We start from the raw sequence: 57,671 nt of genomic DNA, 5'->3' as shown, positions 1-57,671 counted from the left end.
AGCGCCCTCGGCCATCTCGATCAGGTGCCCCAACAGTCCAAATCCCGTGACATCGGTCATGGCATGTACTTCCTCGTGATTACCTAGTATCGCCCCGATCGAGTTCAATCGGCAAGCGGTATCGAGCAGATTGAGATAGTCTTTTTCCTGGATCTTTTGTCGCTTCAGAGCCGTAGCCAAGACTCCGATTCCAAGCGGTTTGGTGAGGAAAAGCAAATCTCCGGACTTGCCGCCCACGTTGGTTTTGACTTTTCGCGGGTGAATGATTCCATTGACGGAAAGTCCAAAAATCGGATCTTTGGCTGCGATGGAGTGGCCGCCGGCCAGTTCGATCCCGGCTTGCTTGCAAATACTTTTCGCCCCTTCCAACACCTTTGCCGCCAGCTCAGGAGCGATCTTCTCCACTGGCCAGCTCAGGATCGCATTGGCGAAGATGGGCTTACCGCCCATCGCGTATACATCTGAGATCGCATTTGCCGCCGCAATTCTGCCAAAATCAAACGGATCATCGACGATGGGAGTGAAGAAATCAACTGTATTGATCACTGCCAAGTCATCGGAAACCTGATAGACGGCAGCATCATCTTTATGCGAATTTCCTACCAACAGATTCGGGTCGCTTTGGGTGAAGGAGCCGCTAGCACTGAGGATTTGATCCAGGATAGCCGGTGCAATCTTGCAGCCGCAGCCGGAGCCTTCACTCCATTCAGTGAGCCTGGTAGGTTGATTTTGTGTCATGTTGGTTTTTGATTTTCAGTAAAAGTGCCAGTTGGTCTTCAATGCTTTTATCGCCTAGATCGAGCGTTACGGTACTGCCTTCTTCGTGCCGCGCCAGGTCAAACTCATAAGTTTTGTCATAGTAGAGCAGCAGGTTTGGGATCCACGCTTGATGATCTCCAGCTAGAATGGCCTCGATGGCTTCCTGGGTACGAAGTCCCCCCAGTTTCTTTTTGAGCCGGTTGACGGCAGCGATCAGCTCTTCGGATGGAAGATTTCCGTACTCTTCGGCGATGTGGACAACCCGCTCGTCGTCGGATTTTTGGATGTCGATCAGATAGCTTTTCAGAATCAGCGCATAGAAGAGATCCGGGAGAATGATCCTTCCGATCCTCCGACTTTCATTTTCAACCCAGACGGGAAGTGCCGGGTCGAAGCGCATGAGTTGTTCTGCCATCAGATTTTCAAACTGCTCCACAGTAGGTTGCGGCGGCAAACCGATCGACCCGAAACTCGAACCTTTGTGGTTGGCGATGCATTCTAGATCCAAAACTTGCTCTCCCTTTTCCCGGAGCTTTTTGAGCAGGATGGTTTTTCCGACTCCGGTTTTTCCCCCAAGAACAAGAAGTTTTCGTTCCTTTCGTACTTCTGTGAAAGTAAACGTCCGGTAGGTTTTGTAGCCGCCTTTGAGTCTATAGACTTCGAAGCCGACCATCCCCAAAAGCCAAGACAATATCTGGCTTCGCATTCCGCCACGCCAGCAATAGAGGATGATTTTTTTCTCAGGAAACAGTGTCAGGGCTTCCTTTTGTATTTGATGAAAACGTGGCCCGACCAATTCAAAGCCCTTGATCGTCGCAGCTTCCGCTCCCTTTTCCTTGTAAAGTGTACCGACCACCACCCGTTCCGCATCGTTCAGAATTGGGAGGTTGATAGCTCCGGGAGTATGACTCTGGGCAAATTCTCCTTCACTTCGGGCATCGACGATCGGGAGATTCTCCCGTAGGGTCCAAAAATCAGTCAGCGAAATCAGTTGCTCGGTCATCATGGAGGTGAAAATAGGAAATCGGGGTTGGATTAACGAATCGGGCGGAAACGAGGAGAGGGGCATGAAAAAAGCCGCAAAGCGAACTTTGCGGCCTTCCAATCTAGCTGTAATTAAGATTTAAAGTTGTGCGTCTAGCTTTTGAGCCAAGACGGTCTTTGGCACAGCGCCTACTTGTTTGTCTACGACCTGTCCACCTTTGAAGAAGAGCAACGTAGGAATCGAACGGATCCCGAAAGCTTGAGCGACAGATGGATTCGCGTCTACGTCCACTTTACCGATCACTGCTTTGCCGGCGTATTCTGATGCCAACTGCTCGACCACGGGTCCGATCATCTTACATGGTCCGCACCATTCAGCCCAGAAGTCAACCAAGATCGGCTGGTCTCCAGCGATAATTTCCTCAAAGTTTGCGTCGGTAATCTCTATTGCATTTGCCATTTTATTCTTGGATTAATTGATTTCGGATTTTCAAATATATCTGCAAAAGTGGATTGCAAACCAATAAGTTCCTACAGGCGGAAAATTTTTGTCTATGAGTCATAGAGCAAAGCTCTAATTCGGCTGAAGGAGAAAGTGTTTTTGAAGCCTTCCGATACAAGACGAAAAGGAGTTTAAACTACTCTATAAACCACTTCAGGAAGCCCCTGGAGTTCTCTGATCATGTCAGCACTCGGATCGATGGCGAATCGCTTGGAGAAAAGCTCCAGGGTGATATTTTCTTTGCGGTCGATGACGTCTATGTAGAGCTTGGCGTCGCCCTTATATTTGGAGGTGATCGTTTCAAGCTTTTCCATCAGATCCAGCGTGAGGTTGTCCAGATCGATATTCACCCGCAGTCCTTTGATCATCTTGCCCCGCACCTCGCTCAGCAGCATCATGCTGTTGATCTTGAATTCTACTTCGTTGTCGCCGCCCCATTTTTTTTGAGCAACTTGGCCGGTCAGAAAGATGAACCAACCGCTCATGAAGTACTCTTTGAACCGCACATAATCGTCCCCAAAGAGGAAGAATGTGAAAGAACCGTGGTAATCCTCCAAAGTCAGGGTGCCAAAGGGCTTGCCGTTTTTGGTGGTTCGGTGCGCGAAGGTACTTACTGAACCCGCCAGCTTGAGCTCATTTTTCCCCTTCAGACTTTCGAGATCTGTCAACGCGGTCAAGGGAGTATTGGTGAAGGCGTCGATCTCCAGTTTGAATTGGTCCAGCGGGTGACCGGAGATGAATAGTCCGACTACTTCCTTTTCGATATTCAGCTGCTGGATTTGTGAAAAGGGCTCCATCGGCGGTACAGACGGAAGTGGGATATCCATGTTGCCGCTGCCTCCGCCAAATAAACTCACTTGTGCGCTGTCTTCCTCTTGTTGAACTTTTTGCGCGTATTTGGTCGCCTTTTCGATGAGCGAAAGGTCGTTGTCCGGCGCCTCCAGGTATTGTCTTCGGTGATGTTCTTTGAAGCAATCAAATGCTCCGGCCATCGCGAGGGCTTCCATGGTTTTCTTGTTCAAAGCTCTCGAATTGACCCTTTTGGCAAAGTCGAAGATATTTTTGTACGGGCCTTTGAGCTCCCGCTCTTTGATGATTTCCTCCACCGCGGCTGATCCCGCGCCCTTGATAGCGGCCATGCCAAAGCGAATTTCTCCAACCTTGTTTACCGTAAACCCCCCTCTGGATTCATTCACATCCGGACCTGCGACTTTGATGCCCATCCGCTTGCATTCTTCCATGAAAAAGGTCACCTGCGTGATGTCATTCATGTTATTGCTGAGTACGGAGGCCATGTATTCCGCTGGGTAATGCGCTTTGAGGTACGCTGTCTGATAGGCGATCCAAGCGTAGCAAGTCGAGTGCGATTTGTTGAACGCGTAGGATGCAAAAGCCTCCCAGTCGGTCCAGATTTTCTCCAGCCTTTTGGCATCGTGGCCTTTGGCAGAGGCTTGCTGGACAAACTTTGGCTTCATCTTGTCCAACACGTCCTTTTGTTTTTTACCCATCGCCTTACGCAAAACGTCAGCTTCACCTTTGGTGAATCCTGCCAGTTTTTGGGACAAAAGCATGACCTGTTCCTGGTAAACGGTGATACCGTAGGTTTCCTCCAGGTATTCCTTCATGTCCTCCAGATCGTAGGTGATCGGCTCGGTTCCGTGTTTTCTTTTGACGAAAGAGGGGATGTAGGCGATCGGTCCCGGTCGGTACAAGGCGTTCATGGCAATCAAATCCGCGAAAACCGTCGGCTTGAGTTCACGCATGTATTTCTGCATGCCGGGACTTTCGTATTGGAAGATGCCGACTGTCTCGCCCCGCTGGAAAAGCTCGTAGGTTAAGGTATCGTCGATCGGAAATACATCTGCATCCAGCTGGATTCCGTGTCGTTCCTTAACGATCTTGATGGCGTCTTTGATCAGCGTGAGCGTCTTCAGCCCGAGAAAGTCCATCTTCAACAATCCGGCTGATTCCACGACCGAGTTGTCAAATTGGGTACAAACCATCTCCGAATCCTTGGCCAAAGCGACCGGGACAAAATTGGTGATGTCGTCCGGTGTGATGATCACGCCGCACGCGTGAATCCCGAGGTTTCGTACCGATCCTTCGAGCATTGCCGCTTGATTGATCGTCTTGGCAGATTCGTCGTTTCCCTTTGAGATACGGATGAGCTCATCTGCTTTGGCGATCATGTCCGCTTGATCTTTGAGTTTATCCGCCACGGCAGCTCGGTTTCCCTGAAGGCTAAAGAGCGACTTGAGCTTGATGTCGGGTACGAGATTGGCCAGTCTGCCTGCTTCGGCGAGGGGCAGATTCAACACCCTTGCGGTGTCTCTGATTGCTGACTTGGCCGCCATGGTACCGTAGGTAATGATCTGGGCGACTTGGTTGGAGCCGTATTTTTTGATCACATAGTCGATCACACTTCCTCTCCCTTCATCGTCAAAGTCAATATCAATATCGGGAAGTGAAACCCGATCCGGATTCAGGAAACGTTCGAATAGCAACTTGTATTCGATCGGGTCAATGTTGGTGATGCCGGTACAGTAAGCAACTGCCGATCCCGCAGCCGATCCACGGCCGGGCCCGACGGAAACTCCCATCTTCCTGGCCTCCACGATGAAATCCTGTACGATCAAAAAGTAACCCGGATAGCCGGTGTTCTGGATGGTTGCCAGCTCAAAATCCAACCGCTCCTGGATCTCCGGGGTGATCTCCGGATAGCGCCTTTTTGCCCCTTCATAGGTTAAATGCCTTAGATAGGCATTTTCACCGCGCTTGCCTCCGTCGGTAGCATCCTCTTCGTGAATGAACTCAGCCGGGATGCCAAACTTGGGAAGCAACACCTCTCGGGCGAGCTTGTAGCCTTCGATCTTGTCTGCGATCTCCTGTGTACAAGCGATTGCCTCAGGCAAATCCGCGAAGAGCTTTTTCATCTCTTCAGGACTTTTTATGTAAAATTCATCGTTGGGGAAGCCGTACCGGAACTCCCTGCCACGCTTGCCGATGTATTTCTTTGGTTTGTCGAAGAGTTCGCCGTCTTTGACGCAGAGTAGGACATCATGTGCCTGCGCGTCGCTCTTTTCGGTGTAGTAGGAGTTGTTGGCTGCGAAATAGTTGACACCATATTTTCGGGCAAAATCTAACAGCACTTCGTTCACCTTTTCTTCCTCAGGGACTCCATGGCGTGAAAGTTCGACATAAAAATCGTCGCCGAATTGGGTTTTCCACCAGACAAAAGCCTCTTCTGCCTGCGTCTCTCCGACATTCAAGATCAGAAAAGGGATTTCTCCCCAAAGTCCACCCGTCGTAGCGATCAGATCACCTTTGTACTTCAAGAGAAGGTCTTTGTCAATTCTCGGGACGTAGTAGAAGCCTTCGATATTGGCATAGGAGGCCAATTTGGCGAGGTTGTGATAGCCGGCTTTGTTTTTGGCCAAGAGGACTGTTTGATAGCCGTCGTCCTTGTTGCTTTTGTTTTTGCGGTCTCTACACAGGTTAAACTCACAGCCCAGGATTGGCTTGATGTCCTTGGCCATCGCTTCTTTGACGAAGTTGAACGCCCCCATCATATTCCCGTGATCGGTCATTGCGACCGCGGACATGCCCAGGGATTTGGCTCGGGCGATCAGCGCCGGAATCTCAGAAGTCGCCTGAAGGACCGAGAACTGGGTGTGGACATGCAGGTGCGTAAACGGTAAGTCCGCCAGATCCGAGATGTCGGCCTTTCCGGCCTTCTTCAGGATGTCTTTGGCGGCAGCCTTGGTGTCATCTTTTGCTTGCGCAAAGTTCGCTTCAGCCAATTTGGGGGCTTCGTAGATAACTTCTTCTAGCAGAATTCCCCCTTCGGGCTTTTGCACTCCCTGCGTAATCAGCCCAAAAAAGCATCGCGCCGTGGCATCGACGTCATAGGCTGCATCGTGTGCGTCGCCAAAGCCTTTTCCAAACAACTTTTGGTGCAGTTCGGTCAAGGTTGGCCATTTGAATTTGCCGCCTTTTCCCCCCGGAAGCGCGCAGAATTCTGTGGAAATGTCTTTGGTGTCCAGTTCTTTTTTATCAGAAAAAGGCATGACCAACTCGGCGCGGATAAACTCCGACCCGACCACATTGATGTCAAATCCGATGTTGTGACCGACCAGGAACTTGGCCTGAGCGGTATCCTCGCGAAAGATCTGGAGGATCTCTTTTAGCTCATGGCCTTCGGCCAAAGCCCGTTTGGTGGAAATTCCGTGGACTTTTTCGGCGTTGTAGGGAATAGTGAATCCTTCGGGCCGAATGATGTAACTATGATTGGAGAGGAGCCTGCCTTTGGCATCGTGCAGCTGCCAAGCGAGCTGGACTAAGCGCGGCCAATTGTCCACATCGGACATAGGGGCATTGTAGTCCCGGGGGAGTCCGGTGGTCTCGGTATCAAAAACGATATACATAGCTTTGGGGAATGGGGCTTCAAATTAGGGCTAATCCGTGAAAGCCGCCAAGGGAGCGGGGGTAATTGTCGGAGAATTTGCAGTTCCTTTTTGGGAAGTTTCGCTAATCACTTAAGCCAGTGAGTGAAACTTAAAATTTTGGGAAATCCCGCCATGAAATCACTTGTCCGTACGATCGGTTTTGATTGTGGTCACCGGCATAGATCAAGCCTTTAGCAGTCAGTGAAATGTCGGAGATTTGCTCAAATTTCGCCAAGCCCTTGAAGTTCTCTGTAAGAATTGTTTCGCTGGCTTTGATTTCGAAGATGTCCAAGGTCAATCCCTGATCCAACAGTAAGTCCACTTCATCTCCATGATTGTCCCTCCAAAACCATGGACTTTGATTTTGGTAGGTGTGATGCATTTGTTTGTGAAATTCGGCTACAATCATGTTTTCAAACAAAGCACCTTTCACCGGATGGGTCAGCAGGGTTTCCCGATTTTTGATTTTTAGCAGAAAAGCCAATAGTCCGGTATCGTAGAAGTAGAGCTTGGGGGTTTTGACCACCCGCTTGCTGAAGTTTTTATGATAGGGATAAAGTTGGAAGGTAATGTAGCTGGACTCCAAAGCAGAAAGCCAAGATTTGGCAGTTGGCTGACTGATTCCTGCTTCGTTGGCCAAAGCACTCAGGTTCAGAAGCTGGCCCGCACGGGCCGCACAGAGATTCAGGAAGTTTTGAAACTGCCTCAAATCCTTCACAGTGATGAGTTCGGTGACATCCCGATTCACATAGGTCTGGACATAGTTGGAATAGAACACTCCGGGAGAGATCTTTCGGTCATAGAGCGCGGGATAGAATCCATGAAGCAATTGCTCAAAGGGATCTTGAGCAAGCAAACCAGCATCCCTCAGCTCCTGAACGTCCAATGGAAGCAACTTGAACAGAGCGACTCTTCCTGCAAGACTTTGCGTGATTCGCTCCATCAAGTGGAAGTTTTGGGAGCCGGAAAGAATAAACCCACCCATCCGATCAGGTCGGCTGTCCACCAATGTTTGCAGGTAGGAAAACAGTGCCGGGGCCTGTTGGACTTCATCAAAGATCATTTGGTCGTCATATTCCGACAAAAATCCATTTGGGTCTTTTAAAGCAAAATCACGGGCATCAGGATTTTCCAGACTGACATAGCGATAGTCAGGAAAAAGTGACTTCAGCAAAGTCGTTTTTCCTGACTGTCTCGGGCCTGTCAGTGCAAGAATGGGGTATTTGGTTTGGTATTCCCTTATAGCCTTGTAAATGTGTCTATTAATTACATTCATCTGCTACAAAGGAACGGGTTATTTTGAAATTGCACAAACTTTACTTTGAAATTGTACAGATTCTATTTTGAAATTGTACATGTTTAATTTTGAACTTATACGAGTTACTTTCCTTTATTCGATGGCTACTGGAGATAGCTTTTTTCATTATAGAACTCTAGGTAGGTAAATCGGGATTTGCTTTCGCCAACAAATTCTAAGTCATCTGAAAAGACAAGATGTTTTTCATGGAGTATTACCTGATTTTGAGTTTTATTCTTACCGTCTATTTCCAAAAGGATTTCTCTTTTTGGATAGGTGAACGTGTAAGGCATTCTTCTAATTTTGCTATCTTTTAATTTTACAATTTTATGGGGATGGTACATTTCCTGGCAATTTTCCAACCTTCTTATTTTCGACCTTTGTACTCTCTACAACCTCCTCAATATCTTAAACCCCACACCCAAGCTCGCTTGCTTTCGATGGAGGTCTGGATAAAATCTTGGACCAGATCCTGATATTCAGTGCCCGATACTTCCCTTCCTTTCAGTTTTTTTGGCAGGGCGATGATTTCTGCCGGTTCGCCAAATGTGATTTTCTCGGCTTCGACGACCAACATTCCGTCGTTGATGTCATAGGCTAAAATCAAACCCGGTAGGCCGAATTGCTCTTCGGGGCCGACGGGAACCGGTATATCTGAGGCAAACCAAGCCGTGATCTTTTGTCCTTTTATGCTGTCTTCACTCACGGCTTTCATGCACATGTGTCCGAGAATGTCCCGTATTTCGTTCATTACCCGCCATTTTGGAGCGGCTAGGCTATCACGGACTATGTAAGTTTTGCCCATTTGATCCATGTACTTCAGATAGGTTTGCTCTTCTAGATTGTTTTCGATGAAATAGTCTTCTACTTGCCAAGAATAGCTGCGCACCTCGTAGGGGGCGCCGTAGGTGTAGAGACTTTTTTCTGGCCAAAACTGGAGTTTCATCCGGGTACTGTAGCCTTCAGGATTACCCCAAGAAAGAAGGATCCTATCCTTTTCCTGCTGGGTAAGGTGGGGCAAGCTTGAATAGATTTTGTCATAGAAAATTTTGTAACGGTATTCTACCTCACCCACGATATTTTGGGCTCTAAGTCCTGTGGTAATCAGAATCAGCGCAATGGTCTTAAGAATTGATTTCATTGTTGTATAGATTGGCAGCTAGTTTAAATTATCTTCTGTTTTTCACTTCTATTCCCCGCATGTTGTAGGTCAATCCGAGTAGGAAATATCTAGCCAAAGTCTCAATTCTTCCAGTGGAGACGTAGTTTTGTCCTGCATACTGACTGATGGTCTGATTTTTATTAAAGATATCATTGGCTGATAGTCTGATTTCCCATTTTTTCGCCTCACCGAGTAGTTTGTAGACGGATGCATTGAGAATTGGCACTTTCTGGTCAAATCCAAAACTTTCGTTTTTATATCTGTTGTGGTTGAATTTCACATCTAGATAAAAATCTTTGGGGAATTTGATGTTGATATTGCTATATACAGTCCAGTTTATGATGTCCTGGTTTTGGGATGGGTTTTGTTCGTAGTTGGTTTTGCTCAGGCGGTATGATCCCCCGGCATAAAGGCTGAGCCATTCTAACGGTGTCAGGTCTAAGTTTCCCCCAAAGTTATGGCTATAAGTATGTGTCTCCGTTTCGATGGAATTGATTAGGGAGAAGCTCTTAGAATAGGATGGATTGGCCGATAGGTATGCGTTAGCCTTGGTTTTTACGATGGGAAAGCCAAAACCGACATAGGGGTAATAACGCTGTCCTCCGGACACATTTCCTGCTTTGTAGGTAGTCACTAAGGTTTCCGGATCTATAGTCTGGTTTTGTACGACTTGATTTTGATAGAACGTAGCATTGAATGAGAACTGGAGATTTATAAAAGTCGCAGGATCATACATGTTGTATCCGGTATTGAAAGAATGGGACACTTGTGGCTCAAGATCAGGATTTCCTTCACGGATATAGAGCGGATTGGAAATGTCCTTGTACGGCTGGAGGTCTGCGATACTTGGCGGAGTCACGCCCATGGCATAGCTTGCATTGATTCGCTTGTTGCCCTTCATGGTTTTCCAGTAAGATACATTGGGAGTGAAATTGAAGTAGTTCTTGTCTACTCTGCCAAGGATCTCACTGCCTTCTATCACTGAAAATTGCCCGTTGAGTCGGTAGTCGGATGCGGCTAATCCCACGCTTAGGTTAGAACCTTTATTCGCATACCGGAAACTGGTGCCAAACCTGTTATAGGTAATTTTGTTGTCAAAAAACCGGCTGAGGTCAGGATTTAGCTCTCTAATGTCACTTCTCTCCACATCGTATACCTGTCGGTTTGTTTCGCTCGTAGATTGGCTGAAATTGTAGAAAGTCTCCCAGAAGAATACTTTCTTGATGGGTTCGACATAGAGTAAGCTTGACTTGATCAGGTTCGAGCCATTCAAGGCTTCGATCACTTGATCCAAGCTTTGGAAATAGCTATTCGGATCCGTTGAATCCATCATGTCCGCAATGGCTTTTTGGGTGCCATCCTGGTCTGCCTTGCTCCAGGTATCACTGATGCTGGCAGCAAAATTTCGCCCATTTTTTTTGAATTTATGCCGATAGATTGCTGTGCCTTGAAAAGCTCCTGACCATTTGTCTGATTGGTTGTTCCTGTCCATTTGGCTTTGCTCCATGCTACTGTCTATCAGCTCCTGATGGCTGAGCAATAAGGTACTAAGTGTACTTAGCCTTCCCTTCGCATTTATGGTAATGGTGTTGGCGCTGTCTAGCTCATTTTGGAATCGAAGATTTGCCCGATGGTGACCTGCTACGTTGTTTTGTACGCTTTGGTCAGTGGAAGTGAAGGAGGTATTGTCCTGTAGAAAGTTGGTTCTGCTGTTGACGCTCTCCAGGATTTGGTCACTACGGCTATAGAAATAGTTGGTACTGAAGTCCTTTTTGCCTTTCAGGTAGTTGTAATTGACTCCAATAGCCTGATTGTTAGAAAAACCTGAGTTGAGATTATTGAAGGGGATTTCGAAGGATTCCTCATTGTCCCCACCCGAAAAAGAAATGTAATTCATCCCGCCACTTCCATTAAAACCAAAGTCGCCGGTGTCGCCAAATTGGAAAGCATTGCTCCCTCTAAACTCCTGCAGGTCATCCCAGCTCAGGCCGGATTGGTTGACATTGTTGCCATAGCCGATGACTGAAAACTGGTTTACATCATCAAACTTGTTGAATGATCCATTTGCAGTCCATCTTTCATCTGTGCCCCCTGCAGCTGAAATCTTGCCAAAACCTCCTTTTTTTGCTTCTTCCTTTAGCTCCACATTCAGGGTTTTTTCCTTCACACCATCTTCCACGCCTGTGAGTTTGGACTGTTCCGACTTGTCATCAAATAGCTGAAGCTTGCTTATTGATTCGGCATTGAGGTTTTGCGTGGCCATTTTGGTATTTCCTCCAAAAAAACGCCTTCCATCTACCGTTACTTTCTGCACTTGTTGTCCTTGCGCTACTATATTCCCATTCGCATCAATCTGCATCCCGGGTAGCTTGCGCAGTAAATCTTCCAAAGTCGCTCCAGGCGGTACTTTGAATTTGCTGGCATCATATTCTAGAGTGTCGCCACGCATCATCAAAGGTGCTTTGGCGGCTTTCACCACCACCTCATAGAGTTCCTGAAGGATCGGTTCTAAGTAAATCTCGTCCACTTCCAAAACATCTGTTTCGGGCAGTACCAGTTCCTTTTGGACGGGTAGGTAGCCCATATAGGTAGCTTTGATGAGCAGTGGTTGGCGATCCACGTTCTTGAATTGGTATTCTCCGGCTTTATTAGTCAAAGTATAGGCCACCAGGGCAGAATCTTTTGGACTAAGAAGAAGTACAGAGGTGTAGTCGAGCGGGAGGTTGGTGGTGTCTTTCACTGTTCCCCGAATAGTGAGTTTGGATTGGGCTTGCGATGCAAAGGTGATGGCAAGCAAAAGAAGGAATGAAAGGAAAAATTTCATTTTTTTCAGCGTTATATTTTTTAACTATAAAATCCATGAATAAAAACTAGACTCCATTTCAAAAATCATTGTCGATCATCTTTTGCATAAGATAATCAAGGTCAAGCTTGGATGGAAAGTGGCGAATCTGGCTCAGTTGAAAATGCAGGCGCTTTACTTTTCCAGCCCTTTCATGACCTTAATCACATACTAACCCTTGAAGCGCGACTTCAAAAAAAAGAGGTCATTCACTTCTTTCTTCTTTGCTCAATGCTTGACGAACTCAGAAATTCTTTCAACCCAGTTGGTCTTTCGATAAAGTCGGTAATCACCAAACGATTCAGACAAACGGCTTAACGCTGTTATATTATTAATTATTTTTTAAAAATAGCGTAACTATTTTGTTAAAAAATCTTAGTGAGGTATTTAGACGGGAGAACTGTGGAAAAATCATCTTCGGAGATAGCGACAAAAAGAAAAACCAGCGAATATTCTAAGCTCAAAAATGCCAATAGGCGCTATAAATTCCAGCTCATAAAAACCGAGCATTGCATGGGTGAAACAATAAATCGTACTGGGTATTTTTTCGGCTACTGAAATTCAAAAAAATAAATTTTCACCTCTTATCCTCCCAAGGCATGTAGACGACCTTTTTGGTCTCAAAAAAGTCTTCCTTGAAATAGTCCTCCAGATGGTAACTGACATAGGATTTGTCCAACTCTTCCATTTCCTCGTCCACGTCGCCGCCTTTGAGATAGAGAATACCGTTTTGGAACTCATTAAAGTCTTCCAGCTTGATTTTTCCTTTGACCCAAGGGTAAAAATTGGCCATGCGGGTGACGGCACGGCTGACCACAAAGTCATACTTTCTCACCAGTTCCTCTGCGCGGGCTTGCTGCGCTTCGACATTTGACAGCTTCAGCGCTCTGGCTACCTCTTTGACGACGTTGATTTTCTTCCCGATCGAATCGACCAGGTGGAAATGCACTTCAGGGAAAAGTATCGCCAGCGGAATTCCGGGAAAACCTCCTCCGGTGCCGATATCGAGTATCTTGGTGCCGGGCTGGAAAGTTGTCACCTTGGCGATGCCCAGTGAATGCAGCACGTGGTGAACGTAGAACTGCTCCATGTCCTTGCGGCTGATCACGTTGATCTTGGAGTTCCAGTCATCATAGAGTTCTTGCAGTCGGTCAAATTGCCCGATCTGTTTTTCGCTCAGATTTGGGAAATAAGAAAGGATCAGCTGGGTGCCTGGATTCATTAGATGTGTTTTTCTTTGCCGGAGGCGATTTCGTAAAGCAGCTCCCGGGAGCGATGCAGCTGTGCCTTTACAGTGCCGAGTGGCTTGTCCAGTTCTTGGGCAATTTCCTCATAGGAAAGTTCGTCAAAGTAGCGCAGCTGAACGAGTTTGCGGTATTTAGCCGGGAGTTTGTCCACAAAAATCCTCACCATATCGATCCGCTGTGAGCGGATAAACTGATCCTGGGGATTGTTGTCATCGTCCTCGACATCGATATTGACCGAGTTGCCACTGTCGTCAGAGAGGGTGTTGTTGAGGCTCATGGTTTTGAGCTTTTTCTTCCGGATGAAGTCAATGGTATTATTGGTAGCGATGCGGAAAAGCCAGGTGGAAAAGGTGTAGTCCTTTTTGAAGCGCTCCAGATTGCGGAATGCTTTGGCAAAAGCCTCCATCGTCAGATCCTCTGCGTCGTCAGCATCCCGGATCATCTTCAGGATCATGAAATAAACGGCCTTTTTGTACCGCTTCATCAGGGTAGCGTAGGCCTGCTGGTCTTTTTCTAGGACAGCCTTGTCGATCAGATCAAAATCCTCGAGAGCTTTGTTCGAAAAACCGCGTTCGTTTATTTCCATTGGATGTCTTTTGATTGGTAAGATACCGATCCCAAAACCCAAAAATAACCCAGATATATAAAATCATTGACTAGGATATTCATCGGGGTAGCAGAACCCTGAATCGTCTTGGATGCGGACTTGAAGATCCTCAGCACAAAAAACGACCGTAAAAGAATAATACCCAAAACGGCTGCAAATTGTTCCCATTGCTGTCCGATTCCGGAATAAATCAGCAATCCAATGCCTCCAATCCAGAATAGTCCATGCGAAAGGGGGAATAGTCCAATCTTTCGCTGGTCTTCACTGCGGTAGTATTTTCCGGCATGGAGGTGGCGTTTTTTCTGAACCAAGTACTCTTTCCAGGTTTCTTTGGGGATCGAGGTGGTATTGGCTGCCGGGTCCAGTACCATGGAAGTGTTTCTCCCCGTTGCGTATCGATTCACAAAGAGGTCGTCGTCGCCGCCTTCCAGGTGCCAGATTCCTTTGAAGCCCTTTGCTTCCATAAAAAAGCTTTTGCGGTAGCAGAGATTTCTTCCCACGCCCATAAAAGGTGCTTTCCAAAGTCCAAAGGAAAAGTAAAACAAGGCTGTCAGGAGTGTTTCAAACTGAATCCACTTGTTTAAAAGGCTCGGCTTGACCTCATAGCCGGAGAATCCCAGCGAAAAGGTTTTGTCAGCCTCCCTTACCGGGGCGGTCATTTTTCGTATCCATTGGTCACTTGTCGGCATGCAGTCTGCGTCGGTCAATAGGATGACGTCGTTTTTGGCCACTTTGATACCGAGAGTGAGCGCAAATTTTTTCGGAGTGACGTGTTTGGGGGTGTATTTGATCGTGACAGAGCGAAGTTTGGGATAGCGTTCCATCATTTCCTCCAGTAGCCGCTTGGTGCGATCAGTACTCCGGTCATTGACGATCATGACGTCAAACTTGGGGTAATCCTGCTCGAAAAGTTTGGGAATGAGGACTTTGAGGTTTTGAAATTCATTGTGAGCTGCCACAAGCACAGTCACGCCCTCTTCAGGGTTTTGGTTTTTCGAAGACTTGTTGAGTGATTTGAACCAGGCTGTTCGTCCGAATATCACCAGGAGGTAAACTGCCTGAATGATAACGCCGATGCCAAAGAAAAACCAGAGTAAAAATAGGCCCATAGGTCGATTTTGCTGGGCAAATATATAATCAATTTGAGCAAGTCATTTAGGAATAAGTGGATATTTTTGCAGGCTAAACCAGTCAGTTTGCGGATAGTTTCCGCAAAGTGTTGAGCAAGACATGAAGTTCACCTTAGAAAAAAAAGATTCCCAGTCCAAAGCCCGTGTAGGCACCATCACCACCGATCACGGAGTAATCCAGACTCCGATTTTCATGCCGGTCGGTACGGCGGGCACGGTGAAGGCGGTTCATCAGCGAGAGCTCAAGGAAGACATCCAGGCCCAGATTATCCTGGGCAACACCTACCATCTCTATCTGCGACCAGGACTCGATGTGCTGGAGCGGGCGGGTGGATTACACAAATTCAACGGCTGGGATCGGCCGATCTTGACTGACTCTGGAGGGTATCAGGTGTTTTCTTTATCCGGAACCCGAAAGATCAAAGAAGAAGGAGTCACCTTCAAATCCCACATCGACGGGTCGAAACATATTTTTTCTCCTGAGGGAGTCATGGATATCCAGCGGACGATCGGTGCGGATATTATCATGGCCTTTGATGAGTGTACGCCGTATCCCTGCGAGTACGGCTATGCACGCAATTCCATGGAGATGACTCACCGCTGGCTGGATCGCTGCATTCAGCGATTTGATACCACATCGGGAAAATACGGCTACAGCCAGACGTTTTTTCCTATTGTGCAGGGTTCTGTTTACAAGGATTTGCGTAAGCAAAGTGCGGAGTTTATCGCTTCCCGCGGACGGGAGGGCAATGCGATTGGGGGGCTCTCGGTTGGGGAACCGGCCGAGATGATGTACGAAATGACTGAGTTGGTGACCGATATTCTGCCTTCTGACAAGCCCCGGTACCTGATGGGAGTGGGTACGCCTGCAAATATCCTAGAGTGCATTGCCTTGGGAGTGGATATGTTTGACTGCGTCATGCCCACCCGCAATGCGAGAAACGGGATGCTGTTCACCTCCGAGGGAATTATCAATATCCGTAACGAAAAATGGAAGGATGATTTCAGCCCCATCGATCCAATCATCGGCAACTATGCCAGTACTTTTTATTCCAAAGCCTATTTGCGCCATCTGACAGTTTCCAAGGAGATCTTGGCTGCGCAGATTGCAAGTATACATAACCTTAGTTTTTACCTTTGGCTGGTAGGCCAAGCCAGAGAACATATCTTGGCGGGTGATTTTGCCGTTTGGAAAGACCAGATGGTAAAAAAAGTGAGCACCAGACTTTAAGTATGAAGATTCTCGACAAGCTGATCATTAAGGAATTTTTGAAGACCTACTTTTTTGTGGTCGTCATGCTGATCCTGATTGTGTTGGTTTTGGACTTTACGGAAAAGAACGATGCCTATATCCGCAACTCCGTTCCTGCCGGTGAGATCTTCCGATACATGGGAAACTATGGGCTCTACCTCAATAATCTCCTGACGCCAATCACGGTATTTATTGCGGTGATCTTCATCACATCCAAGATGGCTGAGCGGACAGAGATTGTGGCAATTTTGAGTTCTGGGGTGAGTTTTGTGAGGATGCTTCGGCCCTTTCTCTTTGGCGCGGCGATGATCGGTGGGATTAGTTTTTTGATGAATGGATGGGTGTTGCCCGGCGCCAATGCCGGGATTTCCCAGTTTAAAATTGCCTACCTGGACAAAGGGAAAGCCTCGACTGACCCGAATATTCATATCAAAGTCGGGCCCGATGCCTACGCCTTTTTGACCCGATACTTCAAGACCGGGAATACCGGGTACAACTTCACGCTGGAAGAGATCCGGGACGGGCAGCTTTTGGCGAAGCTTTCCTCCGACAGGATCCAGTGGGATACAACCAAGAATGCTTGGAAGCTGATCAACTGGCGGCTGCGTGAGATTCAGGAAAGGGGAGAGAAGTACACGGTTGGTGAAGAGTTGGATACCGTGCTCTCGATCACTCCGGCGGATTTTGACCTGCCCGAAAACCATCACGAGACCTTGAAGCTGCCGGAACTGAGCCGCCAAATCAAGGTCCTGGAAGAGCGCGGAGCCGACAATGTAAACTTCTATCGGATCGAGCGGTATGTGCGGTTTATGTCGCCTTTTGCGGCGTTGATTTTGACTTTTATCGGCGTGATCATGTCCGCCCGGAAGACACGTGGTGGATCCGGGTTCCAGATTGCCATGGGATTCCTCTTGGCTTTTATCTATATCCTCCTTTTTATTCTTTCCCGGACTTTCGCAGAAAACGGCACTCAGTACCCGATCTTCGCGGTTTGGTTGCCCAATATCATCTTTGCGGTGACGGGTCTGGTGCTCTATAAAACTGTGCCGAGATAGATGATTGGCAAGGCCACGATCAAAGATTATTTCTTACTTCATTTCATCGTGTTGATATGGGGATTTACGGCCATTTTGGGCTTGCTGATCAGTCTACCTTCTCTGGAGTTAGTGTTTTATCGTACGCTGATTGCGGCTGTTGGAGTCGCTTTGGTTGCTTTTTTGAGGAAAAAGCCGCTCGCCGTCACGCTGCCGCAACTTCTGAAGATTGCCGGAGTGGGTGTGTTGATCTCCCTGCATTGGATCTTCTTTTTCTGGTCTGCGCGACTCTCCACTGCTTCCGTGTGTCTGGCGGGGATGGCGACGACTTCGCTCTGGACAGCATTTGTCGACCCGATGATCAATCGCACGAAGATCAAATGGTACGAGGTGGCCTTGGGTCTGTTGGTGATTTCGGGCTTGCTGGTAATCTTCCAGTTTGAAACCGGCTATTGGATGGGCTTGTCTATGGCCTTGGTCGCTGCATTTTTTGGGGCGTTGTTTTCCGTACTTAACGGACGACTCACGCGGCGACACACACCCTATCAGATTACTTTCTATGAGATGGCCGCCGCCTGCCTGTTTGCGCTGGCTTTCATGCCGGTTTATGCAGCCTTTATCAGCGGTGGCGAGCCATTGCAGTTTGCTTGGGAAGGATTGGACTGGCTCTGGTTGCTTATTTTGGGAGGAGTCTGTACCGTTTATGCTTTTTCGGTGTCGGTGGAGCTGATGAAGCGGCTGTCGGTTTTTACGATCAATCTTACCATCAATCTTGAACCGGTATATGGGATTGTATTGGCGGTTTTGATCTTTGGAGAAAGCGAAAAGATGACACCCCAGTTCTACCTCGGTACGCTGATCATCTTGGTGTCGGTCTTGCTGTATCCTCTGATGAGTTATTGGAGTAGGAGAAAAAAGCCCATCCGGCCTTTGGGTTGAAAAATGCTTTTTAAAGTGTGGTGATATCCTTCAGCGTCGCCAAAGCTTCCTTCAACTCCGCCTCTCGGATATCACCGACTTTCTCGATCAAGCGGTCTTTGGAAATAGATCGAATATGAAATACCATTAATTCGGAAACGACTTTCAATCCATTTCTTGAAGAAGGTTCTAGGATCGGATTTCCCTGATAGTTTTTGATCTTAGATGTCAGCGGTGCAGTGATCACGACTTGGAGGAATTTGTTCATCAGGTTGCCACTAAGGATGACCACCGGTCGTCTCCCAGATTGCTCGGAACCGACGACCGGATTGAGGTCGGATATCCAGATTTCACCTTGCCTCATCGTTGATCTGCTTGAGGTAGGAGTCCATTCCTTCTTCCGCAACCATGAGAATGTCTTCGTCATCGTCGGCGGTACGGTAGGATTTGACATATTCGGCCCGCTTCAGATGATCAAGGTAGAGGTTGAGGGCATTTTCGATCAGCTTGTTTTTGGGAAGCGAAAGCTTTTTGGCATAGTCGGCGAGTCGCTGGAGCAGGTCGTCGGGAAGCGTACTGGTGAAAGTTGCCATTGTGTTTTATATTTATGATTCACAAATATAAAAGATAAAATAAAGGGGCAACACACTGATGTTGAATTTTTTACAACTCTCCTTCAAAGACAAAGTATTCTTCTTTCCAGCTTAATTCGGAAGGCTTTTCCTGAAACAATCCGAAAACAGAAGATCCCGAGCCGGACATCGAGGCGTAGAAAGCGCCTGAAGCGTACATTTTCTCTTTAATCTCTCCGATTTCCGGATACATACTAAAGACGCTAAGTTCGAAGTCATTCACCAAGTCAGTTTTCCAACGGCTGCGGTCGGCGAGAATTTCCTCTAATTTCACTTTCGGCGGGGAGGGAATCACTCCGGCATAAGCTTCCTTAGTGCCGATATGGATGCCTGGGTTGATCAGTACCAAATGGACTCCTTTTAAAGACAGGTCAATCGGCTCAAGAATCTCACCCCTTCCCCGGGCGATTGCCGGGGTATTTCCGATGAAAAATGGGCAGTCACTCCCAAGCTGCCCCGCATATTCCTCCAAAAAGAACTCATCGAGGTGCAGGTCAAACAGGTTGCTCATCAGTTTCAGCGCAAAAGCTCCGTCAGCCGATCCCCCGCCCAAGCCAGCGCCCATGGGGATATTCTTGTGCAGATGGATACTCAGATTTGGCAGGCCTTGGAAATCTTTCCTCAACAGTTTTTCCGCTTTGAGAATGAGATTGTCTTTAGCATCTCCAGGAATCGACAGTCCCGTGGAATTCCAGGTTGTCTTCTTGTCCAAGATCATCTCCAATGCGTCAAAAAGCGGAATCGGGACCATGCACGTCTCGATTTCATGGTAGCCGTCCTTCCTCTTGGAGGTGATGTGAAGGCCAAGGTTGATTTTTGCGTTGGGGAAGCCGATCATTCTGAAAAAGGGTTTGGGCAAAAATAAGGGAATTAGATTGAGAAAGAATTCCTTGCTGTCTTTGAGAAAATCCCTAAACTTCCCGACAAATTTTAAGGATTTATCAGTGTATCATTTTTTTTCTTAATTAAAAGAGAATAAATTTTCGAAAAATTTGAATTATCTCGAAATCGATACAAAATTTCGACAAGCCTTCTTTTTCGGTGGGTTTTTGAAAAATTGATTTTGATATTTTCAAAAAAACGAAATAATGTTTCATAAAAAATATTTTTCCCTAATATTAAAGTCTGTTAAAAAGGATTTGCAAAGAATTAAATATTGTAAGTCTCAAGATTGGGTTTTAATATTGTCATGTGATTCGCAAACGAAGCATCAAACCTCAAACCGCGATATGTCTTTACCTTTGGTCGTCCTCCTAAGCTTTATTATTCTCGTCGGATTTTCGAAGTGAGGCATTAGACCATTATAATCCAGTATATAAAAATCTAAAGTGCCTCACCGACCTGAGGCACTTTTTTATTTATCAGCAATATGACCCCTAGAAATCTTAAGAAATACAGTTGGGAAATCAGTGACAACGACGAGCATCCGGCAGGCAAAGCCATGCTGTATGCCACTGGCTTGAGTGATAAGAAGATGAAACAGCCTTTTGTAGGGATAGCGAGTTGTGGCTATGAAAGTAACCCCTGCAATATGCACCTGAATGACTTCGCCGGTCTGATCAAACAATCCTCCCAGGAATATGATCTGACCGGTTTGGTTTTTAATACCATCGGTATCTCTGACGGTACCTCCATGGGTACGCTCGGGATGCGCTATTCGCTGGTCTCCAGAGAGATCATTGCAGACTCTATCGAGTCCTTCATCTTGGGCCATTCCTTTGACTCCTGCATCGCTGTGGCTGGCTGTGACAAAAATATGCCCGGCGCCGTGATGGGAATGCTGCGGATCAATCGCCCTTCCATCTTGGTATATGGCGGTACCATTGCTTCTGGTAACTATAAAGGAGAAAAGCTGAACATCGTCTCTGCTTTTGAAGCTTTCGGAAAAAGAGTCCAGGGAAATATCTCCGACGAAGACTACGACGGCGTAATTCGCAATTCCTGCCCGGGCAAAGGCGCCTGTGGAGGAATGTACACTGCCAACACCATGAGCTCGGCCATTGAGGCGATGGGAATGTCACTTCCGTATTCCGCTTCTTATCCTGCCAACTCTCCTGAGAAACTCAGAGAATGCCAGGATGTGAACAAGTACATGCGGATCCTTTTGGAAAATGACATCAAACCAAAAGACATCATCACCCGCAAAAGCATTGAAAACGCCGTCCGCGTCACGATCGCCTTGGGCGGAAGTACCAATGCAGTATTGCACTTACTGGCTATTGCCAGAACCGCAGGCGTTGACTTTACGCTGGAAGACTTCAAAGCAATCAATGCCACCACTCCTATGTTGGGTGACTTTAAGCCATCCGGCAAGTTCATGATGGAAGACCTCCATGAGCAAGGAGGATTGCCTGCTTTCATGAAGTATTTCCTCGAAAAAGGATACCTCCATGGTGATTGCATGACTGTGACAGGAAAGACCTTGGCGGAAAATCTTGCAGACATCGATCCAATCGTTCCCTCGATGGTCAACGTCATCCACCCGATAGAGACTCCATTAAAGAAGACCGGACACCTTTGTATACTCAAGGGCAATCTAGCTCCTGAAGGTGCAGTCTCGAAGATCACTGGCAAGGAAGGAACCTCCTTCACAGGGCCTGCCAAAGTCTACGATTCCGAGCAGGAAGCCAACGATGCGATCCGGGATCATCAAGTGAAGTCAGGGGACGTGATCGTCATCCGAAGTGTCGGACCAAAGGGAGCTCCCGGAATGCCGGAAATGCTCAAGCCTACTTCTATGATTATTGGTGCGGGGCTTGGATCAGACGTGGCTTTGATTACCGATGGAAGATTCTCAGGCGGGACGCACGGATTTGTCGTGGGGCACGTTACTCCTGAGGCTTGGTGCGGTGGTCCGATTGGATTGCTGAAGGACGGAGACATCATCACAATAGATGCCGATGCACTGGAGTTGTCGGCCGCAGTTTCCGAGGAAGAATTTGCAAACCGCAGAAATACTTGGTCGCCAAGACCGATACAGGATCTGCAGGGGACTCTCAAAAAATACAACAAACTTGTGGCAACCGCTTCTGAGGGTTGCGTAACAGATAAATTTTAAGCCTATGAAGGACATGATGATCAGAGGTGCGGACATAGTTGTTCGGTCACTTATCGCAGAGCAGGCCGAAGTTATTTTTGGCTATCCCGGTGGAGCAATCATGCCGGTGTATGATGCTCTCTATGATTACCATGATCAGGTCAAGCATGTCTTGACCCGCCATGAGCAAGGAGCGATCCACGCTGCTCAGGGCTACGCCCGTGTCTCTGGAAAAGTCGGTGTTTGTATCGCAACTTCTGGACCCGGGGCGACCAACCTGATCACGGGTCTTGCCGATGCCCAAATCGACAGCACGCCTTTGGTCTGTATCACAGGCCAGGTAGCGGCACATCTATTGGGGACTGATGCCTTTCAGGAAACTGACGTGGTGGGTATTTCTATGCCAGCCACCAAATGGAACATTCAAGTCCGAAGAGTTGAGGATATAGCGCCTGCGATCGCCAAAGGATTCTTCATAGCCCGTTCGGGAAGACCGGGGCCTGTGTTGATTGACATCACCAAGAACGCCCAGACTGATTTCGGCGAGTTTAACTATGTGCCTTGTCTGGGATTCAGATCCTTTAAGACCTACGTTGCAGTCGAGAAGACCAAGATTCAGCAAGCTGCCGAATTGATTAACAAGGCCGAGCGCCCTTATCTGCTATTTGGCCAGGGAGTTGTCTTGGGTAAAGCAGAAGCAGAACTGAAGTTTTTCCTTGAAAAGACAGGAATACCTGCCGCTTCAACGCTCTTGGGCTCCGGCGCACTTCCACAAGATCATCCAAACTATGTAGGAAAACTTGGGATGCACGGTAACTACGCTCCAAACATGCTCACCAATCAATGTGACGTTCTCATTGCTGTTGGGATGCGGTTTGACGATCGGGTGACTGGAGATCTGAAACGTTATGCAAAACAGGCCAAGGTCATCCATTTGGAGCTAGACCCAGCCGAAGTCAATAAGAATGTAAAGGTGGAAGTTGCCGTCATGGGCGACTGTCGCGAGAGCTTGTCTTTGCTGAATGAAGCAGTTGAAGGTAAAAAGCACGATTCCTGGATGGGCAGATTCCGTGAACTCGAGCAGCAAGAGAAGGCAGAGGTCGTTCAACACGACATCACTCCCACTAAAATGGGGCTGACCATGGGTGAAGTCATCCATCAGGTCAACCAGTACAAAGCCGACGATGCGGTGTTGGTGACTGACGTCGGGCAGCATCAGATGATCGCTTGGAGATATTTCAATTACAAAAGACCGAGAACTCAGGTGACTTCCGGAGGATTGGGGACAATGGGCTTTGCCCTTCCGGCAGCGCTTGGAGCACAGCTTCATGACTATTCCCGCCAGGTGATCTGTGTGGTCGGTGACGGGGGAATCCAGATGACGATTCAGGAGCTTGGCACCATCATGCAGACCAAAGCGCCAGTGAAAATTGTACTTTTGAATAACAACTATCTCGGAATGGTGCGCCAGTGGCAGCAGATGTTCTTTGACAAGCGCTATTCATTTACCGAATTGGACAATCCGGACTTTGTCAAGATTGCCGAAGCCTATAACATCAAATCTCAAAAAGTTTCTGATCGGGTTGACCTGAAGGAAGCCATCGAAGATATGTTTATCCATGACGGCCCATTCTTCTTGGAAGTGGTCGTCGAGAAGGAAGACAACGTGTTCCCGATGATCGCGACAGGCTGCTCGGTAGAAGAGGTCAGACTCAGCTAATTCAAACCTATCCTATGAAGCGTTACACCATTTTCGTCATCACCGAGAATTTCATCGGAATTCTCAACAGGATCACCATCATTTTTACCCGACGAGGGATCAATATTGATGCACTGACCGCCTCCGAAAGCCGCATTCCCGGCATTCATCGGATCACTATCGAGGTGACCGCCAACGAGGACACCGTCATCCAGCTCGTCAATCAGATCGAGAAAATCATCGACGTGATCAAGGCGTTTTACCATGAAGACGAAGGGGTCGTGTATCAGGAAATTGCGCTTTATAAAATCCCTGTTTCCCGTTTGGATGCGGGATTGGAGAAAATCATCCGTCAGCATAACGCAAAGATCATCGCTGCCGAGCCTGAGTTTGTGGTGCTGGAGCTTACCGGACACAAAGAGCAAACCCAAGAACTGCTCGAAATCCTCAAGGGCTACGGCTTGTCGGAATTTGCCAGATCCGGACGAGTGGCTGTCGCAAAGCGAATGCTCACCATCGAATCGTTTATCAAGTAAAAACTCAACTCAATAAATATCAAACTATTAAACCTAATATCATGAAATCGAGCAGCCAAGCGAGATTCCATATAGCCTTTAAAAATCAAACTATAAACTTATGAAATTAAAATTCGGATCAGTTGAAGAAAACGTAGTTACCAGGGATGAATTTCCATTGGAAAAAGCCCGTGAGGTGCTCAAGGAAGAAGTAATTGCTGTAATCGGTTACGGCGTGCAAGGCCCAGGTCAGGCGCTCAACCTGAAGGACAACGGCTTCAACGTGATCGTGGGCCAGAGAAAAGGCTCCAAAACTTGGGACAAAGCCGTTTCTGACGGATGGGTTCCGGGTGAAACCCTGTTTGAAATCGAAGAAGCGTGCGAAAAAGGCACGATTATTCAATTCCTGCTTTCTGATGCTGGTCAGATTACCCTTTGGCCAACCGTCAAAAAACACCTGACTCCAGGCAAAGCGCTTTACTTCTCTCACGGATTCGGCGTGACTTACAAGGAAAAAACCGGCATCATCCCTCCAGCTGACGTGGATGTGATCTTGGTAGCTCCAAAAGGTTCCGGAACTTCTCTGAGAAGAATGTTTGTAGAAGGCAGAGGCTTGAACTCTTCCTATGCAATCTTCCAGGATGGAACTGGCAAAGCCAAGGACCGTGTTGTTGCACTGGGTATCGGTGTAGGTTCAGGATATTTGTTCGAGACAGATTTCTACCGTGAGGTGACTTCCGATTTGACTGGCGAAAGAGGAACTTTGATGGGAGCCATCCAGGGGATTTTCGCAGCACAGTACGAAGTGTTGAGATCAAATGGCCACACGCCGTCTGAAGCGTTCAACGAGACCGTGGAAGAATTGACTCAGTCATTGATGCCATTGGTCGCTGAAAACGGCATGGATTGGATGTATGCAAACTGCTCAACTACTGCGCAGAGAGGTGCATTGGATTGGTGGAAACCCTTCCGTGATGCAACCAAGCCGGTTTTTGAAGCACTTTATGACTCCGTGAAAACTGGTCAGGAAGCTCAAAAGTCAATCGATTCCAACTCTAAGGCCGATTACAGAGAAAAGCTCGAGGCTGAATTGAAAGAATTGCGTGAGTCTGAAATGTGGCAGGCGGGTGCAGTCGTCCGTCAGTTGAGACCAGAAAATAATTAAAAACCCAAACCCCAGATATTATGAGTGAAAAGCTGTGGATTTTTGATACAACCCTGAGAGACGGGGAACAAGTGCCCGGGTGCCAGTTGAATACCCAGGAAAAGATCGTTGTTGCTCAAGCCCTCGAAGCGCTCGGCGTGGATATTATTGAGGCAGGCTTTCCGATTTCCAGCCCGGGGGATTTCCTCTCCGTTCAGGAGATTTCCAAAGCGGTTTCCAACCCGATCATTTGCGCACTTTCCCGTGCTGTAGAGAAAGATATCGAAGTCGCTGCCGCAGCACTCAAATATGCCAAAAAGGGGCGAATTCATACCGGAATCGGCGTTTCTCCTTTCCACATCCAATACAAACTCCGCTCTACCCCCGAGGACATCATTGCCCGGGGAGTAGCTGCGGTGAAGTTTGCAAAGCGATTTGTGGAAGATGTAGAGTTTTACGCAGAGGATGCCGGCCGTTCTGAGCCGGAGTTCCTTTGCAGAATCATCGAGGAAGTCATCAAGGCCGGAGCTACCGTAGTCAACATCCCCGACACCACTGGCTACTGCCTTCCGGAGCAATACGGCGCGATCATCGCGAGCTTGAAAAACAACGTACCAAACATCGACAAAGCCATCATTGCGACGCATTGCCACAACGACTTGGGAATGGCAACTGCCAATACCATCTCAGGAGTGCAGCACGGTGCCAGACAGGTAGAAGTCACGATCAACGGGATTGGCGAACGTGCCGGAAATACCTCCATGGAGGAAGTGGTGATGGCGATCAAATCGCACAAATCCATTCCGGTCTACACCGATATAGTCACTCCAAGGATCTACAAGACGAGCCGCTTGGTTTCCAAGCTGATGAATATGCCAGTACAGCCTAACAAGGCAATCGTGGGAAGAAATGCTTTCGCGCACTCTTCGGGCATCCATCAGGATGGGGTTTTGAAACACAGAGAAAACTACGAAATCATCGATCCGAAGGAAGTTGGGGTGGATGAATCAACCATCGTATTGACCGCTAGATCCGGCAGAGCTGCATTGAAGCATCACTTGGATGCTTTGGGAGCGGAGCTCGAGGGCGAGGAATTGCGCGTCGTATATGAAGCTTTCTTGGTTTTGGCAGATTCCAAGCGGGACATTGGCCGCAAGGATCTTCTGGAATTGGTTGGAAAGTACATGGACGAGTCCAACTTCATCGAGCTGGAGAACGTCAGCTATTCATCCAATGGAGAGATCAACGCTGAGGTGAGTTTGAAGATAGGAAACGAAAAGTACACCGCCACCTCCAGTGGAGTAGGGCCGGTAGATGCAGTTTTGAAATCCATTGAACAAATCGTCAAACCGCAGGTGGAACTGGAAGAGTTTCTCATTCAAGCCATCACACATGGCAGTGACGACGTGGCCAAAGTCCACATGCGTCTGATCAAATCGGACAAACCTTATTATGGTTTTGCCTCAAACAATGACATCGTTTTGGCCTCAGCGCAGGCCTTTGTCGATGCGCTCAACAAGATACCCGTCAAAGAATATGCGACTGCATAATTATGGAAAAGACAACATTATTTGATAAAATCTGGGACTCGCACGTGGTCAAATCCGTGCCAGCAGGCCCGGATGTTTTCTTCATCGATAAGCATTTTATCCATGAAGTGACCTCTCCCGTCGCTTTTCTCAACTTGGAGAAAAGAGGCATCGGAGTAAAGTACCCTGAGAAAACGATCGCTACTCCGGATCACAATGTCCCAACAGTAGACCAGGATCAGACCATCAAGGACAAACTGTCCCGAATGCAGGTCGAAAGACTGCGTGAAAACTGCAAGAAATACGGGATCGAATTGCATGACCTCGGTTCTGCCCATCATGGCATTGTGCACGTGATCGGACCTGAGCTGGGTGTGACCCAGCCGGGAATGACCATCGTATGCGGTGACTCTCACACTTCCACGCACGGAGCGTTTGGTGCCATTGCCTTTGGCATCGGTACTTCCGAAGTGGAGATGGTATTGGCTACCCAGTGCATTATGCAGTCCAAAGCGAAAAAAATGAGAATCTCTGTGGAAGGAGAGCTGGGCAAAGGCGTGACTTCCAAAGACATCATTCTATACATCATTGCTAAAATCTCCGCTGCCGGTGCGACCGGATACTTCGTGGAGTATGCGGGATCTGCCATCCGTAACCTCTCAATGGAAGCGAGAATGACCATCTGCAACATGTCCATCGAGATGGGCGCGCGTGGTGGCTTGATCGCTCCTGATGAGACTACTTTCAACTACCTCGAAGGGAAGCGATACACGCCAAAAGGCGAAGAGTGGGATAAGGCATTGGCTTATTGGAAAACACTCAAGACTGACGAAGGTGCTGTCTTTGACAAAGAATACCACTACGATGCTGCAGACATCGAGCCGATGATCACCTACGGTACCAATCCAGGTATGGGGATCAAGGTCGTGGGTAACATTCCGACGACCGAGGGAATGGAAGGCTCTAACAAGACTTCGTACCTCAAATCACTCGATTACATGGGCTTTGCTCCCGGAGAATCTGTAGAAGGAAAGCAAGTGGACTACGTATTTGTGGGTTCATGTACCAACGGCCGCATCGAAGACATCCGCTCTGTGGCTGAGTTTGTGAAAGGCAAAAGAAAGGCGGATAACATCACGGCCTGGATCGTACCGGGCTCGAGAGAAGTGGAAAAACAAGCGCATGCAGAAGGTTTGGTGAAAATCTTGGAAGACGCCGGATTTGAACTCCGTCAGCCGGGCTGCTCTGCTTGCCTAGCGATGAACGACGACAAGATCCCTTCTGGAAAATTGGCTGTCTCTACCTCAAACAGAAACTTTGAAGGTCGCCAAGGCCCGGGTGCACGCACCATGCTTGCATCTCCTTTGACGGTAGCCGCTGTAGCGATCACCGGCAGAGTCACCGATCCGAGGGAGGTTTTTGCAAACTAAAGCTGAGCATTGGGGGAACGGGAAGATGGGCGTGAAGACCTATCGACCTTGAAATCTTTCAATTTTCAAATTTTCCAATCTTTCAATCGAAAAAAAATGGCTTACGATAAATTTACAGTCCTACGCAGCACCGCGGTTCCGTTGCCTACCGAAAACGTGGACACCGATCAGATCATCCCTGCGCGATTCCTCAAAGCTACCGAGCGGGAGGGATTTGGCGACAACTTGTTCCGTGACTGGAGATACGATGTCGAGGGAAATCCAAAGAAGGATTTTGTCTTGAACGACTCCACCTACAGCGGTAAGATTCTGATTTCTGGCAGAAACTTCGGCTCTGGCTCCAGCCGCGAGCATGCCGTTTGGGCAATCTATGATTATGGCTTCCGTTGCGTGGTGTCCAGCTTTTTTGCAGATATCTTCAAAAATAACTGTCTGAATATCGGAGTGCTTCCGGTGACAGTTTCTGCAGAATTTGCCGACAAACTGTTCGCTGCGGTCCAAGCCGATCCGGCTACAGAGATCGAAGTGAGCATACCGGAGCAGAGGATCACTCTTCTTTCCACCGGAGAATCGGAGTCATTTGACATCAATGAATACAAGAAAGACAACATGCAAAATGGCTTCGACGACATCGACTATTTGCTGAATATGTCTTCCGAGATCGATGCTTTTGCAGCATCTAAATAATCTGCTTTCCAAATGGAGCCAAACAGAAGAATAGAAATCATGGATACCACGCTGAGGGATGGCGAACAGACCTCAGGTGTTTCCTTTTTGCCTTCGGAAAAACTCCAGATTGCCAAGCTTTTGCTCGAAGAGCTCAAAGTCGACCGGATCGAAGTCGCTTCCGCGCGCGTTTCCGAAGGAGAACTCGCCGGTGTTCAAAAGATCACCCATTGGGCAACGCAAAAAGGCTACTTGGATCGGGTGGAGGTTTTGGGCTTTGTTGACACGCCTGTTTCGGTTAATTGGATCGTGGAGGCTGGTGCCAAAGTGCTCAATCTCCTGACCAAAGGCTCCCTCAACCATCTGGTTCACCAGCTGAAAAAAACTCCCGAGCAGCACTTTTCAGAGATTGGGGAAAGCATTTCCTACGCTCAGGAAAAGGGAGTTGCCGTCAATGTCTACCTCGAAGACTGGTCAAACGGCATGCGCAATTCTCCGGAATATACGCTGAGCTTAATCGAGTTTTTGACCAGGCAACCGGTGAAGCGGATCATGCTTCCAGACACACTTGGCTTACTCTCTCCGGACGAAGTGAGAGATTTCTTCGATTTGATCGTGGGGAAATTCCCCGGTGTTCACTTTGATTTTCATGCGCACAACGATTACGATCTTTCTGTAGCCAACGTCATGGAAGGCATCCTTCATGGCGCTTCAGGCATTCACACCACCGTCAACGGATTGGGAGAAAGAGCCGGCAACGCGCCCCTGGAATCTGTGATTGCGGTGATCAAGGACTTTACAGATTTCCAGATCAACGTCCAGGAACAGAAGATTTTCCGCGTTTCCAAGTTGGTAGAGCAGTTTTCAGGACAGCATATTCCTGCAAACAAGCCGGTTGTGGGGGAGAATGTTTTCACCCAAACAGCCGGAATCCACGCCGACGGGGACAACAAGAAAAACCTCTATTTCAATGACCTGCTTCCAGAGCGTTTTGGCAGACAGCGAAAGTATGCCTTGGGCAAGACTTCCGGCAAGGCCAACATTCTCAAGAACCTTGAAGAGTTGGGACTTTCTCTTGAGAAAGACGAACTCGCACGCGTGACTCAGCGGATCATCGAGCTGGGCGACAAAAAAGAACGTGTGACCACGGAGGATTTGCCCTACATCATCTCCGATGTGCTGCAAAACAACTCGATCTCCAAGCACATCCACATCGAAGGCTATCACATGACCCATTCCAAGGGCCTGAAGCCATCCGTTCAGCTTCGTCTGAATGTCTATGGGAAATCGTATGATGCCAACGCCACCGGCGATGGGCAGTACGATTCCTTTATGAAGGCGCTGAAAAAGATCTATAAGTCTCTCAAAAAAGAGCTTCCAAAGCTGATCGATTATCATGTTTCCATTCCTCCAGGGGGGAAAACCGACGCCTTTGTGGAGACGGTGATCACTTGGGATTATGGCAAAATATTCAAAACCAAAGGGCTAGACCCTGATCAAACTGTGGCTGCGATGATGGCCACTGAGAAAATGCTCAACATCGTCGAATCTTTTAATCAAACCAATAAGAAAGAAGAATCCGCCTATTATGGAAATGAATATCGCGCTGTTGCCGGGTGACGGCATCGGTCCAGAAGTAGTGGCTCAGGCTGTGAAAGTCGTGAAAGCCATCGGTCAAAAATTCGGACATCAAATCACCTTCAAAGAAGGACTCGTTGGCGCTTGCGCGATCGATGCTACTGGAGATCCTTATCCAGACGCCACCCACGAGATCTGCGCATCATCCGATGCGGTTCTTTTTGGAGCAATTGGCGATCCGAAGTACGACAACGATCCCAAGGCCAAAGTACGCCCTGAGCAAGGTTTGCTGAGAATGCGTCAGAAATTGGGCTTGTTTGCTAACGTAAGACCAACCTTTACCTTTCCTTCTTTGGTGCACAAGTCTCCTTTGAAGCTGGACCGCGTGGATGGGGTGGATTTGGTTTTCTTCAGAGAATTGACTGGTGGGATCTACTTTGGTGAGCCGAGAGGTCGAAATGAGCAAGGAACCAAAGCATTTGACACTAATGTCTACAGCAAGGATGAGATCGTTCGTCTTGCAAGAATGGGCTTTGAAGCTGCGCAAAAAAGAAGAAAACTCCTGACCTGCGTGGACAAAGCCAACGTGATGGCAACTTCCAGACTTTGGAGAGAAACCGTGCAGGAACTGGCTCCTGAGTATCCAGACGTGAAAGTGGAGTACGAATTTGTAGATGCGGTGGCGATGCGACTGATCCAGTGGCCAAAGGCGTATGACGTCTTGATCACCGAGAACCTTTTTGGTGACATCCTGACTGACGAAGCTTCGGTGATTTCAGGCTCTATGGGCTTGATGCCATCTGCTTCCCTAGGTTCTAAGGTGAAGCTGTTCGAACCGATCCACGGTTCTTATCCACAGGCAGCTGGAAAAGATATTGCCAATCCACTTGGAACGGTACTTTCTGCGGCCATGATGTTTGACTACGGATTCGGCCTGAAAGAAGAATCTCAAGCGATCAGCGATGTGGTAAACCTGTCACTTGCCGAAGGATATGTGACTGAAGATATCGCCGACGGCGGTACCGCTTACAAAACCTCCGAAGTTGGAGATTGGCTGGCAGCGAAGATTTTAGCTTAATTCTACTAGCGTAAAATGTAAAAAACCACCTCAGGAATGGGGTGGTTTTTTTATTGATTTCAGGATGGATTCGATTTTAAGCAACCGATTGTTTGTATACCCTTTTTTCTTTTCCTTTTTTATAAGAAAGAAAACATATATACCAACTACTACGCAGGAAAGGATAAAAAATATGTAGACCTGAGTTGGGACACCTTCAACATGATGAGGTGTTGACGCCCAACTTTTACTTGGATTTAAATCATTTACGATCACTCTCTTTTTGTATTAAACCTCTAACAGATTAAACCTCATCAATCAATGGCCAACCCTTAACCCTTTCAATCCTTCGCCGGATTGATCATGATATGCGCACGATGCGTGCCCGGATCCATAATCCAGGGTAGTCCGGGGCCAGCGGGCTTGAGCGGCAGGCCGGTGCTTTCGGCAGTTGCCCAAGGAATGTACACCACGGACCGCATATAGCTGTTTTTCACCTCCCCGGTGGCCCAGTCGACATCGGCATTTTCCGCCGTCAGGACGTTCAGCAGACTCCCTTGGTCGGGGAGTGGCAGCTTTCCGCTTTTGGACTCGGCCTCCCGGATTTCAAAGATCTCCTGAAAGGTCTTTCCTTCCTTTTTCAGTTCCCAACCCCGCGCCATAAAAGGCTGCGCACTTTTGTGATAGGCCGATACGCTGAGCCCTTCGACTGCGGGATTGTCCGCCAGACAGACCAGCTCGTTGGTGCCTTGTTTCAACAGGACAATTTCACCCGCGTCGGCATATCCATAGACGGTGGCCTCTGCCTGTTGGTCTTCCGGGGCAGCCATCACGGCTAGTTTAAGTTGAACTTCCTTGCTTGGGGAAGTCTGGGCAGAGGCGGAAAATCCGGCGAAAATTGCCAGAATGCTAAGAAATATTTTCATGTGTTTATAGTTTGATTTTTTAAGGCCACATGGAATCTCGCATATTTTTATTAATCCAGTGTGTGACGGGTTTGTCTTGCTCGATTTCATAGTAAGAGTCTTTGGAACCCAATCAAGTTACGAACTCTCCAAGGGATTCAAAACCCTTGCGTAGTTTTCTGGATTGGAGCAAATTGCGGGATGCTTTCCCGGCCCTTTTCTTACTTGCTTTCTATTTCTTACTTCGGCGCCCGATTTAAGGGTTGGGCGAAGCAAACCGGCCAGCCGACCGTGGAGGGAAAGCTGGAGCGGGTCTTTCGGTTTGTGCTCGGACATGATGATTTTACGCTGATCGGTTCGAGTAGGACCGATTCGGGTGTGAGCTGTCGGTCAGGATTTGTTCAGATTTTCCTTCGGGAAAAGGAAGATCTCGAATCGCTCCTCCCTGAATTGAACCTAAGTCTCAGCGGAGAAATTGTCCTGAGCTCTGTCGTCGAGATCCCACGGGATTTCAATCTGATCCAATCGGTGGAACGGAAAACCTACCGTTATTTTTTCTCCGAGTCGCAGGACTTTCATCCTTTCGCTTCTGCTTTTTTGACAAAAGTCTCTGAAATCAACTCGCTGGAACAAATGCGGGAAAACGCCGGCTTATTTGTTGGAACGCATGATTTTAGAGCTTTTTGCAAAGCCTCCGAAAACAAGACGGATTATGTCCGGGAGGTCTTAGAGGCAAAAGTCTTCCTGACGACGGACTTTTTTGGTGGGTTTTTTCCGGAAAAAGTATTTTGCTTCGAAGTCACCGGAAGGGGTTTTTTGCATCATCAGGTGAGAAAGATGGTGAGTGCCATTTGGCATTTTTCCGCAGATCAGATCTGTGAAAGACTGGAAAAGCCCGAGGAACGCCGGGATCAGATTCCGACCGCTCAGGCGAATGGATTGGTACTATGGGAGACAGTGCTGGATAACCTTTGAGTGCGCCGCGGCGCACTCAAAGGTTTAAGGGAAAAATTACGTTTTTGTTGTCCAATGGCTGGGCAAAGTCAATGGAGCCCCAATGCTGCTTTCGGAAAAGCAGCATAACAAAAACCTTCGAGGTTTCTAAAACCTCAAACGTTGAGCTCCATCACCACATCGTCCATCACGTAACCGCCGCCGATGTCGATGACTTCCTTGTAAATCTCGACAAAACCCATCCTCATGTAAAAATCAATCGCCGGTTGATTGTGCTTGTTAACGTTAAGCAGGAGGCTTTTTTGCCCGGCTTGTCTCGCGCGATCCGCCACTTCGAGGATGAGTTTTTTGCCAAGTCCTTTTCCCTGTGCCTCCGGCAATAGGTAGATCTTGTGCAGTTTCGCCTTAGGAGAAGCGGCATAGTTGAGTTCGAAACCCGCAAATCCGAGTTCCAAGCCGTCTTCTTCAGCAATCAGAAAGGTATGACCTTTTTCGAGTTGTGACTCGAGGACAGTCAAGTCGTACATCAACTCGAGCATGTAAGTGATCTGCTCAGGACTGAGGATTTTGCCAAAAGTATCCGGCCACGTGCGGTGGGCGATGGACTGGACTTTGGTGAGTTCTTCTATAACTAATTGACGGATTTGAATCATTAACGATTTTTGATTTACGATTTACGACCAGAAAACGAACTGTTAAGACGAAAATCAAGTGGCTGCCTTCACTCAATTTTTCAGTCTTACAATTTTTCAATTTTAAAATTCAAGTAGTTCCTTCAATTTAACCTTAAACCGCTCCGTCGGCAAAAACTGCTTTTCCAGATTTGGAGCAAAAGGAACCGGGGTATCCAAACTTCCAACCCGCATTGCCGGGGCATCGAGATCTTGGAAGCAATGCTCCGAGATCCAAGCGCAGATTTCAGCTCCGATTCCACCGGTCAACGTGTCTTCCTGGAGGAAAATGACTTTCCCGGTCTTTTTCACAGTCGCCGCCACAGCTTCCTGATCCCAAGGCAAGAGCGTTCGGAGGTCGAGAATGTCAGCAGAAATCTCCATTTCCTCGACGGCCTTGATTGCCCAGTGGACCCCCATGCCATAGGTGATGATGGAGACTTGGCTTCCTTCTCTTGCCAAAGCAGCTTTGCCGACTTCCACCGTATAATACGCATCAGGGACTTGCCCCGAGATGGAGCGATAGAGCGTCTTGTGCTCAAAATAGAGGTAGGGATTTGGGTCTTCCAAGGCCGCGTTGAGCAGGCCTTTGGCGTCGTGCGGATTGGAGGGATAGACGATCTTCAAACCGGGAGTATGAAAAAACCAGGCCTCATTGGACTGTGAGTGAAAAGGTCCGCCGGCAGTTCCCGCGCCCGTAGGCATGCGAACAACCACATCTGCATTTTCTCCCCATCGGTAGTGAACCTTCGCCAGATTGTTGACAATCTGATTGAATCCCATCGTCACAAAATCCGCAAACTGCATCTCGACCATGGCTTTGTAACCTTTGAGCGAAAGTCCGAGCCCGGCTCCGAGGATCGCACTTTCGCAGAGCGGTGTATTCCGCACGCGATCCGCACCAAATTTCGCTTTGAAGCCCTCAGTGATCTTGAACACGCCTCCATATTCTCCGATGTCCTGTCCCATCAGGATGAGCTTGGGATACTTTTCCATCGATTGACGCAGTCCGTCACTGATCGCATCAATGAAGCGTTTTTCCGTTGAATCGCCCTTTGATTCGATGACTTGTTGAGAAAACGGAGCATAGACATCGGCCAGTTCTGTTTCGGGATTTGGCGTGATTGATTCTTCTGCGAAAGCGATTTCCAAGCTCTCATTAATCGCTTTTTTGACTCTAGAGTTGATTTCGTTCTTCGTCTTTTCATCCAAAACGTCGATGGATTCGAGATAGGCTTCATAATTATCCACAGGATCAAGTTGGCCCCATTCTTCCATCAAGTGCTTAGGCACATACTTAGTACCCGAGGCTTCTTCGTGTCCCCGCATCCGAAAAGTAATAGCTTCAACCAAGACCGGCCGTGGATTTTCCCGGATGTCTTCAGCCAAAGTTTTGATCACATCATAGACTTCCAGCACATTGTTTCCCTCTATCCGAACGGCCTCTATGCCATATCCTGGGCCTTTTTCGGTGAAATACTTGAATGCAAATTGCTCGTCACTCGGTGTGGAAAGTCCGTATCCGTTGTGCTCCACAACGAAAATCACGGGCAATTTCCAAACGGCCGCCACATTCAACCCCTCGTGAAAATCTCCTTCTGAACTTGCCCCATCTCCGGAGAAAACCAGCGTCACTTTCTTTTCTCCGGCGAGCTTATCCGCCAACGCAATCCCGTCCGCAATCGCCAGCTGTGGACCGAGGTGAGAAATCATTCCGACGATGTGATGGGCCTTGCTGCCAAAGTGAAAGGAACGATCCCGGCCTTTGGTGAAGCCTGACATCTTCCCCTGAAACTGTGCGAAAAGCCGCTCCAAAGGCATCTTTCGCCCCGTGAAAATCCCCAGGTTTCGGTGCATGGGAAGGATGAATTCGTCGTCGGCAAGTGCATTCACTGCGCCGATGGAAATCGCTTCCTGTCCCCAACCGCTAAACCATTTGGAGATTCTGCCTTGGCGGAGCAGAATCAGCATCTTCTCCTCGATCCGACGCGGTAGAATCAGGGATTCGTAGAGCTGGAGCAGCGTCTCGTCAGAGTAGTTTTTTCTCTCAAAAATCAGTCGTTGAGCGTTTGTCGTAGGAGATTCCATGGGGGTTGATTTGCAAATCCAAGGTACAGGAAGCCCCGAAATCGACAAAGTGTTTTTGAAAGCAAGACCGATGAAATCTTTTGAGAACATCGGTCGTCCGAGATCCATCATTTCCGCCTCTCCTGCATTGGCCCCGGCCGTAGCCGAGGCAAAAAATAAATGCAAGGAGTTAAAAAGTATTTGCTGTACGGTTCAAAATTAGAAAAACGATGGCGGCCCCGGCAGTAAGGAACGTTAAGGTTCTTTTATCAAAAGGTTACCTGGGTAATTTGAAGGTAATATTGAGAGTGCGAAGTGGTGTCGTTTCGAAAAATGAGATGCCCCAACAGGCCAGATTCTGAAAAGTTGTCGACAGAGTTTGAACTAGCGACGATTGTATTTACAGCATTCGATCCAGATCAACCTGCCAAAAATCTCGGCGAAATGTCGTTTTGGAGCGGATGACCCTGACTTCTTTTGTTTTCTTGGTTCTTATCCTTTGTGACTTTGTGGCGAAGTCATTTACCTTTGAGCCATGTGGAAAGAAATCTCCGTCCTCATCCGAAAGGAAATCACCCTCGAATGGCGACAGAAGTACGCGCTTAATGGGATTTTGCTTTACGTTGTCTCGGCGGTTTTCATCGTCTATCTGAGCGTCGGAGCCAAGTCAGGTGTCCTTTCCATCCCCACTTGGAATGCGATCTACTGGATCATTATTCTCTTTTCTGCGGTAAATGCAGTGGCCAAAAGCTTTGTCCAGGAGCATCAGGGACGACAGTTGTATTACTACATGATCGCATCTCCGGAGGCGATTATTCTTTCGAAAATCTTTTATAACACAGGACTTACGCTGATTTTGGCCTTGCTGGGCTATACGGTTTTCTCGGTGATCTTGGGGAATCCGGTGCAGGACCAGGGGCTTTTTCTGCTCAATCTGATCTTGGGTTCGGTCGGATTTTCGGCCAGCTTGACGATGGTGAGTGGGATCGCGTCCAAGGCTGGTAACAATGCGACCTTGATGGCGATCTTGAGCTTTCCTGTGATCATGCCGATTCTGCTTATGGCCATCCGCATCTCCAAAAACGCCCTGGACGGACTTGACTGGAGTGTAAGCGTGGACAAACTTTTGACGCTTTTAGCAATCAATGCAATCGTGGGTGTGACGGGATATATTTTGTTTCCGTATCTCTGGAGAAGCTGAAGCGATTTACGATTTTTGATTTACGAGGTAAAAAAGGATTTTAAGCGCCGAACTTTACAACTTTACCACCTTCCAACTTTCTCACTTTTTTTAATTTCCAACCTTCGATTCAGCTCAAACAGAAAGTAATTTTCCAGTTTTTAAATCTTGCAATTTTTCAATCCTTTTATATTTAAAGCATGAAAAACAAAATCGCACTCATTACCGGAGCCACTTCCGGAATCGGAAAAGCCTGCGCTTTGACCCTTGCCAAGATGGGTTTTGACATAATCGCCACAGGACGAAGAGAAGACCGTTTGGATGATCTGGGAAAGGAACTCGCTCCGGGAGTTCGGTTTTTGCCCTTGGTTTTTGATGTAAGAGAACGGGAGAAAGTCGGTGAAATACTTGGCAGTCTTCCTGCGGATTGGCCGGAAATCGACGTTCTGATCAACAACGCAGGCAACGCCCACGGTATGGATCCCATCCAAACGGGCAACCTGGACGACTGGGATGCCATGATGGATATCAATGTGAAAGGCTTGCTGTATGTCTCTAAAGCCATCATTCCAGGCATGACCGAGCGCAAGTCAGGCATGATCATCAACATCGGCTCTATCGCTGGCAAAGAAGTCTACCCGAACGGCAATGTGTATTGTGGCTCCAAGCACGCAGTCGATGCGATCACCAAAGGGATGCGGATTGACCTGAATCCATTCGGGATTCGTGTGGTTGCGATTCATCCTGGGATGGTGGAGACTGAGTTTTCTTTGGTTCGCTTTAAAGGAGACGAGACCCGAGCTGAGTCAGTTTATAAAGGGTTCGAACCCTTGCTAGCTCAGGACATTGCCGATATCGTGGAGTTTGCAGTTAACCGCCCGCCGCATGTGGTGTTAGCGGATATTGTGGTACTTCCCACTGCGCAGGGATCAGCTGCTTTGGTCAACAGAAATCCGGTGAAATGAGACAGTTGTCTATTGGTTTTTTGGCTTTGGCAGTAGCCTGTGCATCGCCGACTAAAAGTGATCAGGAGATCTTTTCCGAACAGCAACGGGAGGTTCTCGATCCTGTGAAAGACATTGATTTGGAAGTTCCCTTACCGGAGCTGGAAAAAAAGCTGATCGACCAAGGCTTGGTGGACGTCCAAACTTCAGTCCCTGGAGTTCGAATTGAGTTGAAATATTCCACCACGGACAACTTCTTCGGAAAGGACGTGTACGACGACCATGTCCGGTGCTATCTCCAGCCGTTAGTAGCTGAGATGGTTAAGAAAGCCCAAGAAAATCTCCAGAAAGAATATCCCAATTTGACCTTGCTGATCTATGACGGGGTGCGTCCGCTCAGCGTGCAGCAGATACTTTGGGACAGTTTGGATAAGCCCGACAGTGTGAAGCCGCTCTATGTGGCTGATCCCAAAATCGGCGGATTGCACAACTTCGGCGTGGCGGTGGATCTGACCATCTTTGATACGCAGGCGGATTCGGCTTTGGATATGGGGACGGGCTACGACTACTTTGGCTATCCGGCCTACCCGGATCGGGAAAAGCAGATGCTGGCCGAAGGCAAGATCACCAAAGCCCAAGTAGCCAATCGCGAGATCCTACGGAAGGTCATAACGGGGGCAGGCTTTACAGGAATCGGTAGCGAATGGTGGCATTTTAACGCCTTTTCCAGAAAGGAAGCCGGAGAAAAGTTCGAATTGGTGAAATAGAGCCCGACGAGCTGACCTACTAGGCTGGATAACCTGCGCCGGTATTCAGGAGAAGTACCCGTTCGCTGGGTTTTATTCTTTTTTCTGAAAGGAGTTTTTTAAATCCTTCCCAAACAGCCGCTGCCTCTGGACAAACCAGTTGGTTCTCTGCGTTGCCTATTTCATTCATTCCCCGGATTATTTCACTGTCGCTTACAGTGACGACCTCGCCGCGGGATTCTTGGAGGACTTTGAGAATAAGGTCTGCTGCAAAAGCTTGAGGAACAGAAAGGCCGTATGCGATGGACATCTGATAATCATCGAGAGAAGATTGAATGCCCTGAATTCTGTCTGCGATCGGTGCGCAGCTTTCTGCCTGGACGGCCACCATCCGGGGAAGCTTGTCGGGGAGTAGCAAACCCATCTGAACCAATTCCTGAAAGGCTTTCCAGATACCAATCAGCCCAGTCCCGCCGCCTGTAGGATACAGAATCACATCCGGCAGTCCTTCACTGAACTGTTCAAATATCTCGTATCCCATGGTCTTCTTGCCCTCGAGGCGGTAAGGCTCCTTCAGGGTAGCGAGGTTAAAAGCTCCTCTGGTTGATTGGATTTCCGCCGCGACCCGACCGCAGGAATTAATCATTCCCGCGACTTGTATGAGATTGGCTCCGTAGCGCTCACAGGTTTCTTTGAAATGATCCGGTGTGTTTTTTGGCATGATGACCGTGGCTTGTAAGCCTGCGGCCTTGGCATAGGCGCTCAAAGCGCCGCCGGCATTTCCAGCCGTAGGAATGACCAGTTCCTCAATCCCCAACTCGACCGCTTTGCTGACCGCCATGCTGATGCCACGGGCTTTGAACGAGCCGGTGGGATTTCCGCTTTCGTCTTTTACCAGAAGCTCACGCTGGCCGTACCTACCTGCTAGGGTGGACCAAGTCAAGACTGGAGTCAGTCCCTCGTCCAAGGTGATCCGATTCTTTGGGTCAAAGAGCGGCAGATAGTGGGAGTACCGCCACATGGAGACTGTCTCCTCCAAGATCAAAGGCTCTGGCGTGAGTGAGTACTCGGCTACCAAGGGCTGGTGGCAGCAGGTCGCAAATGTCTGGACGAGATGTGGCGAATAGAATTTTCCGCAGGAGGGGCATTGAAGCCTTTCGAGCAAGGAGAGTCGGGCAAGGGGTAGTGTTGGCATGCCCGAATTTAGCCCTGCTTGCCAGATCGGTAAAATACTGGTTTGTTATGAGTTATAACTTCCCGTTATAGATGAGCCGCGCTTTTCGGATGAGGTTCCGCATGAGGCCGAGTGTTTCTTCGCCTTTTCTGGTCACAAAGCTGAATTCCCTCATGACCTGAAATCCCGGCACTTTGATCTCCTTTAACGCGCCGGATTTCAATTCTTTTTGGACAGCCAACCGTGATAGAAAACCGATCGCTTCCGCTTCGATCAGATAATTTTTTAGAGCCTCGGTGCCGCCTAACCGGGCGATCACATTCAGCTCGTTGAGTTTGATTCCGTGCTGATCAAAAGACTGGGTAAGTATAGCCAAGGTTCCGGAGCCTCTTTCTCTAAGCGCCATTCGACAATGGATCAGTTCCCCAAAAGGAAGATTGTCTTTAGCATACGGGCTGGAAGAGGCACACACAGGGATAATCTCGTCGACCATGAAAGGCTCGGACTGGTAGCTGTTGGTATGATGAAAAGACTCCACGCAGGCCAGATCGATCTCTTGGGAGTCCAACGCTTTCAGAATGGTTTCGCTGTTGCCATTGACCAACAGAATCTGGGCTCCGGGGACTTCGCGGTGGAGCGAGGCAAGGATTTTTGGGATTACATAGAGGGAAAAGGTGGTGCTTGCGCCGATTTTGATTTCACCTTTGATCTCTTCCTCTTTTTTCAGAGAATCAAAATAGGTGCGGATTCCCTTTTGGATTCGTTTGGCGGGCAGAAGCTCCTCGAGCAGTTGTTCGCCCGCGGGAGTGAGTAGCGTGGCATTTCCCTTTCTGATAAAAAGCGCCGTTCCAAGCTCCCCTTCGAGCTGCCGAATATGTTTACTGACCGCTGGTTGGGAGATGAAAAGATGCTCAGCAGCTTTCGAAAAACTCAGGTGACGGGCGACAACGAGGAAAACTTCATAGCGGTAGTCGATCATTTTGCTGGCGTTAGTTGAATGCGGGCTCGCAGAGAGGATCAAGTTGGTACAAGCGTGGAGAAGCCCCAACTTGTAAACGGATGAGTGGAGTAAATGCTTTCCGGCTAAAAAGAAAAAGTGGCTCTGCTAATGTCGGTGATCTAAGCGTTTGTCAAAACCCAATGACTGACTGTGTAAAAAAATGAGTTTCCTGAACTTCAATTAATAGCTTTGAATTGCTGGGAAAATTTCCCCGGAGGATTAACTTGCCGAATAGATGTGTATCAACTAACAATGTCCAAAATGAACCTTAAACCTTTACTTCTTACGCTGACGCTGATTTTCAGCGTCTCACTTTTGGCCTTTTCCCAAGGTCAATATCGAGTCTTGGTGTTTTCGAAAACCGCCGGATTCCGCCACCAATCCATCCCTGAAGGAGTCGCTGCCGTCAAGAAGCTCGGCCAGGAGCAAGGCTTTGGAGTCTATGTCACCGAAGACGCCGGACATTTTACCGATGAAAACCTCGCCAAATATGACGTGGTTGTGCTCCTCAGCACTACCGGAACGATCTTCGACGAAGCGCAGAAAGCGGCTTTTCAAAAGTTTGTCCAGAGTGGAAAAGGCGTCGTAGGCATCCACTCCGCTACGGATACCGAATACGAGTGGCCTTGGTACAACAAGATGATCGGAGCTTATTTCCTCAGCCATCCGCGCCAGCAGACCTTGAGATTGGAAGTGAAAGACAAAAATCACCCATCGACCTGGCACCTGCCGGACAACTGGCTTTGGTATGATGAATTGTACGAATTCCGCGAGATCAATCCGGATATCAAGGTGCTGATCAACGCTGATGAGTCCACCTATGAAGTATCCAAAGGAAACGGACCAAATCACCCGATGGCCTGGTACCATGAATTTGACGGCGGGCGGGTGTTCTATACTGCCTTTGGTCACGTAGAAGCCGCGTGGCAAAATGCCGCCTTTCTTCAGCACGTTCACGGCGGGATTTGGTACGCTGCCAAAGGGAAACTTCCCAAGTAATTCCCTAATAATTCGAGGCTTCGGAACTTCCGAAGCCTTTTTTGGTTTTTCTTTGTAACAAAACCAAGATTGTCATGCTAAAAGCTCAAGCCAGACCCGTTCACCTCTACATGGAGGCCAATCCCAATCCCAATTCACTAAAGTTTGTGGCCAACTTCATGCTGGTCGAGGAAGGGGTGAGTTTTGACTATCCGAGTGCGGAAAGCGCCGAAAATAGCCAGTTGGCCCGAGAGCTCTTCAACTTTGCCGCGGTGGTGCGTGTTTTTGTTGCATCAAATTTTGTGACCGTCACCAAATCAGAGGAGGTCGAATGGCCAGAGATTCAGCATATCATTCGCGATCACATCAGACAGTATCTGGAGTCGGGGCAGATGGCGGTGACAGCGACTTTTGAAAAAGATCCGCTTTTTGACGAAAATGACTCTGAGACAGTCAAAAAAATAAAAGGAATTCTAGACGAATACATCCGACCCGCGGTAGAGCAGGACGGAGGAGCCATCGTTTTTCATTCCTTTCATGACGGTATCGTCAAAGTGCATTTGCAGGGCTCCTGCTCAGGATGCCCAAGCAGCACCGTGACGCTCAAAGCCGGCATTCAAAACTTGCTCACCCGCATGCTTCCTGAGGTAAAGGAAGTGCAGGCAGAAGGTGTCTAACTAAACTGATTCATGGCAAAAAGGGATTGGTCCTGGGCTCTCTTGGGAATATTGGCTCTGGTAATCCGCTATTTTGCTGCGCAAAATCCGGAGGCAACGGACGAAATTTATTCTAGGAAGTTCTTTCCCGGAATCAGAAATGTCATCGACTTGACGCTGGGAAATCTTCCCTTTCCCAGCGTTTACTTTTTTATCGCCTCGGTCATCCTTGTTTTGGGATTATTTGTCCTCAAATTCAAAAATATCGCCGGATGGAAGTCCCGCACATTCTACACGTTCAAGGCGCTGGCTAACGGGATAGGAGCCTTGGTATTTTTTTTCTTGGTGCTGTGGGGATTTAACTATCAGCGGACGCCGATCTTTCAGCAGCTTTCCCTCAAGCCCCAATCTCTCAATCTCGAGCAACTCAAGTCAGAAATTGACATTACCCGACGTCTCGCCGTGCAGTATCGTGGCAGAGTCACCGCAGACACCTTGGCAATCGATTCGATCATGGAGTACCAGGACTTGGAGCGCGTGGTGCGGAGCAACATGCACGAAAATCTGGATATCTTGGGTTTGAACTTCACCGGAAAACCGAGGACAAAGCAGTTTCCGCCGCCTGGATTTATGCGAAAGATGGGCATTTTGGGCATCTATTTTCCATTTACGGGAGAGAGCTACATCGACCCGACACTTCATCCGCTTGAGCGGCCCTTTACAGTGGCGCACGAGATGGCGCATAGCTACGGCGTGACCAACGAGGGAGAGGCCAATTTTATCGCTTGGGTGATCTGCACCAACTCGGATGATCCGCTCTTGAAGTATTCCGGGCACCTCCGACTCCTGCAATACCAGATGCGGGATTACTACCGCATGGCACCGGGCGACTACCGAGAATGGCTGAAGGGACTTTCAGCGGGAATTCGGAGTGATCTCAATTCCATCCGCGAAGTCAGTGAAGCGATCAAGCCTTTTTCGCTGGAGTTGAGCCGGAAATCGAATGATATTTTTCTAAAAAGTCAGGGTGTTAAGGCGGGTGTCAATTCCTATCAGCAGCTGCCGATGCTGGCTTATGCCTGGAGGCAGCGGATGAATATCTTAGGTTGAACCTTGGATATTAGTTTTTAGCTTTTATTTTGGGGGGAATTTATTTCTTCTCTTGATGCTCAGACTTGCTTTTTCTTTCCTTTTGATCTTTTCCTTTGCTCAAGCAGTCAATGCCCAAATCACTCTTGATCCCCAGCGCGACTCCGAACAGAATGTGGTGATCTACGCAGTAAATCCTACCAAAATCACTTATTCCTTGATTATCAGCTTTTCTGATCTTCAGAATATGACCACGTCAGGGGGTGGTAATACAGTAACTGCGGTGTCTCCCGGTAGATCTAAAGTGGCTACGCTAAAGCCCACGTTGGCGGGGCAGGGCACGAATTACCGATACAGTTTCAGCTTTGCAAAAGGGAACATCTACGGGAAAACTAAGGTGGAACCGATCTATCTCATCCCTGTGGCAGATGGGACAGCAGATGAAAATTACATCGAGATTTTTCATGAAGACGGTACGCTCACCAGGCTAAAAATCCTGAAAGCAGGGTCTGAAAAGGTGCAGGTCGGGGATGTAGTACTGCCGGGGCAGGCACTGGCCGAGTCCGCTGGAGATCACTATCAAAATGGCCCTCATGTACTCATGATTAATTTTAAGCCGGTGAAGGCTGATCTGGACAAGTTCAAATACGCCTATTTCCCGGTGGTTTTCGCAGCGAAGGAAGGGAATCTGGAAATCAAAGAGTCGACAAAATTGACCGCAACTCAGCCTCAAGAAGTGGTCACGATGGAGCTCAGCAAAAAAGGACTGAAGCAAATACAGGAGTCAAACTAGATGGATTGGGCGGATTGTTTTTTCCTGTTTCCGATCCACACTCCCAAGATTACCCCGGCAATACCAATGTAATGCCCGATCAATAACACCTCGCCGTCCAATACACCCCACATGATCGCCACAATCGGGATCGTGTAGGTGACCAAACTCGCAAAGAATGGGCTGGCATTTTTCACCATGATATTAAACAAAACCAACGCGATTGCTGTGCCAACCATGCCCAAGATGGTCAGGTAGCCCAGCGCTTCCCAAGCATGGGGATGGGTGACGAGCTTGTATGAAAACTGGGTGCCGGCAAAAAGGTAGATCAAGGCAAGCGGCAAGATCATCAGAAGCGAAATCGAAGAGATTTCAATGGACTTGAGCTTGGTAAAGCGGGTTTTGATGACGTGGAGGTTGAAACTGTAGCAGATACAAGCCGCGATGACAAAGAGTCCATAGGCGTTGATCCCAGTCAGCGAATCCCAGCCACCGCCGTCTTTGTAGGTGACCAAGATGATCACTCCCACAAAGGCAATGAGCAGTCCGAGGCCATTTCGCCTGGTGATCTTGGTGTCGAAAAACAGCGCTCCGACCAGTACGACGAATAGCGGAGTCAGGGCATTGAGCACACCGGTAAGCGAACTGCTGAGCTGAGTCTGAGCCATCGGGAAAAGAAAGGCAGGGAAAAAGCTGCCGAGCAGACCTGCGATCAGTAAGTTTTTAACCTGTGTTTTACTGAGATTTTTGAGTTTTGGAAGAGAAAGAGGCAGCAGTAATGTCGCAGCAGCCACCATCCGATAAGCGCCGACTTCTCCGGGACTGAATACCTCCAATCCACGCTTGATGAGGATAAATGAGGTTCCCCAAATCAGGGTTAAAATGACCAGCAAAGCCCAGTTTTTCAGGCTGTTTTCTGAGTGGGTAGTACTCATTAAATCGTCAAAAAGATAGATGTCTGCAAAGGAACTAATTCGGCTCCAAAAAAGGTCAAAAAAAAGACCTCAGAGATAAAAATTCTGAGGTCGTTTGGTTTCAATATTGAAATTCGTAGTCCGCGTAGGCTTCTGCGACTTGACCGAGAATCTCAGCTACCTGCTCGTAGGTATCGGCAGTGACCATCTCGGTTCGGAAGGGCTTGAAGTTGGGCATGCCCCGGAAGTAATTGGTATAGTGACGGCGCATCTCCAGAATCCCCTGCTTTTCGCCTTTCCATTCTACGGAGAAGTCCAGGTGCTTTTTGGTCACGGCAATCCGTTCGTGAAGATCTGGGCCTGCCAGTTTTTCACCGGTTGCGAAGAAATGCTTGATCTCATTGAAGATCCAAGGATAGCCAATCGATGCCCGGCCGATCATCATCCCGTCGACGTTGTACTTGGCGCGGTATTCTCCGGCTTTTTCCGGGGTGTCGATGTCACCGTTTCCAAAGACCGGGATGTGCAATCTTGGATTGTCTTTGACCAAATTGAGGTAGCTCCAATCCGCTTCACCTTTGTACATCTGCTGACGCGTTCGCGCGTGGATGGAGATCGCTTGGATTCCCACATCCTGAAGCCGTTCGGCTACTTCTACGATCCGTATAGTATTATGATCCCAACCCAATCGTGTTTTGACTGTGACAGGAATATTCACACGCTTCACTATCTCGGCGGTCATAGAGACCATCTTGTCAATGTCGAGCAGGATTCCGGCACCGGCACCTTTGCAGGCGACTTTGTGCACAGGACAGCCGTAGTTGATGTCCAGAATATCCGGGCCGGCGGCTTCCGCAATGGCAGCAGCCTCCCGCATGGATTCGATCTCGTTGCCGAAGATCTGAATCCCCACAGGTCGCTCATAGTCATAGACGTCTAACTTTTGGACGCTTTTGGCAGCGTCCCGAATGAGGCCTTCTGAGCTGATAAACTCGGTGTACATGAGGTCTGCCCCGTTTTGTTTGCAGACTGCGCGAAAGGGTGGATCGCTCACATCTTCCATCGGGGCGAGCAGTAGGGGAAACTCCCCCAGCTCTAACTTTCCAATCTTAACCACTTCTCAATTCTAAATTTGGCGTAAATTTACCCCAAATTATGGAGATATACGAAACCCAAACTGAAATAGGCAAACGGCAGAGTTGGCTATTGTCATTGATAGTCATTGTCTTAGTCACTATTGGAGTCCTGATTCTCTTGCAGGGATTTGCCTTGGTCTTAGTTCCGACACTGTATAACATCACGATGGAGGACTTTTTGGGGCTGATGACCGGCGACTATGATGTGCCAAACGGGCGGATGGCGATGCTTTTTGTCCAGGGAATCGGCTCCGGGATTGGGTTTTGGGTCGCAGCTTGGGTCATCTCAAGATTTATAGACAAAGCGGAATTACACTGGGATATCCAGCGGGAAAGATTCAACGTCAAAAATCTTTTACTCGCGCTTGTGATTACGCTGGGGGCGATGTTTGTCAACGGACTTTTGGTCTATTGGAATGCACAACTGGATCTGCCGGAGTCCATGGCCGGATTGGAGAGCTGGATGAAAGAGATGGAGACTCAGCTGATGGAGCTGACTATGTTTCTGACGGATTTCCAGAGTATTCCGGAGCTTTTGACGGGGATTTTGGTCATTGGTGTTTTTGCCGGCATCGGTGAGGAGATGTTTTTTCGGGGCATCATCCAGCCCAAGATGAAGCTTTACACCAATTCCGCCCACTCGGGCATTTGGTTGACCGCGATCATATTTTCGGCGATTCATGTCCAGTTTTACGGGTTTGTTCCACGTGTTTTTTTGGGGGCTCTTTTTGGGTACCTCTATCACTATTCGGGCAGCCTGCTTTATCCGATTCTAGCCCACGTTTTTAATAATTCTTTGACCGTGTTGGTCATTTATCTGTCCAACCAGGGAATCGTAGATTTTGATCTGGAGTCCACGGATACAGTGTCTTACCCGGCGGCTTTGACGGGGCTGTTGGTTCTTATGATTGGATTCTTTTACTTTAAAAAAATCAATCAACCAAAAGATGCAGAATTGGATCAAGGTATTTGAAGATCAAAACCAGATTCGTGCGGAGATCGTGAAGGCCGTATTGGAAGAAAATGGGATTCCTGCGGTAGTGATGAATAAAAAGGAGACGGTCTACAACGTATTTGGAAGCTACGAAGTGCTGGTCGCTCAGGCTGATGGACTAGTAGCAATGCAATTGATTCAAAATGAAATCAAGTTTTAACATTAATAATTACAGCAATCTGGGCCAGCGGGCGATCACTGCGGTCATCGGGGCCTTGATTGTGGTCACAGCGTCCATCTATTCGGACTGGACTTACTTCGTGGTGTTTGCGACGATCTTGGGTTTTTCCCAGATGGAATTCTACAAACTCACCGGTCTGGACGGAATGCTTCCACTGCGGAGTTTTGGGACATTTCTGGGGATCATGATCTTTACGCTGACTTTCATGATCGAAAAGGAGCGCCTTCCCAACGAATATCTCTACTTGATCTTCCCGATAGTTTCTCTGACTTTCTTCATCAAGCTGTATAAGAAAACCGACAGAAAACCCTTTACCGGCGTTGCCTATACCTATTTGGGGATTTTTTATGTGGCTCTGCCTTTTTCCCTGCTGAACCTGGCGGTGTTTTCAGTAGACAAGGTGTATCATTATGAAATACTCATTGGATGTCTGCTGATCCTCTGGGCAAGTGACACTGGTGCTTACTTTGCCGGAACGAAGTTTGGCAAGACGAAACTTTTTGAACGGGTATCGCCTAAAAAGTCCTGGGAAGGCTTTTTGGGTGGAGCATTTTCGGCCATCGCGGTGGCATTCATTTTGTCCCAGTACTTCCAAGTGATTGAAGACTGGAAGTGGCTGGTCATCGCCGGGATCATCATCATCGCGGGAACTTATGGCGACCTGATCGAGTCGCTTTTCAAGCGCTCGATCGAGATCAAAGATTCCGGGAGCGGATTGCCGGGACATGGCGGATTTATGGATCGTTTTGACGGATTGTTACTTTCGGCCCCATTTATTACCGCTTTTTTGAAAATATTTTAATAATCGCAGGGCGGTTTGAAAATCTAAGTAAGTTTGTACAGCATTTCGCAAACACATTTTAAGAACCCAAATATGGCTTACATTGAACCGGCTCCGATCAAGGATAAAGAGAATCCTCTGGAGTCAATGATGGAAAGATTCAACATCGCTGCGGAGAAACTCGGACTCTCCGATGAAGTTTACAACGTGTTGAAGAATCCCGCCAAACAAGTGATCGTCTCCCTGCCCATCACGATGGACAATGGCAAGATTCAGGTCTTCGAAGGGATTCGGGTCATTCATTCAAACATTCTTGGTCCTGCAAAGGGCGGAATCCGATTCGCTCCGGATGTACATCTGGACGAAGTGCGGGCGCTCGCTGCCTGGATGACTTGGAAATGTGCCGTGGTCGATATCCCTTATGGCGGTGCAAAAGGCGGCGTGCGCTGCAACCCCCGTGAAATGTCAAAAGGCGAAATCGAGCGCTTGGTCAGAGCCTATACCATGGCGATGATCGACGTGTTTGGCCCTGACAAAGATATTCCAGCTCCTGACATGGGGACTGGCCCGAGAGAGATGGCCTGGCTGATGGATGAATATTCCAAAGCACACGGGATGACCATTCAGGCGGTTGTCACCGGCAAACCACTCGTGCTGGGCGGATCTCTGGGACGAACCGAAGCAACGGGTCGCGGCGTGATGGTTTCGGCTTTGGCTGCAATGCAAAAGCTAAAAATCAACCCGTTTTCCGCTACCTGCGCAGTTCAGGGATTTGGAAATGTGGGGAGCTGGGCTGCTCAGCTTCTGGAGGAAAGAGGATTAAAGATCGTGGCGATTTCTGATCATACCGGGGCATTTTACAATGCTGCCGGGATCAATGTCCAGGAAGCTATCAAGCATAAAGAGGCCCATAGCGGTACTCTGGAAGGCTTTACGGGCGGAGACAGGATGGAAAATCCCGGAGACCTGCTCACCATGGAAGTGGATGTATTGGTGCCTGCAGCAATGGAAGATGTCATCACCGTGGCCAATGCAGATAAGATCCGCGCCAAGCTGATCGTGGAGGGAGCCAATGGACCGACTTCGGCCAAGGCAGATGCGATTCTCAACGAAAAGGGAATCATGGCGGTGCCGGACATCTTGGCCAACGCGGGTGGTGTGACCGTTTCGTACTTCGAATGGGTGCAAAACAGGCTCGGCTACAAGTGGACCGCCGACCGCGTCAACCGTCGTTCTGACCGAATCATGAAAGATGCCTTTGATACCGTATATGCGGCGGCTGTAAAGTATGAAGTACCGATGAGAATCGCTGCGTATATCGTTGCCATCGACAAAGTGGCCAAGACCTACAGCTTCCGCGGTGGGTTCTAAGGCTCGTTTAAGCTAAAAGTTTTACCTTTGGGGCGTGGGAAATAGTTTTTCCACGCCTTTTCAATTTCAAAAACATGATGACAATTCACAAAGAGGGGAGAGTGCTGTTGTTTTGGATGATGATCATCCTAGTCGCGCTCAATTACTTACTGTATTACTACCTCCCCGAGCAGCGATTGCTGATCAATCTCTCCTTAATCGTCAGCGTGGTCTTGTATCTGATCGTTTTACAGTTTTTTAGAAATCCCGTGTTCTCGCTTCCAAATGAAGATGGGATTGTATTCGCGCCAGCGGATGGCAAAGTCGTTGTGATCGAGGAAGCTTTTGAAGGCGAATATCTGAAAGAAAAGCGCAAGCAGGTCTCTATCTTTATGTCTCCGATCAATGTCCATGTCAACCGATCACCTGTGAAAGGCGAGGTGGAGTACTTCCAATATCACCCCGGAAAATACCTGGTGGCTTGGCATCCCAAGTCCAGCACAGAAAACGAGCGCACCTCGATGGTCATCACCGACTCAAAAGGAACCAAAATCATGGTACGCCAGATCGCTGGAGCCTTGGCCCGAAGGATCAAATGGTATGTGAAAGCGGGCTCAAAATTGGAGCAGGGCGGAGAATTCGGTTTTATCAAGTTTGGCTCCAGAGTGGATATGTACCTTCCGTTGGATGCTGAGATCCTCTGTACGATGGATCAGGTGACCAAAGGTGCCAAGACGCCGATCGCGAGATTGAAGTAGGGACTGTAAAAAACAGGCAATGGAAATTTTTTAACTTAATTTTTAAAAATCTGTAACATTCAGAATATTTGAGACGTCTTGGTGGATATCAACCAAATAGATCTTTTATGAAATCAGCGTTTTATTTAGTCGTACTTGTTTTTGCCGTAGGGCTGGTCGGTTGCAGTGAGGAAGAAAATCCGAGATTTCCCTTGATGGGGACGTGGGAAAGCCGCGTATATGTCGATTCTCTCGATTATTGGTTCGTGGAATCCTATGCGTTCAAAAATGACAGCATTTTTGAGTTGACAAAGACCGTAAGGCAGACAGAAACAGGCCCAGATTTAGGATATCAGTTGATTTCTAGCTCTTGGTATAATCTGGAATCGGACACATTCAAGTATTACTACTCCGATGCCTTGATTTATTTTGGAGTTGATTCCGAATCCCAGCGGGTTTATTATGGTTCGAAGGAAGATTTGAGGCCGGGGATTGTTGATTTTTTTAGAACTCCCGAGGGGATACTGACCTTTTCTTCAGACCAAAGAAGTTTTGAATTTCAGGAGAATTGTTGGTCGCCTGCGCCGGGTATGGAATGTATTGAGTTCGAGTCAAAAGAGTTCATTAAGGTCGATTAAGAAATGGCTTAGTGATTTTCCTGAAACAATTCCTCCGAAATGTCTAAACGGCTTGACCGGGCAAGTCTTTGTGCTGAAGTTTAATCTTTGCTTTTCTTTTGATCCCTCAGCGACTTCAGATACAGCCCTTCCACTCGTTCCCTTGCCCAGGGAGTTTTTCTTAAAAAAGTCAGACTGGACTTGATAGACGGATTATCGGTGAAACACTTGATCGTGATTCGCTCTCCGAGTTCTTTCCAGCCATACGTATCTACGAGATGGTTTAGGATCGTATCCAGTCGGAGACCGTGAAGCGGATTTTTGGGTTGAGATTCCAATGTCAAATGAATAATGATGAATTTGAAGTTAAGAATTCTGGCAGCAACCTACATGCTGGCGACCGCCTATTAACTATTCGGCTCGATCAGATCCCACAAGTTACCATACAGATCCTTAAACACCGAGACCGTCCCGTAAGCTTCCTTGCTTGGCTCCCGTAGAAACTCCACGCCTCGTTCGGTGTATTTTTTATAATCTCTCCAGAAATCATCCGTGTACAAAAAAAGGAAGACCCGGCCTCCGGCTTGGAATCCCACCTGCTTTTCTTGAGCTTCATTGGCGGCTTTGGCCAAGAGCAAATGGCAGGAAGATCCAGGAGGGGAGATCCGTACCCAGCGCTTGGTTTCGCTCATTACAGTATCTTCCAAAAGTTCAAAATCGAGGACTTCTGTGTAGTAGTGGATCGCTTCGTCGTAGTCTTTGACTAAGAGCGCGAGCTGTCCCAGTTGTTGTTTCATAAAAAAACTAAAAAGAGTTTTGTGTTTATTGGTTTAGCTGATAGTTTTAAGACCAAACCGTTTCCGATGTCCAAAATTAAATTACTTATAGTCTTTTTCGTCCTAATGCTGACTTTTTCCTGCAAGGAAAAAGAAACCGAAAGTCCAGTAACTTGGTCGCTAACTCCCTCTGGGGAGAAAATCCAACTTCCGCTTGATGACAGCACCTCCAATGTCAGTATGGGATTGGAATATTTTCAGAGTGAAAAGCCTCTGCTCTTTAACTCCAATCGGAATAACAATTCACTCCAGATCTATGACCTCGATGGGCAGACGCTTGTGAAGGAAATCCGATTTGAGCGAGAAGGTGATCAAGGCACGGCGCTGGGGCACTTTCATGTACAGAGCTTAGACAGCATCTTCATCTTCCCGGAGATGAGTCCCTTTATCATCTTGACCGATACGTCCGGGACGATAAAAAGCCGGATCCGGTTTTCCCTCCCGGAAGGCTATCCCATGATTTTTGTCCACAATAGCTACTATGTGTCTCCTCCCGTGGTCCGGGGAAAAGAACTGATCGTCAAGGTGAGACTTGACGGGAACCCAAGTAGTATAAACCAAGAAGCGCTGGACGGCAAGAAATTATTGGCCGCAATCAATCTGGAAGATGGCTCCACGCGACTATTACCATTTGGTTTTCCGAAGGACTATCTGTCAAATGGTCAAAAGCAGTTCGAATTTAGCGTCGCAGGTAATCATGGAAAGACCGTCGCGTCGTATATGGGAGATCATCAGGTTTATTTCAGCAATTCGGAGAATGAGCCCATGCAACCCAAATCTGCAAAGAGCCAATACCTGGACGAAACCATGCCGACCTTTCCAAAAGACGTGGATGGAAGAGGCTTTAGTGCGTATTTCTTTGCCAAGTCGAGATACGAATCGCTGATTCATGATCCGTATCGAAATGTTTATTACCGCTTTGCCTATCCGACCGTCGTGGCAGAGACTGATGAAGAGTTGAGAGCGCTTCGAGCCAGCCCTGGGCCATTTGTGGTGATGGTCTTGGACGAAGATCTGAATGTCCTGGCAGAAACGAAATTTGACAGCGGGACCTATCTGCCGAGCAATTTCTTTGTGGGAGAAAAAGGCCTCTACCTGTCTCTCAGCCACCCTGATAATCCGGCAAACCAGGAGGACCAATTTGCCTTTGAATTAATTCAGTTGAAAGAATAACGAGAGAAGGCTGGTCCAAATCGGGCCAGCCTTTTCTCGTTTATGCATTTTCGAGCGTCCGTCGGATTTGATCCAGATTGACCCGGATCTCCTCGATGCTTTCCCACTCACGCCCCGGAGTTCCATGTTCGATGCCGACATAGCCATGGAACCCATGCGCTTTGACGATCTTCATCATGCGCTCGTAGTCCAGTGGGTGTTCTTTTCCATGATCATCCCAGACGGTAGGCTTCAAGCTCACCCCTTTGGCATAAGGCATCAACTCATCCACGCCTCGATAGGAGTCGTAGCTTGAGATTTTGTCTCCGTCAGCATGAATCCGGAAGTTTCCAAAATCGGGCAAGCTCCCAGCTCTTTTGTGCCCGGTTTCCTTGATCATTTTGGCCAGCCATTTTGCGTTGGAGGAAAAGCCCCCGTGATTCTCGATGATCACGTCGATACCGAAATCATCCGCAAATTCGCACAGCTGTCTCAGGCCGGAGCTGCATACGTTGATTGCTTCCTGTTCCTTTTCAGGATCGGTGCTGTAGGGGACGGCGGTGTAGGCATTGACCCGGATGGCATGGCAGCCGAGAAACTTGGCGGCTTCGACCCATTTCTTGTGGTTTTCGACAGTTTGCTTTCGCGCATCTGACGTGGCAGCTCCGAGCATTCCCTCCGAATCACACATGATCAATACCGAGGTCACGCCCTCTCCATCAGCCCGGGTTTTCATTTCTTGGAGATAAGCCATGTCTTTGGCTTTGTCCATGAAAAATTGATTTACATACTCCACCGCATCGATGTTGTGTTTTTTAGCTTCGATGGCAAAGTCAAGATTGTCCATTGTCTTGGCAAAGAGCATCTTGTTCAGCGACCACTCTGCCAGAGAGACTTTGAACAAGTCGGCTCGCTTTTCAGCAAAGGAAAACTGGGGAAGGCCTAAGCCTACGGCGGCCGTGGCTAGACCTGCGGTTTTGAGAAAATTTCTTCTATCGGTCATGGGTAAGGGAGGTTAGTGGTAAAAGTTATCGGTTGTTTGGTGAAGTGATAATTTAGCGAATCTCGATGTGAATTACATTGATTTTCAATCGCTTTGGATATTTAAGATCTTGATCACAGCTGTTCTTGTCTCCGGTCTTCCGCGTTCGAGTTTTTTTGCGAAAACAAATCAAATCTCCCAGCCAGATCTGTACTCTCTGGTCAGGAATTGATTCGCGGGTTCGTCGTTGGTAATCTTGAGGAGATTCGCGTCAAACTCTACTTTTTTGCCGGATCTCAGCGCAATCGCTCCGAGATTGATCGTGTCGGTGATGCACTGCGCCCGAATGAAGCTGCCTGGTGTTTGTTTGTTCTCGAGCATCGTTTCCACCCACATGTCAGTATCCCGCTCCACTTCTCTGGAATTGATTTTTTCGGCATCGCGACCTACCATCATCGTACTTTCCGGGAGTAGGACCGGATTTTCGCCGCGGAATCCTCCAAGGATTTTGCCCTTAGTTCCCACGAGCATCAACCCTTCTTCCGGCGTGTCTTTGCCATCCATCTCCAATTCTTCGGGTGCAAAAGGTTTCATCCCGCCGTCGTACCAAAACAAATCGAACGCTGGCAACGACGTCTGCGCGGGGAACTTCCATTTGATCAGGCAGCTGGCAGGGAAAGCCACGTCGTTTTTGACCCACTGATAGACTTGGTTGACCTCCTCGCGGGTGGTGGTGCCAAAGGCTTTTGCCGACGTCGGGCTTTTGTCGATTCCCAGCGTTTCAAACAGCGGGAAAAGACTGTAATGTCCCATATCTGCCACCGACCCGCCGCCGAATTCATACCAGCCACGGAAGACATTGTGTGTGTAGTTTTTGTGATAGGGCATGTCAGGCACGGGACCAAGCCAAAGCTCCCAATTAAATCCATCTGGGACTGGCATGGCCGGTTCGGGTCTCTTGGTCCACTGCTGCCAGACCGGGCGATAGGACCAGTTGTGGATTTCCTTCAGCTCTCCGATCAGTCCGGCATCCATCCAGGCTTTGATCTGCCGGTACTCAGGTCGGTCAGACCAAGCGAGCAGATGCGTGACCACTCCGCTTGATTTGGCTTTCTCGATCACTTTTCTTCCTTCGAGGAGTCGGTTGGAGATGGGTTTGTGCGTCACCACATGGATTTTCCGATCCATGGCTGCCAAAGCGATAGACGCATGTGTATGGTCCGGAGTCATGATCTTGACCGCATCGATTCCTTTTTCTTTTGCAAAAAGCTCCCGAAAATCCTCGTAGGAAGCACAGCCCCTATATTTGCCGGAAGGCTTGTTTTTCGCATAAAACTTCTCGACATACTCCTGCCCGACGTCCCGACCCCCGGGAATTCCGGGTTTGCCTTCCCACCACGTCGGATCGCCCAAAGTCTCCCGGATATCATCCCGGATGCCGTTGGGAGACCAGTCGATGTAATCTGTCGAAAACTTGTTGGAGTCACATACCGCCACCACCCGGACCCTTGGGTTTTTCAACAGGTCACCCATCTCTCTCAATCCCTGAGTTCCACAGCCGATGTTGGCCACGGTCAGTTGATCGGAGGGCGGAATATGGCCGGTGCCGGCAATGACGTTTGAAGGAACGATGGAGATGGAAGCTGCAATCGTGGCGGCGGAACTAATGAACTCTCTTCGGTTGATTTTCTCTAAGGGGGGCATAGCAATGGTTTCTGGCGAAAATGGAATTTAGGCAGGATGCGGGAGTAAAACAATCTTTGTTATTTTAAGGAATTCATTCCCATTTCCCTTGGGAAAGAGCGTTTTTGTCACTGTTATCTGATCCTCCGTGAAATATTCCTTCCTGTTATTTTCGTGTATTTTCTTTTTTTCCTGTCAGAGAAAAGAGAAACTCTCCGACAAAATCATCTACCCGGAGCGGCCGAATATTGTCTGGATTGTCTGTGAAGATATGTCTCCCGAGCACTTGGAAAGCTACGGCGGGACGGGTGGAAAGACTCCCAACCTGAATGCCCTAGCCGCGGAATCGCTTCAATATCAGAATGCCTTTTCCACAGCAGGAGTATGTGCTCCGAGCCGGGCAGCCTTGATCACGGGTGCCTATCAGACTTCCATCGGTGCGATGCACATGCGGACTTTGGCACCTTCTGCGGCAGCAGGAGATGCCTATCCTCCGGGATTCAAGGGCTATTCCACGCTTTTGCCCGAGGGAATGTATCCATATCCCGTCTATCTGCGCCAGGCAGGATACTATGTCACGAACAATTCCAAAGAGGATTATCAGTTTAGAAGTCCGGTGGGAATGTGGGACGACAGCAGCGACAAAGCCCATTGGAGAAATCGAAAGGACCCAAATCAGCCGTTTTTTTCCATATTTAACTTCACCACCACCCACGAATCCCAGGTGTGGGGGAGAGAGAATGAAGACCTTCTGGTAAATCCGGATTCGGTCACAGTCCCGCCGGTTTATCCCGATCACTCGGTTTCGCGCAGGACTTTGGCCCGTTTTATCACCAATGTCATGCGGATGGATCAGCAGGTCGGCGAGGTGATCGCGCAGCTGAAGGAAGATGGCTTGTATGAGAACACGATCATCTTCTTTTATTCTGATCACGGGGATGGGATGCCCTATTTCAAAAGAGAGCTCTACGACCGCGGGCTCAAAGTTCCACTTTTGATCAAAGCACCTTTTCTGGAAGCGGGTTCGAAAACTGACGAACTGGTGAGCTTTGTGGACTTCGGACCGACCTTGCTATCGCTGGCGGGCGTACAGATCCCTGAGACGATGCAGGGACAGGCTTTTCTGGGAAAACAAAAAGCTGCACCCCGCAACTACGTCTACGCCGCCCGGGATCGGATGGACTCCGAATACGACCGGGTCAGAGCAGTCTCTGACGGCCGATACAAATACATCCGCAACTACATGCCTGAGAAGCCCAACTACCAAAATATCCAGTATCGCCTTTCGAATCCTTTGATGGTTCACCTGCTGGACTTGAATAAAAAAGGGCTTCTGGATCAAAATCAAGCGCGTTGGTTTGCGGCGACCAAACCGACCGAGGAACTCTATGATACCCAAAGTGACCCGTGGGAATTTGAAAATCTGGGCGAAAACCCGGACTATGCCGACAAGCTAGTCGAGCTGCGAATGGCGCATGAAGACTGGATGCTCAAGTACGGCGATATGGCTGCTCAGGATGAGATGGAGATGGTAAGAAATTGGTGGGGAGGACAGGACAATCCTCCGGTGACCCAACAGGCGGAAGTTGATTTTCGGGAAGGGAAAGTAAGCCTGAGTTCGGCGACTTCCAGTTCCGTTATTTCTTACAGAAAGTCCAAAGGCGAGGGCTGGAAGCTCTACACCAAACCTTTCGAAGCCAATGCCG

Annotated in this window: 52 protein-coding genes (2 of these 52 running past the window's edge); 28 read left to right on the top strand and 24 right to left on the bottom strand. The window is 48.4% G+C overall.

Annotated features, from left to right (window positions below; genetic code table 11):
• The 10 genes from selD to G459_RS0103300 all read right to left on the bottom strand — a co-directional run.
• On the bottom strand, positions 1-738 hold the 5' portion of the coding sequence (selD, locus tag G459_RS0103360) for a selenide, water dikinase SelD (RefSeq protein WP_026966373.1). Its footprint begins 306 nt before the window's first position; 738 of the gene's 1,044 nt are visible here — the first part of the coding sequence; the start codon lies at positions 736-738; its stop codon lies beyond the left edge, outside the window.
• Positions 707-1,765 carry a tRNA 2-selenouridine(34) synthase MnmH gene (mnmH, locus tag G459_RS0103355; RefSeq protein ID WP_245588118.1) on the bottom strand — a complete coding sequence of 353 codons (1,059 nt, stop codon included), beginning with the start codon at positions 1,763-1,765 and terminating at the stop codon, positions 707-709. Before mnmH ends, selD begins: the two co-directional genes overlap by 32 nt.
• 117 nt (positions 1,766-1,882) lie before the next feature.
• Positions 1,883-2,203: a thioredoxin gene (gene trxA, locus G459_RS0103345; protein ID WP_026966371.1), complete on the bottom strand. Its 321-nt coding sequence runs from the start codon at positions 2,201-2,203 to the stop codon at positions 1,883-1,885.
• A 173-nt stretch (positions 2,204-2,376) separates the two neighbouring features.
• Positions 2,377-6,669, bottom strand: coding sequence for a DNA polymerase III subunit alpha (gene dnaE / locus G459_RS0103340; protein ID WP_026966370.1), 4,293 nt, complete (start codon positions 6,667-6,669; stop codon positions 2,377-2,379).
• A 130-nt stretch (positions 6,670-6,799) separates the two neighbouring features.
• Complete coding sequence (locus G459_RS0103335) at positions 6,800-7,966, bottom strand: ATP-binding protein (RefSeq protein WP_026966369.1); 1,167 nt, start codon at positions 7,964-7,966, stop codon at positions 6,800-6,802.
• Positions 7,967-8,387: 421 nt separating this feature from the next.
• Positions 8,388-9,128: a GLPGLI family protein gene (locus tag G459_RS0103325; protein WP_026966367.1), complete on the bottom strand. Its 741-nt coding sequence runs from the start codon at positions 9,126-9,128 to the stop codon at positions 8,388-8,390.
• A gap of 28 nt (positions 9,129-9,156) precedes the next feature.
• Positions 9,157-11,973, bottom strand: a complete 2,817-nt coding sequence (locus G459_RS0103320) for an outer membrane beta-barrel protein (RefSeq protein WP_026966366.1) — start codon at positions 11,971-11,973, stop codon at positions 9,157-9,159.
• 595 nt (positions 11,974-12,568) lie between these two features.
• Positions 12,569-13,213 carry a 16S rRNA (guanine(527)-N(7))-methyltransferase RsmG gene (gene rsmG, locus G459_RS0103310; protein ID WP_026966364.1) on the bottom strand — a complete coding sequence of 215 codons (645 nt, stop codon included), beginning with the start codon at positions 13,211-13,213 and terminating at the stop codon, positions 12,569-12,571.
• Positions 13,213-13,824 (bottom strand): RNA polymerase sigma factor, encoded by a 612-nt coding sequence (locus tag G459_RS0103305; protein ID WP_026966363.1) that lies wholly within the window; start codon positions 13,822-13,824, stop codon positions 13,213-13,215. The genes rsmG and G459_RS0103305 overlap by 1 nt, the downstream gene beginning before the upstream one ends.
• A complete protein-coding gene (locus G459_RS0103300; protein ID WP_026966362.1) occupies positions 13,815-14,954 on the bottom strand; it encodes a glycosyltransferase in 1,140 nt (379 codons plus the stop codon). The genes G459_RS0103305 and G459_RS0103300 overlap by 10 nt, the downstream gene beginning before the upstream one ends.
• A gap of 121 nt (positions 14,955-15,075) precedes the next feature.
• Between G459_RS0103300 and tgt the strand changes: the two genes are divergently transcribed.
• The 3 genes from tgt to G459_RS0103285 are packed head-to-tail and all read left to right on the top strand — an operon-like array spanning position 15,076 to position 18,200.
• Positions 15,076-16,206 (top strand): tRNA guanosine(34) transglycosylase Tgt, encoded by a 1,131-nt coding sequence (gene tgt / locus G459_RS0103295; protein WP_026966361.1) that lies wholly within the window; start codon positions 15,076-15,078, stop codon positions 16,204-16,206.
• Positions 16,207-16,208: 2 nt separating this feature from the next.
• The gene (locus tag G459_RS0103290; protein ID WP_026966360.1) at positions 16,209-17,282 is read left to right on the top strand and encodes an LptF/LptG family permease; all 1,074 of its coding nucleotides are present in this window, start codon (positions 16,209-16,211) and stop codon (positions 17,280-17,282) included.
• Entirely contained in the window at positions 17,283-18,200 is a 918-nt protein-coding gene (locus G459_RS0103285; protein ID WP_026966359.1) for a DMT family transporter, read from the top strand.
• Positions 18,201-18,210: 10 nt separating this feature from the next.
• Here the strand turns inward: G459_RS0103285 and G459_RS0103280 are convergent, their stop codons facing one another.
• The 3 genes from G459_RS0103280 to ispE form a co-directional block, all read right to left on the bottom strand.
• The gene (locus G459_RS0103280) at positions 18,211-18,543 is read right to left on the bottom strand and encodes a type II toxin-antitoxin system PemK/MazF family toxin (protein ID WP_026966358.1); all 333 of its coding nucleotides are present in this window, start codon (positions 18,541-18,543) and stop codon (positions 18,211-18,213) included.
• Positions 18,530-18,772 carry a ribbon-helix-helix domain-containing protein gene (locus G459_RS0103275; protein ID WP_026966357.1) on the bottom strand — a complete coding sequence of 81 codons (243 nt, stop codon included), beginning with the start codon at positions 18,770-18,772 and terminating at the stop codon, positions 18,530-18,532. Before G459_RS0103275 ends, G459_RS0103280 begins: the two co-directional genes overlap by 14 nt.
• 70 nt (positions 18,773-18,842) lie before the next feature.
• Entirely contained in the window at positions 18,843-19,649 is an 807-nt protein-coding gene (ispE, locus tag G459_RS0103270; protein ID WP_026966356.1) for a 4-(cytidine 5'-diphospho)-2-C-methyl-D-erythritol kinase, read from the bottom strand.
• 531 nt (positions 19,650-20,180) lie between these two features.
• Here ispE and ilvD point away from each other — a divergent pair.
• The 9 genes from ilvD to leuB all read left to right on the top strand — a co-directional run bounded on the left by ilvD (position 20,181) and on the right by leuB (position 31,487).
• On the top strand, positions 20,181-21,869 hold the full coding sequence (gene ilvD, locus G459_RS0103255) for a dihydroxy-acid dehydratase (protein ID WP_035455080.1): 1,689 nt from the start codon (positions 20,181-20,183) through the stop codon (positions 21,867-21,869).
• 4 nt (positions 21,870-21,873) lie between these two features.
• The gene (ilvB, locus tag G459_RS0103250) at positions 21,874-23,568 is read left to right on the top strand and encodes a biosynthetic-type acetolactate synthase large subunit (RefSeq protein WP_026966354.1); all 1,695 of its coding nucleotides are present in this window, start codon (positions 21,874-21,876) and stop codon (positions 23,566-23,568) included.
• Positions 23,569-23,582: 14 nt separating this feature from the next.
• A complete protein-coding gene (gene ilvN / locus G459_RS0103245; RefSeq protein ID WP_026966353.1) occupies positions 23,583-24,083 on the top strand; it encodes an acetolactate synthase small subunit in 501 nt (166 codons plus the stop codon).
• 100 nt (positions 24,084-24,183) lie between these two features.
• Positions 24,184-25,227, top strand: coding sequence for a ketol-acid reductoisomerase (gene ilvC, locus G459_RS0103240; protein WP_026966352.1), 1,044 nt, complete (start codon positions 24,184-24,186; stop codon positions 25,225-25,227).
• Between the two features lie 20 nt (positions 25,228-25,247).
• Complete coding sequence (locus G459_RS0103235) at positions 25,248-26,756, top strand: 2-isopropylmalate synthase (RefSeq protein WP_026966351.1); 1,509 nt, start codon at positions 25,248-25,250, stop codon at positions 26,754-26,756.
• A gap of 2 nt (positions 26,757-26,758) precedes the next feature.
• Positions 26,759-28,165, top strand: coding sequence for a 3-isopropylmalate dehydratase large subunit (leuC, locus tag G459_RS0103230; protein WP_026966350.1), 1,407 nt, complete (start codon positions 26,759-26,761; stop codon positions 28,163-28,165).
• A 96-nt stretch (positions 28,166-28,261) separates the two neighbouring features.
• Positions 28,262-28,852, top strand: a complete 591-nt coding sequence (leuD, locus tag G459_RS0103225) for a 3-isopropylmalate dehydratase small subunit (RefSeq protein WP_026966349.1) — start codon at positions 28,262-28,264, stop codon at positions 28,850-28,852.
• Between the two features lie 12 nt (positions 28,853-28,864).
• Positions 28,865-30,451, top strand: a complete 1,587-nt coding sequence (locus G459_RS0103220; RefSeq protein WP_026966348.1) for an alpha-isopropylmalate synthase regulatory domain-containing protein — start codon at positions 28,865-28,867, stop codon at positions 30,449-30,451.
• Positions 30,420-31,487 carry a 3-isopropylmalate dehydrogenase gene (gene leuB / locus G459_RS0103215; RefSeq protein WP_026966347.1) on the top strand — a complete coding sequence of 356 codons (1,068 nt, stop codon included), beginning with the start codon at positions 30,420-30,422 and terminating at the stop codon, positions 31,485-31,487. Before G459_RS0103220 ends, leuB begins: the two co-directional genes overlap by 32 nt.
• A gap of 320 nt (positions 31,488-31,807) precedes the next feature.
• Here the strand turns inward: leuB and G459_RS0103210 are convergent, their stop codons facing one another.
• Entirely contained in the window at positions 31,808-32,392 is a 585-nt protein-coding gene (locus G459_RS0103210) for a hypothetical protein (protein WP_026966346.1), read from the bottom strand.
• Positions 32,393-32,572: 180 nt separating this feature from the next.
• On the opposite strand from G459_RS0103210, the gene G459_RS0103205 reads away from it, so the two are divergent.
• Positions 32,573-33,346 carry a tRNA pseudouridine synthase A gene (locus G459_RS0103205; RefSeq protein WP_026966345.1) on the top strand — a complete coding sequence of 258 codons (774 nt, stop codon included), beginning with the start codon at positions 32,573-32,575 and terminating at the stop codon, positions 33,344-33,346.
• A gap of 134 nt (positions 33,347-33,480) precedes the next feature.
• Here G459_RS0103205 and G459_RS0103195 read toward each other — a convergent pair whose 3' ends face one another.
• Positions 33,481-33,978, bottom strand: a complete 498-nt coding sequence (locus G459_RS0103195) for a GNAT family N-acetyltransferase (RefSeq protein WP_026966344.1) — start codon at positions 33,976-33,978, stop codon at positions 33,481-33,483.
• Positions 33,979-34,080: 102 nt separating this feature from the next.
• Entirely contained in the window at positions 34,081-36,084 is a 2,004-nt protein-coding gene (locus G459_RS0103190) for an alpha-ketoacid dehydrogenase subunit alpha/beta (protein ID WP_026966343.1), read from the bottom strand.
• A gap of 514 nt (positions 36,085-36,598) precedes the next feature.
• Between G459_RS0103190 and G459_RS0103180 the strand changes: the two genes are divergently transcribed.
• From G459_RS0103180 to G459_RS0103170, 3 genes are all read left to right on the top strand, one after another.
• Entirely contained in the window at positions 36,599-37,264 is a 666-nt protein-coding gene (locus tag G459_RS0103180; protein ID WP_026966342.1) for a heme exporter protein CcmB, read from the top strand.
• A 179-nt stretch (positions 37,265-37,443) separates the two neighbouring features.
• On the top strand, positions 37,444-38,208 hold the full coding sequence (locus G459_RS0103175; protein ID WP_026966341.1) for an SDR family NAD(P)-dependent oxidoreductase: 765 nt from the start codon (positions 37,444-37,446) through the stop codon (positions 38,206-38,208).
• On the top strand, positions 38,205-38,954 hold the full coding sequence (locus G459_RS0103170; protein ID WP_026966340.1) for a M15 family metallopeptidase: 750 nt from the start codon (positions 38,205-38,207) through the stop codon (positions 38,952-38,954). Before G459_RS0103175 ends, G459_RS0103170 begins: the two co-directional genes overlap by 4 nt.
• 19 nt (positions 38,955-38,973) lie before the next feature.
• Here the strand turns inward: G459_RS0103170 and G459_RS0103165 are convergent, their stop codons facing one another.
• A complete protein-coding gene (locus tag G459_RS0103165) occupies positions 38,974-40,128 on the bottom strand; it encodes a threonine synthase (RefSeq protein ID WP_026966339.1) in 1,155 nt (384 codons plus the stop codon).
• 52 nt (positions 40,129-40,180) lie between these two features.
• A complete protein-coding gene (locus G459_RS0103160; protein ID WP_026966338.1) occupies positions 40,181-41,086 on the bottom strand; it encodes a LysR family transcriptional regulator in 906 nt (301 codons plus the stop codon).
• A 282-nt stretch (positions 41,087-41,368) separates the two neighbouring features.
• On the opposite strand from G459_RS0103160, the gene G459_RS0103155 reads away from it, so the two are divergent.
• From G459_RS0103155 to G459_RS0103140, 4 genes are all read left to right on the top strand, one after another.
• Positions 41,369-42,106, top strand: coding sequence for a ThuA domain-containing protein (locus tag G459_RS0103155; RefSeq protein ID WP_026966337.1), 738 nt, complete (start codon positions 41,369-41,371; stop codon positions 42,104-42,106).
• Between the two features lie 74 nt (positions 42,107-42,180).
• Complete coding sequence (locus G459_RS0103150; protein WP_026966336.1) at positions 42,181-42,762, top strand: NifU family protein; 582 nt, start codon at positions 42,181-42,183, stop codon at positions 42,760-42,762.
• Between the two features lie 12 nt (positions 42,763-42,774).
• A complete protein-coding gene (locus G459_RS0103145; RefSeq protein ID WP_026966335.1) occupies positions 42,775-43,851 on the top strand; it encodes a DUF3810 domain-containing protein in 1,077 nt (358 codons plus the stop codon).
• A gap of 55 nt (positions 43,852-43,906) precedes the next feature.
• Positions 43,907-44,623 carry a M23 family metallopeptidase gene (locus G459_RS0103140; protein WP_026966334.1) on the top strand — a complete coding sequence of 239 codons (717 nt, stop codon included), beginning with the start codon at positions 43,907-43,909 and terminating at the stop codon, positions 44,621-44,623.
• Here the strand turns inward: G459_RS0103140 and G459_RS0103135 are convergent.
• Positions 44,620-45,537: a DMT family transporter gene (locus G459_RS0103135; RefSeq protein ID WP_026966333.1), complete on the bottom strand. Its 918-nt coding sequence runs from the start codon at positions 45,535-45,537 to the stop codon at positions 44,620-44,622. The genes G459_RS0103140 and G459_RS0103135 overlap by 4 nt on opposite strands.
• Positions 45,538-45,637: 100 nt before the next feature.
• Positions 45,638-46,633, bottom strand: a complete 996-nt coding sequence (dusB, locus tag G459_RS0103125) for a tRNA dihydrouridine synthase DusB (protein ID WP_026966332.1) — start codon at positions 46,631-46,633, stop codon at positions 45,638-45,640.
• 38 nt (positions 46,634-46,671) lie between these two features.
• On the opposite strand from dusB, the gene G459_RS0103120 reads away from it, so the two are divergent.
• The 6 genes from G459_RS0103120 (at position 46,672) to G459_RS0103095 (ending at position 51,333) form a co-directional block, all read left to right on the top strand.
• Positions 46,672-47,625, top strand: coding sequence for a CPBP family intramembrane glutamic endopeptidase (locus G459_RS0103120; RefSeq protein ID WP_026966331.1), 954 nt, complete (start codon positions 46,672-46,674; stop codon positions 47,623-47,625).
• Positions 47,600-47,806 (top strand): putative signal transducing protein, encoded by a 207-nt coding sequence (locus G459_RS0103115; protein ID WP_026966330.1) that lies wholly within the window; start codon positions 47,600-47,602, stop codon positions 47,804-47,806. The genes G459_RS0103120 and G459_RS0103115 overlap by 26 nt, the downstream gene beginning before the upstream one ends.
• Positions 47,790-48,629, top strand: coding sequence for a phosphatidate cytidylyltransferase (locus G459_RS0103110; RefSeq protein WP_026966329.1), 840 nt, complete (start codon positions 47,790-47,792; stop codon positions 48,627-48,629). Before G459_RS0103115 ends, G459_RS0103110 begins: the two co-directional genes overlap by 17 nt.
• 72 nt (positions 48,630-48,701) lie before the next feature.
• Entirely contained in the window at positions 48,702-49,979 is a 1,278-nt protein-coding gene (locus G459_RS0103105) for a Glu/Leu/Phe/Val family dehydrogenase (protein WP_026966328.1), read from the top strand.
• 77 nt (positions 49,980-50,056) lie between these two features.
• Entirely contained in the window at positions 50,057-50,716 is a 660-nt protein-coding gene (locus tag G459_RS0103100; RefSeq protein WP_026966327.1) for a phosphatidylserine decarboxylase family protein, read from the top strand.
• A 107-nt stretch (positions 50,717-50,823) separates the two neighbouring features.
• A complete protein-coding gene (locus tag G459_RS0103095; protein ID WP_026966326.1) occupies positions 50,824-51,333 on the top strand; it encodes a hypothetical protein in 510 nt (169 codons plus the stop codon).
• Positions 51,334-51,413: 80 nt separating this feature from the next.
• Here G459_RS0103095 and G459_RS0103090 read toward each other — a convergent pair whose 3' ends face one another.
• Positions 51,414-51,650, bottom strand: coding sequence for a VF530 family protein (locus G459_RS0103090; protein ID WP_084454331.1), 237 nt, complete (start codon positions 51,648-51,650; stop codon positions 51,414-51,416).
• Positions 51,651-51,719: 69 nt separating this feature from the next.
• A complete protein-coding gene (locus G459_RS0103085; RefSeq protein WP_026966324.1) occupies positions 51,720-52,109 on the bottom strand; it encodes a VOC family protein in 390 nt (129 codons plus the stop codon).
• Positions 52,110-52,175: 66 nt separating this feature from the next.
• On the opposite strand from G459_RS0103085, the gene G459_RS0103080 reads away from it, so the two are divergent.
• Positions 52,176-53,321 carry a DUF4221 family protein gene (locus tag G459_RS0103080; RefSeq protein ID WP_084454329.1) on the top strand — a complete coding sequence of 382 codons (1,146 nt, stop codon included), beginning with the start codon at positions 52,176-52,178 and terminating at the stop codon, positions 53,319-53,321.
• Positions 53,322-53,361: 40 nt separating this feature from the next.
• On the opposite strand, the gene G459_RS0103075 is transcribed toward G459_RS0103080, so the two are convergent.
• Together G459_RS0103075 and G459_RS26705 are read right to left on the bottom strand one after the other, a co-directional pair.
• Positions 53,362-54,303: a TIM barrel protein gene (locus G459_RS0103075; protein ID WP_026966322.1), complete on the bottom strand. Its 942-nt coding sequence runs from the start codon at positions 54,301-54,303 to the stop codon at positions 53,362-53,364.
• A gap of 168 nt (positions 54,304-54,471) precedes the next feature.
• Positions 54,472-55,986 carry a Gfo/Idh/MocA family oxidoreductase gene (locus G459_RS26705; protein ID WP_035455065.1) on the bottom strand — a complete coding sequence of 505 codons (1,515 nt, stop codon included), beginning with the start codon at positions 55,984-55,986 and terminating at the stop codon, positions 54,472-54,474.
• Between the two features lie 127 nt (positions 55,987-56,113).
• Between G459_RS26705 and G459_RS26700 the strand changes: the two genes are divergently transcribed.
• A protein-coding gene (locus G459_RS26700) for a sulfatase family protein (RefSeq protein ID WP_245588117.1) crosses the window boundary here: on the top strand, positions 56,114-57,671 show its 5' portion. The gene runs 74 nt beyond the window's last position; only the first 1,558 of its 1,632 coding nucleotides appear in the window; it begins with the start codon at positions 56,114-56,116; its stop codon lies off the right edge, out of view.

It is taken from the genome of Algoriphagus terrigena DSM 22685 (genome assembly GCF_000429445.1).
GTDB lineage: Bacteria > Bacteroidota > Bacteroidia > Cytophagales > Cyclobacteriaceae > Algoriphagus > Algoriphagus terrigena.
Note: the sequence above shows the minus strand (reverse complement) of the source record. Positions and strands in the feature narration are given on the sequence as shown.

Excerpts from the sequence above, each read along its gene's own strand:
- G459_RS0103285 (WP_026966359.1), top strand. The coding sequence starts at position 17,283 with ATGATTGGCAAGGCCACGATCAAAGATTATTTCTTACTTCATTTCATC.
- G459_RS0103095 (WP_026966326.1), top strand. The coding sequence starts at position 50,824 with ATGAAATCAGCGTTTTATTTAGTCGTACTTGTTTTTGCCGTAGGGCTG.
- ilvC (WP_026966352.1), top strand. The coding sequence starts at position 24,184 with ATGAAATTAAAATTCGGATCAGTTGAAGAAAACGTAGTTACCAGGGAT.
- G459_RS0103150 (WP_026966336.1), top strand. The coding sequence starts at position 42,181 with ATGCTAAAAGCTCAAGCCAGACCCGTTCACCTCTACATGGAGGCCAAT.
- G459_RS0103335 (WP_026966369.1), bottom strand. The coding sequence starts at position 7,966 with ATGAATGTAATTAATAGACACATTTACAAGGCTATAAGGGAATACCAA.
- G459_RS0103100 (WP_026966327.1), top strand. The coding sequence starts at position 50,057 with ATGACAATTCACAAAGAGGGGAGAGTGCTGTTGTTTTGGATGATGATC.
- G459_RS0103105 (WP_026966328.1), top strand. The coding sequence starts at position 48,702 with ATGGCTTACATTGAACCGGCTCCGATCAAGGATAAAGAGAATCCTCTG.
- trxA (WP_026966371.1), bottom strand. The coding sequence starts at position 2,203 with ATGGCAAATGCAATAGAGATTACCGACGCAAACTTTGAGGAAATTATC.
- G459_RS26705 (WP_035455065.1), bottom strand. The coding sequence starts at position 55,986 with ATGCCCCCCTTAGAGAAAATCAACCGAAGAGAGTTCATTAGTTCCGCC.
- ispE (WP_026966356.1), bottom strand. The coding sequence starts at position 19,649 with ATGATCGGCTTCCCCAACGCAAAAATCAACCTTGGCCTTCACATCACC.
- G459_RS0103075 (WP_026966322.1), bottom strand. The coding sequence starts at position 54,303 with ATGACCGATAGAAGAAATTTTCTCAAAACCGCAGGTCTAGCCACGGCC.
- G459_RS0103180 (WP_026966342.1), top strand. The coding sequence starts at position 36,599 with ATGTGGAAAGAAATCTCCGTCCTCATCCGAAAGGAAATCACCCTCGAA.
- G459_RS0103235 (WP_026966351.1), top strand. The coding sequence starts at position 25,248 with ATGAGTGAAAAGCTGTGGATTTTTGATACAACCCTGAGAGACGGGGAA.
- G459_RS0103155 (WP_026966337.1), top strand. The coding sequence starts at position 41,369 with ATGAACCTTAAACCTTTACTTCTTACGCTGACGCTGATTTTCAGCGTC.
- ilvB (WP_026966354.1), top strand. The coding sequence starts at position 21,874 with ATGAAGGACATGATGATCAGAGGTGCGGACATAGTTGTTCGGTCACTT.
- G459_RS0103085 (WP_026966324.1), bottom strand. The coding sequence starts at position 52,109 with ATGAAACAACAACTGGGACAGCTCGCGCTCTTAGTCAAAGACTACGAC.
- G459_RS0103220 (WP_026966348.1), top strand. The coding sequence starts at position 28,865 with ATGGAGCCAAACAGAAGAATAGAAATCATGGATACCACGCTGAGGGAT.
- G459_RS0103135 (WP_026966333.1), bottom strand. The coding sequence starts at position 45,537 with ATGAGTACTACCCACTCAGAAAACAGCCTGAAAAACTGGGCTTTGCTG.
- G459_RS0103115 (WP_026966330.1), top strand. The coding sequence starts at position 47,600 with ATGCAGAATTGGATCAAGGTATTTGAAGATCAAAACCAGATTCGTGCG.
- G459_RS0103160 (WP_026966338.1), bottom strand. The coding sequence starts at position 41,086 with ATGATCGACTACCGCTATGAAGTTTTCCTCGTTGTCGCCCGTCACCTG.
- G459_RS0103110 (WP_026966329.1), top strand. The coding sequence starts at position 47,790 with ATGAAATCAAGTTTTAACATTAATAATTACAGCAATCTGGGCCAGCGG.
- G459_RS0103175 (WP_026966341.1), top strand. The coding sequence starts at position 37,444 with ATGAAAAACAAAATCGCACTCATTACCGGAGCCACTTCCGGAATCGGA.
- G459_RS0103165 (WP_026966339.1), bottom strand. The coding sequence starts at position 40,128 with ATGCCAACACTACCCCTTGCCCGACTCTCCTTGCTCGAAAGGCTTCAA.
- rsmG (WP_026966364.1), bottom strand. The coding sequence starts at position 13,213 with ATGAATCCAGGCACCCAGCTGATCCTTTCTTATTTCCCAAATCTGAGC.
- ilvD (WP_035455080.1), top strand. The coding sequence starts at position 20,181 with ATGACCCCTAGAAATCTTAAGAAATACAGTTGGGAAATCAGTGACAAC.
- G459_RS0103300 (WP_026966362.1), bottom strand. The coding sequence starts at position 14,954 with ATGGGCCTATTTTTACTCTGGTTTTTCTTTGGCATCGGCGTTATCATT.
- G459_RS0103190 (WP_026966343.1), bottom strand. The coding sequence starts at position 36,084 with ATGGAATCTCCTACGACAAACGCTCAACGACTGATTTTTGAGAGAAAA.
- G459_RS0103280 (WP_026966358.1), bottom strand. The coding sequence starts at position 18,543 with ATGAGGCAAGGTGAAATCTGGATATCCGACCTCAATCCGGTCGTCGGT.
- G459_RS0103145 (WP_026966335.1), top strand. The coding sequence starts at position 42,775 with ATGGCAAAAAGGGATTGGTCCTGGGCTCTCTTGGGAATATTGGCTCTG.
- G459_RS0103305 (WP_026966363.1), bottom strand. The coding sequence starts at position 13,824 with ATGGAAATAAACGAACGCGGTTTTTCGAACAAAGCTCTCGAGGATTTT.
- G459_RS0103195 (WP_026966344.1), bottom strand. The coding sequence starts at position 33,978 with ATGATTCAAATCCGTCAATTAGTTATAGAAGAACTCACCAAAGTCCAG.
- G459_RS0103325 (WP_026966367.1), bottom strand. The coding sequence starts at position 9,128 with ATGAAATCAATTCTTAAGACCATTGCGCTGATTCTGATTACCACAGGA.
- G459_RS0103140 (WP_026966334.1), top strand. The coding sequence starts at position 43,907 with ATGCTCAGACTTGCTTTTTCTTTCCTTTTGATCTTTTCCTTTGCTCAA.
- G459_RS0103170 (WP_026966340.1), top strand. The coding sequence starts at position 38,205 with ATGAGACAGTTGTCTATTGGTTTTTTGGCTTTGGCAGTAGCCTGTGCA.
- G459_RS0103210 (WP_026966346.1), bottom strand. The coding sequence starts at position 32,392 with ATGAAAATATTTCTTAGCATTCTGGCAATTTTCGCCGGATTTTCCGCC.
- mnmH (WP_245588118.1), bottom strand. The coding sequence starts at position 1,765 with ATGATGACCGAGCAACTGATTTCGCTGACTGATTTTTGGACCCTACGG.
- G459_RS0103290 (WP_026966360.1), top strand. The coding sequence starts at position 16,209 with ATGAAGATTCTCGACAAGCTGATCATTAAGGAATTTTTGAAGACCTAC.
- G459_RS0103205 (WP_026966345.1), top strand. The coding sequence starts at position 32,573 with ATGCTTTCCCGGCCCTTTTCTTACTTGCTTTCTATTTCTTACTTCGGC.
- leuC (WP_026966350.1), top strand. The coding sequence starts at position 26,759 with ATGGAAAAGACAACATTATTTGATAAAATCTGGGACTCGCACGTGGTC.
- leuD (WP_026966349.1), top strand. The coding sequence starts at position 28,262 with ATGGCTTACGATAAATTTACAGTCCTACGCAGCACCGCGGTTCCGTTG.
- dnaE (WP_026966370.1), bottom strand. The coding sequence starts at position 6,669 with ATGTATATCGTTTTTGATACCGAGACCACCGGACTCCCCCGGGACTAC.
- G459_RS0103080 (WP_084454329.1), top strand. The coding sequence starts at position 52,176 with ATGTCCAAAATTAAATTACTTATAGTCTTTTTCGTCCTAATGCTGACT.
- leuB (WP_026966347.1), top strand. The coding sequence starts at position 30,420 with ATGGAAATGAATATCGCGCTGTTGCCGGGTGACGGCATCGGTCCAGAA.
- G459_RS0103120 (WP_026966331.1), top strand. The coding sequence starts at position 46,672 with ATGGAGATATACGAAACCCAAACTGAAATAGGCAAACGGCAGAGTTGG.
- ilvN (WP_026966353.1), top strand. The coding sequence starts at position 23,583 with ATGAAGCGTTACACCATTTTCGTCATCACCGAGAATTTCATCGGAATT.
- G459_RS0103320 (WP_026966366.1), bottom strand. The coding sequence starts at position 11,973 with ATGAAATTTTTCCTTTCATTCCTTCTTTTGCTTGCCATCACCTTTGCA.
- G459_RS0103275 (WP_026966357.1), bottom strand. The coding sequence starts at position 18,772 with ATGGCAACTTTCACCAGTACGCTTCCCGACGACCTGCTCCAGCGACTC.
- tgt (WP_026966361.1), top strand. The coding sequence starts at position 15,076 with ATGAAGTTCACCTTAGAAAAAAAAGATTCCCAGTCCAAAGCCCGTGTA.